Here is a 55432-nt window from a genome sequence, read left to right on the forward strand (position 1 = left end):
CGAAGCGGGTGCGCTGCTCGCCCCGCGACACCGAGAACCAGAGCTTGACCAGGTGCAGGCCGTCGGCGACGAGCATCCGCTCGAACTCCGGCGCCTCCCGCAGGAAGGTGTCGTACTCCGCGTCGGTGCAGTAGCCCATCACCCGCTCGACGCCGGCGCGGTTGTACCAGGACCGGTCGAACAGCACGATCTCCCCGGCAGCGGGCAGGTGCTGCACGTAGCGCTGCAGGTACCACTGGCCCTGCTCGCGCTCGGTGGGCTTGTCCAGCGCCACCACGCGGCTGCCGCGGGGGTTGAGGTGCTCGGTGAAGCGCTTGATCGCCCCGCCCTTGCCCGCGGCGTCGCGGCCCTCGAAGACGATCGCCACGCGCTGGCGCCGCTCCTTGACCCACGCCTGCAGCTTGAGCAGCTCGATCTGCAGCCGGCGCTTCTCCGGCTCGTACTCGCGGCGGCGCATCAGCTCCGGGTAGGGGTGGTCCTCGCGCCAGGTCTCCGGCCGCGGGCCCTGGCCCGACGTCCGCCCACCGGCGAGCACGCCGCCGGTCCAGCGACCGGGGTCCGGCTCCCGGCGCGGGCGGGGCAGCGGCGCGGCGACCCGGTGCGGGGCGGGCAGCGCGGGCGGCGGGACGGCGTCGCGCGGCAGGGGGACGACGACGTCGGCGGGCGCAGGCGCGGACTCGGACGAGGGCGCCGCTTCCGGCAGCCGCAGCAGCTCCAACGGCGCCCAGACCACGCGCCGCGTGCCGGCCCAGCCGACGCGGACCCGCGCCCGGCAGCGGCCGTCGTCGTCGAAGCGCCAGCCGAGCACCTCGGCGGCGCGCCAGGCGCCGTCGAGGTGCAGCTCCGCGGGCTGCACCTCCCCGAGGGAGGCGACCCGGTCCCCGTGCGCCGCCATGCCGCTCACGGTAGGAGACAACATGCCTGCGGAGGGTGAGCACCTGTGACGAAGTCGCGGCCCCGCGGCTGGCGATCCGGGCCAGGAACGACCGACGCCGCCGGGGCGGGTGCCCCGACGGCGTCGGACTCAGGGTGGAGCTGAGGGGATTCGAACCCCTGACCCCCTCGATGCGAACGAGGTGCGCTACCGGACTGCGCCACAGCCCCTGACGGGAGACGAGACTACCGCCCGCCTCCCCCGGGCCACCGACGGGGGTGGCGGCCCGGGTCGAACGGCTCAGCCGTTGACGACGCGCGGCTGGTAGTAGTCGATGTCGGCGAAGCCGATGTCGTCGTCGTCGAGGCCCACGACGGCGCTGTCCTGCCAGCCGGCCGGCGCCGGGGTGCGGGCGGCGACCACGCGGGCCGGGCGCAGCGGGTGCACCGGGGCGAGCGGCAGGCTCGGGTGCGGCAGACCGACGGTGTGGTGCACCGGCTCCTCGGCCACCGGAGCGGCCACCGGGGCGGGCGCGGGGCGGGCGGCCGGGCGCGGCGCGGGACGGGCGGTCGACCGGGCGGCGGCGCGGGCCGCGCGGCGGGCGGCGGCCTGCTCGCGGCGGACGGCGGCGCGCAGCACGGCCAGGTAACCGACCACGGCGACGTCGAGCAGCCCCTGCGCGATCCACAGCCACGGGCTGACGAACAGCGCGCCGACCAGCGCCAGCAGCGTCAGCGCGACGAGACCGGCCAGCGTGCGGCGCCGGACGGCGTGCACGTCGACCTTCAGCTCGCCGGTGCTGCGCAGCAGGTCGCGGTCGACCGAGACGCGCTCGGTCTCCGCCGAGCGCACCGGGTCACCGGGACGCCGCCGCTGCAGCGTCCGGCCCGGGGTGACCTCCGCGCGGGCCACCCTCCCGTCGCCGCGGGTCACCACCATCGGCACCAGCACGACGAACCAGAGAACGACCAGCGCGGCGAGCAGCACGCCTGACCCCATCGAGAACACCACCCGTCACACGAGTCACTTGCCGCGGCAGGTTATGCAGGCGACTCCCCCGGACGAGGGAGGCGCGCGGGCGTGTCGCGGGAGTGTTGTGTGACGGGTGGGACGGAGGAGGCGGCGTGTCGACATGCGGTCGGCCGCTCACCCGACGTCAGTGGTGTAAGCCCGGACCCCGCGCGAGCCACGTGGACAGCACGCCGGCGGGGGCGTCCTCGGCCAGCAGCGCGTAGGACAGGTGGTCGCGCCAGTCGCCGTCGATGTCGAGGTAGCGGCGCAGCAGCCCCTCGCGCGCAAACCCCAGCCGCTCCACCAGCGCCTGGCTCGGCCGGTTCTCCGGGCGGATGTCGGCCTGCAGCCGGTGCAGTTCGCCGGGGCCGAAGGCGTGGTCGCACACCAGCGCCACGGCGAGCGAGGCGAGCCCCCGCCCGGCGACGGCGCGGTCGATCCAGTAGCCGAGCGACCCCGAGCGCAGCGCCCCGCGGACGATGTTGTCCACGGTCACCTGCCCGGCCAGGCGGCCCTCCACCCGGACGGCGAAGGGCATCGAGGTGCCCGCGCGCGCCCGCCGCAGCACCGACCGGCGCATCGCCCGGTAGGCCGCCGGCGTGTGCCGCACCGACCACGCCACCGGCGCCGACGGCTCCCACGGCCGCAGCCACGCCTCGTTGGCCAGCCGCAGCCGGCTCCACTCCACGGCGTCGCCACGGCCCAGCGGCGAGAGCTCGACCGGGCCGTACGCCAGCCGGGCCGGCCAGCCGGGGTGGGGCGTGGGTTCCAGCTCAGCCGCCCAGGAGCAGCGGCATGACGGTCACCAACCCGCCCTCGGCGACCTCGGTGACGTCCTCGTCGACGACGATCAGGCAGTTGGCCCGCGCCATCCGGGCGAGCATCGCCTCGTCCCCGCCGCCGAGCGGCTCGACGACGTAGCCGCCGTCGGGGTGGCGCATGACCTGCCCGTGCAGGTACTGCCGGTACCCCAGCGGCGAGAGCAGCCGCTCGGCGGAGATCGCCTGCACGGTGCGGCGGAACAGCTGCCGCTTGCCGAGCATCGAGCGGATCGCCGGGCGCACGAACACCTCGAAGGAGACCAGCGCCGCGACCGGCTCGCCGGGCACGCAGATCACCGGGACGTCGTCGCGGCCCAGCCGGCCGAAGCCCTGCAGGGGGCCGGGGTGCATCGTCACCTGACGGAAGCGCATCGGGCCGAGCTCGGCGAGCACCTCCTGCACCATGTCGCCCTCGGCGGAGAACGTGCCGGCGATGAGCACCAGGTCGCTGCGCAGCAGCTGGCTCTCCAGCACCTCGGTGAGCCGGCGGCGCTCGGTGGGCAGGATGCCCCAGCGGTAGGCGGCGGCCCCGGCGTCGCGGGCGGCGGCGGCCAGCGCGTAGGTGTTGACGTCGACCACCTGCCCGGGCGCGGGCTGCGTGGTGATGTCGACCAGCTCGGTGCCGGCCGACAGCACGGCCACCCGGGGCCGCGGGCGCACCTGCACCCGGTCGCGCCCGACGGCGGCGAGCAGGCTGATCTGCGCCGGCCCGATCGGGGTGCCCACGGTGACCGCGCTGGTGCCGGGCGAGACGTCGTCGCCGGCGCGGCGGACCCAGCTGCCGGGCTCCACGCCGGCGTGCACCTGCACCCGCACCATCCCGCCGTCGGTCCACACGCCGGGGACGACGACGTCGGCGCCGGTGGGCAGCATCGCACCGGTGGCCACCCGCTGGGCGAGCCCGGGGGCCAGCGCGCTCGGCGCGGCGGCGCCGGCCACGCTGTCGCCGACGACGGCGAGCTCCACCGGCGCGTCGGGCGTGGCGCCGGCGACGTCCTCCGCGCGGGCGGCGTAGCCGTCGACGGCGGCCTGGTCGAAGGCGGGCAGCGCGCGGGCGCTGACGACGTCCTCGGCGCAGAGCAGGCCCTGCGCGTCGAGGACGGCGAGCTCGATCGGCTCGGGCTGGGGCACCGCGGCGAGGATCTCGTCGAGGTGCGCCTCCACCGTGCGGGGCGCCTCCGGCTCGGGCTCGGCGAGGGTGCGGGGCGGGGGCACCGCGCCGCGGTCGATCGCGGCGGTGGCGTGCACGGGCAGCCGCGGGGACGTCGGGGGGTCGACGGTGGCCCCGCTGCGGAGGTCCAGCGCCGTCGTGTCCCGGGGCGCCCAGCCCGCGCCGTTCTCGCTCATCGCCTCGATCGTCCCCCCTCGGGGGGCAGCCTCAGGCCTGCGACGCGCCCTCGGCGGGCAGGTCGGCGACGAACTCGGTCAGCCAGGAACGCAGAGCGGGCCCGAGGTCCTCCCGCTCGGAGGCCAGCCGGATGACCGCCTTGAGGTAGTCGAGCTTGTCGCCGGTGTCGTAGCGGCGGCCGTCGAAGACCACGCCGTGCAGCGGGTGCCCGCGCTCGACGAGGGTGGCCAGCGCGTCGGTCAGCTGGATCTCCCCGCCGCGGCCGGGCGCGGTCTCGCGCAGCACGGCGAACACCTCGGGCGAGAGGACGTAGCGGCCGATGATCGCCAGGCTGGAGGGCGCCTCGTCGACCGGGGGCTTCTCCACCAGGCCGGTGATCGTGACGACGCCCTCCTGGGTGTCCTCCTCGATGGCGACCGCGCCGTACTTGTCGATGTTCTCCGCGCCCACGTCGAGCAGCGCGATCACCGAGCCGCCGTGCTCGGCCTGCACGGCGAGCATCCGCTCGAGCAGGTGGTCGCGGGCGTCGATGAGGTCGTCGCCGAGCAGGACGGCGAACGGCTCGTCGCCGACGAACGCGGCGGCCTGCAGCACCGCGTGGCCGAGGCCGCGCGCCTCGCCCTGCCGGACGAAGTGCACCTGCGCGACGTCGGTGGACTCCTGGACGGCGGCCAGCCGGCCGGCGTCGCCCTTCTTCTCCAGCGCCGCCTCGAGCTCGGGCGTGCGGTCGAAGAAGTCCTCGATGGCGGCCTTGTTCCGGCCCGTCACCATGAGCACCTCGGCGAGGCCCGCGCGGGCGGCCTCCTCGACGATGTACTGCAGCGCGGGGCGGTCGACGACCGGCAGCAGCTCCTTCGGCACCGCCTTGGTGGCGGGGAGGAACCGGGTGCCCATCCCGGCGACGGGGATGACGGCCTTGCGCGCGGGGCGCTGCGGGGTCGACATGGGCGGCAGCCTAGCCAGCCGGGCCCAGCGGACGATTCCGTACCGACCCCTCCGGGGGAGGCGCGGCCCTAGCCTGACCGGGTGACCCCGCCGCCGGAGGGAGACGCGGCCAAGACCGCGCTCCGCGCACGGTTCCTGGCCGCACGCCGGGACCGCTCCCCCGCCGCGCGCGCGTCCGCCGCAGCGGCGGTCACCAGCGCCCTGCTCGCGCGCCTCGCGCAGGTGCAGGTGCTCGCGGCGTTCGTCCCCGACGACACCGAGCCCGGCGCCGGCCGGCTGCCCGCGGCGTTCACCCAGCTCGGCGCCCGGGTGCTCCTGCCGGTGGTGCCCGACTCCGGGGCCGAGCTGCGGTGGGCGGTCGACACCGGCCGGCTGGCGCCGGGCCGCTTCGGCCTGTCCGAGCCGGTGGGGCCGCGGCTCGGCCCGACGGCGCTCGGCACCGCGCAGGTCGTCGTCGTGCCCGCGCTGGCCGTCGACCGGGCCGGCACCCGGCTGGGCCGCGGCGGCGGGTACTACGACCGCGCGCTGCGGCACGCGCGGCCGGGCGCCGTCGTGGTCGCGCTGGTCTTCGACGGGGAGCTGGTCGAGGCGCTGCCGGCGCTGGGGCACGACCGCCCGGTGACCGCCGTCGTCACCCCCTCCGGCGGCTGGCAGGACCTACCGGCCGGTAGGTGACACGGTGGTCGGCGTCCCGTCAGCGCCGACGACAGGAGCACCGCCCGTGTCACCGGAGATCGTCACGATCCTGGCGCTCGTCGTGATCTTCGCGATCGCGACGTTCCTGCCCATCAACATGGGCGCGCTGGCCTTCGTCGCCGCGTTCGTCGTCGGCACGCTGTCCGTGGGGCTCACGACGGACGACATCCTCGGTGGCTTCCCCGCCGAGCTGGTGCTGACCCTGATCGGGGTCACGTACCTGTTCGCCATCGCGCAGAACAACGGCACGGTCGACCTGCTCGTCCGAGGCGCGGTGCGGCTGGTCGGCGGCCACGTCGCCGCCATCCCCTGGGTGATGTTCTCCGTCACCGCGCTCCTGACGGCGATCGGCGCCCTCTCGCCGGCCGCCGTGGCGATCATCGCGCCGATCGCCCTCGGCTTCGCCGCCCGGCACGGGATCAACCCGCTGCTCATGGGGATGATGGTCATCCACGGCGCCCAGGGCGGCGGCTTCTCCCCGATCAGCGTGTACGGCGTCACCGTCAACGAGATCGTGGAGACCGAGGGGCTCCCGAACAGTGCTCTGGCGGTGTTCCTCGGCAGCCTGTTCTTCAACCTGGCGATCGCGGTGGTCCTCTTCGTCCTCTTCGGCGGACGTCAGCTCCTCGGCCGCAAGGTCTCGACCGCCCCGACGGAGGCCGAGCTGCACGCGGAGCACGGTCACGGGCGCGGGCCCACGGTCCGCGGACACGGCGCGGCACCCGGTCCCGCCGTGGGCGGGGACGACGACCACGAGGACCATCCCGACCGGCCGCAGCCGGTGACCTTCGAGCAGGTGCTCACCCTCGTCGGCCTGGTCGTGCTGGCGGTCCTGGCGTTGGTCTTCAAGCTGGACATCGGGTTCGTCGCGATCACCGTGGCCGTCGTCCTCGCGCTCTTCTCCGCCCAGCGGCACAAGGGCGCGGTCAGCCAGATCAGCTGGTCGACGGTGCTGCTGATCGCCGGGGTGCTGACCTTCGTGTTCGTGCTGCAGGAGGCCGGCACGATCGACTACGTCGGCGAGGCCGTCACCGGTCTGGGCATCCCACTGGTCGTGGCCCTGCTGCTGGCCTACATCGGTGGGGTGGTGTCGGCCTTCGCGTCGTCGACCGCGATCATCGGCGTGGCCATCTCGCTCGCGGTGCCGTTCCTCCTCGCGGGCGACATCGGCGCCGTGGGCGTGATCGTGGCGCTCTCCGTCGCCTCGACGATCGTCGACGTCAGCCCGTTCTCCACCAACGGTGCGCTGGTCCTGGCGGCCGCGCAGGACGTCGACAAGGACCGCTTCTACAAGCAGATCCTGGGTTACGCGACGATCGTCGTCGTCGTGGGACCCCTGCTCGCCTGGCTCGTGTTCGTCGTGCCCGGCTGGCTCTAGCGCTGATCGGAGCACCTCGTGACCGGACCGCTCGACGACATCCTCGTCGTCGACCTCACCCGCGCCCTCGCCGGGCCGCACGCGGGGATGATGCTCGGCGACCTCGGCGCCCGCGTGATCAAGGTGGAGAACCCGGGCAGCGGGGACGACACCCGCGGCTGGGGGCCGCCGTTCGTGCAGCCCGAGGAGGGTGCCCGGGAGTCGACGTACTTCCTGTCGACCAACCGGAACAAGGAGTCGGTCACCCTCGACCTGAAGGACGACGGCGACAAGGAGCTGCTGCGCGAGCTCGTCCGCCGCGCCGACGTGCTCCTGGAGAACTTCCGCCCCGGGACGCTCGCCCGTCTCGGCTTCGGCACCGACGTCCTCGCCGAGCTCAACCCGCGGCTGGTGACGCTCTCCATCAGCGGCTTCGGCCACGACGGCCCCGAGGGCAGCCGCGCCGGCTACGACCAGATCGCCCAGGGCGAGGCGGGGCTGATGTCGCTGACCGGCCCCGGTCCCGACGACCCGCAGCGGGTGGGCGTGCCGATCGGCGACCTGCTCGCCGGCATGTACGGCGCCTACGGCGTGCTCGCCGCCCTGCACGAGCGCGAGCGCACCGGCCGCGGCCAGGTCGTGCGCACCTCGCTGCTGGCCGCGATCGTCGGCGTGCACGCCTTCCAGGGGACGGCGTGGACGGTCGGCGGGCAGGTCGGCCGCGCGCAGGGCAACCACCACCCCTCGATCGCCCCCTACGGGCTGTTCCGCTGCAAGGACGGCAGCGTGCAGCTGTCCTGCGGCTCCGAGGGGCTGTGGCGGCGGCTGTGCGCCGAGTTCGGCCTCGACCCCGAGGCCGAGGGCCTGGCCACCAACGGCGAGCGGGTGGGCAACCGGGCGCAGGTGATCGAGCTGCTCGAGCGCACCTTCGCCGACATCGGCCCCGAGGACCTGCTCGCCCGCCTGGCCGCGGCCGGCGTCCCAGCGGGCAAGGTCCGCACGATCGACGAGGTCTACGCCTGGGACCAGACGCTGTCCCAGGGCCTGCTGGTCGACGTCGACCACGCCACCCTGGGCCGGCTGCAGCTGCCCGGCCCGCCGCTGCGCTTCTTCGCCCCTGGGCCCGACGGCGAGACCGAGACCACCCGCCGTGAGCACGCCGCTCCCCCGGTGCTCGGCGGCTCGGACGCCGACATCCGCGCCTGGCTGAGCTCGTGACCCGCCTGGACGCGCGGACGCTGCGCGACCTCGTGCTGGACCCCGGCTCCTGGAAGAGCTGGGACGCCCCGATCGGCGCCCGCGACGTCGACCCCGCCTACGCGGAGGAGCTGCGGGCGGCCGCCGAGCGGTCGCGGCAGGACGAGGCGGTCGTCACCGGGGAGGGGTCGCTGCGCGGCCGGCGGGTGGCCGTCGTCGCCGGGGAGTTCGGCTTCCTCGCCGGCTCCATCGGCGTCGCCACCGCCGAGCGGCTGGTCGCGGCCGTCGAGCGGGCCACCGAGGAGGGGCTGCCGCTGCTGGCCGCGCCGGTGTCCGGCGGCACCCGCATGCAGGAGGGCACGGTCGCCTTCCTGCAGATGATCGGCATCACCGCGGCGATCGCCCGGCACAAGGCCGCGGGCCTGCCCTACCTCGTCTACCTGCGCGACCCCACCTTCGGCGGGGTGCTCGCCTCGTGGGGGTCGACGGGGCACGTGACGATCGCCGAGCCCGGCGCCTCCATCGGCTTCCTCGGGCCGCGCGTCTACCAGGCGCTCTACGGCGAGCGGTTCCCCGAGGGCGTGCAGACCGCCGAGCACCTCGCCGAGCGCGGGCTCATCGACGCCGTCGTGCCGCACGAGGACGTCGCCGACCTCGCCGACCGGGCGCTGTCGGTGCTGTCGGCGCGCCGGACCTGGCACCTCGACGTGCGCGACGCCGAGCGGCCCACCGCCGAGGACGGCACCGACGCCGACGACCCCGAGGACGGCCGCAGCGCCTGGGACGTCGTCACCGCCTCCCGCCGCCCCGACCGGCCCGGCGTCCGCCGTCTGCTGCGCACCGCGGCCACCGACGTCGTCGGGCTGTCGGGCACCGGCGCCGGCGAGAAGGACCCCGGCCTGCTGCTGGCGCTGGCCCGCTTCGGCGGGGCGCCGTGCGTCGTGCTCGGCCAGGACCGGCGGGGGCAGTCGATGTCGGCGCCGCTCGGCCCGGCCGCGCTGCGGGAGGCCCGGCGCGGCATGCGGCTGGCCGCCGAGCTGCACCTCCCGCTGGTCACCCTCATCGACACCCCCGGCGCGGCGCTGTCCCGGGAGGCGGAGGAGGGCGGGCTGGCCGCCGAGATCGCCCGGTGCCTGGAGGACCTGGTGACGCTGAAGGCGCCGACGCTCGCCGTGCTGCTCGGGCAGGGCACCGGCGGCGGCGCGCTGGCGCTGGTGCCCGCCGACCGGGTGCTCGCCGCGGCCAACGGCTGGCTCGGTCCGCTGCCGCCGGAGGGCGCCTCGGCGATCGTGCACCGCACCGTCGACCGGGCGCCGGAGATGGCCGCCGGCCAGGGCGTGCGGGCCACCGACCTGTGGCGCGCCGGCATCGTCGACCGCGTGGTGCCCGAGCGGCCCGACGCGGCCGACGAGCCGGTGGAGTTCTGCCGGCGGCTCGGGCGGGTGCTCGGCGAGGAGTTGGCCGGGCTGCTGGGCCGCGAGGACGCCGAGCGCACCCGCAGCCGGCTGCACCGCTACCGCCACCTCGGCCGCTGAGGGACCCCGCGCGAGGCCGCGGACGATCAGCCGGACGCTAGGCCGCGGTGGCCTCCGGGACCAGCCCCCAGGCGGCCGCGACGAGCTCGAGGCTGCGCACCCGCTCGGCGACGCCGTGGGTCGAGGCCGAGAGCATGAGCTCGTCGGCGCCGGTGGCCGCGGCAAGCTCGCGCAGCTGCGTGGCCACCTGCCCCGGGTCGCCGACGACGGCGTTGCTCGGCATCGCCTCGGCGGCCGCGCGCTCGGGGTCGGTCCGCGCCTCCTCGAGGCTGGGCACCGGGCGCAGCCGGTTGGTGCGGATGGCCAGGCGCATGAGCTGCCCGGGCAGCGCGAGCCGGCGGGCGTCCTCCTCGGTGTCGGCGGCCAGCACGTTCGCCGTCACCACCGTGTACGGGCGCTCCAGCGCCGGCGAGGGCCGGAACGACTCCCGGTACAGCTCGACGGCGGCCTGCACGTTCGGCCCGCCGAAGTGGTGGGCGAAGGCGAAGGGCAGCCCGAGGTGGCCCGCGAGCTGCGCGGAGAAGCCGCTGGAGCCCAGGAGCACGACCTCCGGCGACGACGTCGGGGCCGGCGTGGCGCTGAAGTGCTCGGCCAGCCCGCCCTCGACCCTCCGGTCGCCGAGCAGGCCGAGGAGGTCGAGCAGGTGCTGCGGGAAGTCCTCCGCGCCCAGGGCGGCCGGGTCGCGGCGCAGCGCGATCGCGGTGTGCGCGTCGGTGCCGGGGGCGCGGCCGATGCCGAGGTCGATCCGGCCCGGGTGCAGCGCCTCGAGGAGCGCGAACTGCTCGGCGACGACGAGCGGCGCGTGGTTGGGCAGCATGACCCCGCCCGAGCCGACCCGGATCCGCGCCGTCGCGGCGGCCAGGTGCGCGATGAGCACCGGCGGGTTGGTGCTGGCGACCGCCGGCATGTTGTGGTGCTCGGCCACCCAGATGCGGGTGTAGCCGAGCCGGTCGGCGGCCTGCGCGACCCGCGTGGTGGCGGCCAGGGCGTCGGCGGTGGACTGCCCCGAGCCGACGGTGGCCAGCTCGAGGACGGACAGCGGCAGGGGCGCGGACTCGGTCATCACCTGCGGCAACGCCCCCGGGACCGGTCCGGCTTCCCTCCCGCCGGTGTCGGCTACGTGGCCGTGGGGTGTCCGGGCGGTCACGGCATGACCGGTACCGGCGCGTCTCACCCGTACGCGCCGCCTCCCACCCGCCCGAGGTGGTACGCACGGTGAGCAGACGACGACCGGGTGTCGCACGACGGGGGCACGAGGGTCACCCGGTCGGACTGTGAGCTGACCCACCGTTGACGGAGAGTCACGGCGCTGGCGAGGGTGTCGCGGCGCCGGACCGCCCGTCGCACACACCGAACGGAGCCCCCGTGCACCACGCCCCGACCGCCGGCCCGCACGCGCGACCGGACACCGGGAGCGGCCGACGCGACGCCTTCGCCCCGCTGCTGCAGGACCCCCTCGCCGCCCTCTTCCGTGAGCACGTCCGCGAGGGCTCGAGCACCCACGGCGTCCCGACGGCGGGTGCGCCCGAGCCGATCACCGTCTACGACGACGGCGTCCCGCGGGTGAACCTGGGCAGCAACAACTACCTCGGCCTGGCCGGCGACCCGCGCGTCGTCGAGGCCGCCGTCGACGCGGTGCGCCGCTACGGGACCAGCACCTCCGGCAGCCGCGTCCTCAACGGCACCACCCGGCTGCACCTGCAGCTGGAGGAGGAGCTCGCCGACCTCTACGGCGTCGAGGCGGCGGTGCTGACCTCCTCGGGCGTCAACGCCAACGTGGCGCTGCTGTCGACCGCCTGCGCCCCCGGCGACGCGCTGCTCGTCGACGCGCACGCCCACGCCAGCGTGCACGCCGGCGCGGCCGCCAGCCGCGGCACCGTCATCCGCTTCACGCACAACAGCACCGACTCCCTGGCCCGCCGCCTGGCCCGGCTCGCGCCGGAGGCGGGCGCGGTCGTCGTCGTCGACGGCGTGTACTCGATGACCGGGGAGACCGCACCGCTGGCCGCGATCGCCGACCTGTGCGCCGCGTACGGCGCGCGGCTGGTCGTCGACGAGGCGCACGGCCTCGGCGTGCTGGGCGAGCACGGGCTCGGCGCGGCCGAGGCCACCGGCGCGCTCGGCCGGGTCGACGCGGTCACGCTGGCGTTCAGCAAGTCGCTGGCCAGCGTGGGCGGCGCGGTGCTGACCTCCCGGGCGGTGGCCGACGGCATCCGGGCGAGCGCGATGCCCTACGTGTTCAGCGCGGCCAACGAGCCCGCCGGCGTCGGCGCCGCGCTGGCCGCACTGCGGATCCTGCAGAGCGAGCCTGAGCGCCGGACCCGGCTGCAGGAGAACGGGAGGAAGCTGCGGGTGGAGCTGTCGGTGGCCGGCACGCCGCCGCTGCCCGGCAGCGGCGCGGTGATCGCCGTCCCGACCGGCAGCGAGGCCGCCACCGTCGCCGCCTGGCGGGCCGCCTACGAGGCCGGCGTCTACTGCAACGCCGTCGCCTACCCCGCCGTCCCGCGCGGCAAGGGCGTGCTCCGGCTGTCGGTCATGGCCACCCACACCCCCGAGCAGCTGCAGGCCGCGGCCGGCTCGGTGGCCGCGGCCGTGCTCGCCACCCGGGAGCCGGCCCGGGAGGAGCGGCACCGCGGGAGGCTCGCCGTCGCCTGACCGGTCAGGGCGTCAGCGCCGCGGCGAGCACCTCGGCGGCCGCCCCGCGGTCGCCGCGGACGGCGAGGCGCGGGTCGCCGAGCGCGGTGCGCCGCCACAGCAGGCGGGCGAGCGCCAGCTCGGGCCCGGCGACCTCGGCGACCGGCTCGCCGGGCCCGAGCACCCAGGACCCCGACGGCGAGGTGAGCAGCACCGCGCACCGCGGCGGCGCCGTCCGGCCCAGCCGGACCTGGCGCGGGTGCATCGTGTCGAGGACCTCGGCGACGCAGTCGGCGGCCACCCGCGGGTCGGCCCCGGCCGGCACCCCGCGGGCATCGGCGAGGTCGAGGCGGTGCACCAGCGTCTCGTGCAGCTGCCGGCGGGCCCACCACGCCGCCGTCACCGGGCCGACGAAGCTCGTGCAGGCCCGGCCGGGGTCCGCCAGGGCGGTGCGGAGCCCGGCCGCGGCGGAGGTGTAGTCGGAGGCGCGGTCGGAGGCATCCCGCACGAACGGCTCGTCGTCGGGCAGCGGCCCCTCCGGCCCGGTGCGCGCGCAGGCCGCCGCCCAGCGGTGGATGGCGGCGAGGTGACGGACCAGGTCCCCGACGCGCCACGGCGCGCAGCCCGGCACGGGGAGGCCGGGGTCGGCGTCCCGGGCCAGCGCGGCGAAGGCCTGCTGCTCGGCGGCGAGCGCGGCCGGCAGGTCGAGGGCGCTCACGCGGGGACGCCCGTGGCGACCCGGCCGAGGCGCGCGAGGTCGGCGCGCAGGCCGGCGGTGCGGTCGCGGTGGGCGGGCAGCAGCAGGGCGGCGAGCAGCTCCACGACCACGGGCATGCCGGTGAGGTCGTAGCGCTGGGCGATGCGGGTGCCGGTGGCGGTGGGCTCGAGGACCACGCGCCAGTGCGTGCGGTCGCGGTAGGGCCCGCCGGGGACGGTCCGCCAGGCGAGCACCCGCCCCGGCTCGACCTCGGTGACCTCGCAGACCCGCGCCCACCGCGACCGGCCCGACCGGTTCTCCCCCCGGAACCGGGCGCCCGGGGCGACCTCGCTGGACCCGGGCAGCCAGGCGGCCCGCACGCACTCGCCGCTCCACTCCCCGATCCGCGTCGGGTCGGCCAGCACCGACCAGACCGCCGCCGGCGGTGCCGCGACCTCGACCTCGACGCCCACCGACGGCGGGATGCGCAGGCTCACCCGGCGGATCCTGCCGCGTGGACCGCCGCCGTGGGGGCCTCGCCGCGCCCGCCGCCCCCGGGTCAGACTGGCGGCGTGCCGGACTGGGCCTGGACGCCGCTCGGCGTCGCCGCGGGCCTGCTGCTGTGCTGGCTGGCCCTGCTGGCGGCGCTGTGGGTCGCCCGGCCCGACGAGCTGCGGGCCCGCGAGCTGCTGCGGCTGCTGCCCGACGTGCTCCGGCTGGTCCGCCGGCTGGCCGCCGACCGCGGGCTGCCGCGCGGCGTGCGCGTCCGGCTGTGGCTGCTGCTGGGCTACCTCGCGCTGCCGGTGGACCTCGTGCCCGACGTCATCCCGGTCATCGGGTACGCCGACGACGCGGTCGCCGTCGCGCTGGTGCTGCGCTCGGTGGTGCGCCGGGCCGGGCCGGACGCCGTCGCCCGGCACTGGCCCGGCACCGAGGCCGGGCTCGCCGCGCTGCGCCGGGCCACGCGCCTGCCGGGTTAGCGCGGGGTCGACGTCCCCGGCCGGAAGGGCGCGCCGTGGCCGGGCACGACGAGCGTGGCGAGCTCCAGCACCCGCTCGCGCTGCTGCCGCAGCTGGTCGCGGTCGGGCGCGTAGGGGTCGTCGGCCGGGCCCTCACCGGTCCACCACAGGTGGGTCAGCGCGACGACGTCGTCCGGCGTGCCGACCAGCGTAGTGACGTCCTGCGGCGTGTGCCCGGGCGTGGCCAGCAGCCGCACCGCCGGGGTGAGCTGCACCCCGTCGGCCGGGCGGCGGGTGAAGACGTCGCCCTCGATGACCGACTGGAAGTCGTGCACCGGGACCACCGGGAACAGCGCGATGTTGACCGTGTGGTCGAGGTGGTGGTGGCTGACGACGACGTCGGTCACGTCCTCGGGTGCGACGCCGAGCGCCCGCATCGGCGCGAGCACCAGGTCGCGGTCGGCCACCATGCCCGGGTCGACGACGACCACCCGGCCGGCGTCGCGGACCAGGGTCACCGTGCCGGCGACGTTCGGCAGGCGGGCGTAGCCCTCGACGAGGACGTCGACGCGGGCGGTGCGGGCGAGGTCGGCCATGAGCGCACGCTAGGGCCGCTGCCCCGCCGGGGCGACACCACGCGGATCACGTGGACGCCGGGTCGGGACGTGGCGCATCATTGGCAGTCGAGGGCCCCGAGTGCCAGCCGGCGCCGGGCCCGCCCGTCCCACGCTCGACCAGGAGTGCCGCACCGTGCCCACGTACCAGTACGTCTGCACCAACCCCGAGGGCAAGCACCAGTTCGAGGTGGTGCAGTCCTTCACCGACGCCGCGGTCGCCGAGTGCCCGACCTGCGGCGCGCCCGTGCGCAAGGTCTACGGCTCGGTCGGCGTGGTGTTCAAGGGCTCGGGCTTCTACCGCACCGACAGCCGCTCGGGCTCCACCTCCAGCGAGCCGGCGAAGGCCTCGGGCTCCGCCGACTCCTCGTCGTCGAGCTCGTCCTCGTCGTCGTCGTCGAAGGAGTCCTCCTCGAGCTCCTCGTCGACCACCTCGTCCTCGGGCGGGAGCAAGGCCGCGGCCTCCTGAGCCGCGCCGTCCACACCCGGACGGCTCCTCCACAGCCTCCCGCCGAGCGGCCGACGGCGGGCGGCACCCGCCCAGGCTGGGCCGGTGCCCCGCCTGCGCCGGCCCCGGTCCCCTGTCCTGCTGCTGCGCCGCGTCCTCGCCGCGCTGCTCGTCGGCGGTGCGCTGCTGCTCGCGCTGCGCCCGCCCGAGGTGCCGCCCGCCGCGCCGGCACCGGGCACGCCGGTGGTCACGGCCGCGGCCGACCTGCCCGCCGGCTCGGTGCTCACCGCCGGGTCGCTCGCGGTGGCGGAGCTGCCGGTGGCCCCGGCGGGATCGGTGGCCGACCCCGGCGCGCTCGCCGGCCGGGTGCTCGCGGCGCCGGTGCGGGCCGGTGAGCCGGTCACCGACGTCCGCCTGGTCGGGCCCGGCCTGACCGCGCTGCTGCCGGCCGGCCAGGTGGCGGCCCCGGTGCGCCTGGCCGACCTGGGCGTCGCGCGCCTCGCCGCCGCCGGCGACCGCGTCGACGTGCTGGCCACCCCCTCCGAGGTGGTCCCGTCCGGCGCCGCCCGCGCCGACACGGTCGCGCGGGCCGCCCTGGTGCTGGCCGCGCCGGACGACGAGGGCCTGCTCGTGCTCGCCGTCGACGAGGACACGGCTGCCACTCTCGCCGCTGCCGCCACCACCGCCACGCTGACGTTGAGCCTGCCCGCCCCGCCGTGAGGGGATGGGGCACGTGCTCAAGGGCTTCAAGGACTTCCTGCTGCGCGGCAACGTGGTCGAGCTGGCCGTCGCCGTCGTCATCGGTGCCGCCTTCACCGCCGTCGTCACCGCGTTCACCGACTCGTTCCTCACCCCGCTGATCGGCCTGGTGGCCGGCGGCGGCGAGGTGGGCGGCACCTTCGCGGTGAACGGCCAGACGTTCACCTACGGCGCGTTCATCAGCCAGGTGATCACGTTCGTGCTCACCGCGGCGGTCGTCTACTTCGTCGTGGTGCTGCCGCTCGAGAAGGTCGCCGAGCGGCGCAGGCGCGGTGAGGAGGCCGGCCCCGTGGCGCCCACCCAGGTGGAGCTGCTCGCCGAGATCCGCGACCTGCTGCGCGCGCAGCAGGGCACCGGGCCGGGCGGGCGCCCCGGCGGACCGGGCGCCACCGCCCTCTAGTCGCGCCCTCTAGTCGCGCCCTCTAGTCGCTGCCCCAGTGGGGCGGGCGGTCCTCGAGGTAGCGCCGGTCGGGATCGGCGTCGTCGGGCCGCTCGCCCCAGCCGACGTCACGGTCGTCCGGCGCCCGCTCCACCGGAGCGGCCGGGGCCGGCTGCGGCTGCTCGGCGGCCGGCACGCCGAGGCCGTCGAGGACCTCCGCCCCCGGCAGCGCCGCCAGCACCGCCCCGGGCAGCGCGATCTTCGCCCCGCGGGTGCCCGACCCGACGACGACGAGGTCCGCGGCGGCCACCGCGGCGTCGACCAGCAGCGGCCACGACGGCGGCAGCCCCAGCGGCGTGATGCCGCCGTAGGCCATGCCGGTCTCGGCGACGGCGACGTCCTGCGGGGCGAACGAGGCCTTCCGCGCGCCCAGGTGCCGGCGGACCAGGCCGTTGACGTCGGCGCGGGTGGTGGCCAGCACGACGCAGGCGGCCAGCGCCGTCTGCCCCGCGCGGCGGGTGGCCACCACGACGCAGTTGGCCGACGCCTCCAGCGGGACGCCGTAGGCCTCCGTGAAGGCGGCGGTGTCGGCGAGGTCGTCGTCGACCGGCGCGACCCAGGCGGGGCCGGTCAGCGCGGGCAGCGCGGCGGCCACCGGGGCACCGAGCAGGTCGGCGCGGGCCACGGCCGGCTCCCAGGTGAGCGAGCCGAGGACGGGGGGCTGGTCGGTCGGGTCGGGCACGCCCCGATCCTGCCCCGTGGCCGGATCCGTGCGGCGGACGGCCCGATCACCGGCGGTGGGGACGCCGGCGACCGGCCAGGATGGGCCCATGATCGGCTCGTTGCACAGCGTCGTCATCGACGCGCCCGACGCCTACGCGCTCGCCACCTTCTACGCCGACCTGCTCGGGATGGAGGTGAGCACGGGCGCCCCCGGTGACGACTGGGTGGTGGTGACCGGGCAGGGCCACCGGCTGGCCTTCCAGCAGGCGCCGGACCTCGTGCCGCCGGACTGGCCGGACCCGGCGCGGCCGCAGCAGTTCCACCTCGACGTCTACGTGCCCGACATCGACGAGGCCGAGCCGAAGGCGCTCGCGCTCGGCGCGCGGAAGCTGCCCGGCGGCGGGGGCGACTTCCGCGTCTACGCCGACCCGGTGGGCCACCCGTTCTGCCTCGTCTGGGACGCCGCGTGAGCGCGGGGGTGCCCGGCGTCGACCGGTCCTCGGCCAGCGCGTTCGTGGCGGCGACCGGCTTCGACGTCGCGGAGGCCACGGGCACCCGGGTCACCGGCACCGTGGCGCTCGGGCCCGACCAGCACACGCCGTGGGGCGTCGTGCACGGCGGCGTCTACTGCGCGGTGATCGAGTCGGCGGCCTCGATCGGGGCCAGCGTCGCCGTCGCCGACCGCGGCCAGTTCGCCGTCGGGGTCAACAACAGCACCGACTTCCTCCGCCCGGTCACCGCCGGGCGGCTCGACGTCCTCGCGGAGCCGGTCCAGCAGGGCCGCACCCTGCAGCTGTGGCTGGTGCAGCTCACCCGCGCCGAGGACGGCAAGCTCGTCGCCCGCGGCCAGGTGCGGCTGCAGAACGTGCCGCTGCCCGGGGCCTGAGCACCGCGGGGCGCCGCGGCCCGGCGGCGCCCCGCCCTCAGACCAGCGGCAGCGCGGGCTCGCGGTAGGTGGTGCCGGCCAGCGACGGCGGCAGCACGTCGGGGTCGAGGACGACGGAGAAGAGCGCGCGCGGGTCCTGCAGCGTGGCCGGCGGTCGCGCCGCGGCGCGCGGCACCACGTGGTCCCAGCGGGCCGGGCGGCGGTGCGGCAGCAGCTCGCGGCCCTCGAAGAGGTAGTCGCCGAGCACCTCGCCCACCAGCAGGCCGGCGCCGTGCTCGATGGGCAGCGCCACGGGGTCGCCGGGGCGGATCTCGTCGAGGAAGGTCGACAGCTGGCGCAGGTCCTTGCTCGGCCGCCGGCCGGACAGCTCCTTGGCCAGCGCCCGCAGCTCTGCCGGCGAGAGCCCGGTGGCGTCGACGTCGACCCCCGACTGGGTGCCCAGCCCGACGACGCCGGCGGCCAGGCAGGCGCCGAGCTCGTTGTGCGCCCGCGGCCGCACGACCCACACCCGGGTGCCCTCCGGCTCGGGCGCCGGCGGGACGTCGTCGTGCCCCGGCCACAGGTAGGGCAGGTCGTCGGGCTCGACGCCGAACAGCGGCTCGAACAGCGGCCGGTAGAAGTCCGGGTCCTTGGCGAGCAGGTTCGACCGGTGCGAGCGGTGCACCGCCTCGTCACCCACCCAGGAGGGCAGCAGCCCGGCGCGCGCCAGCTCGTCCTGCGTGGCGTGCTCGACGTCGGGGGCGAACTCGGCGATCAGCGTGTGCGTGCTGTCGGCGAAGCCGCGCTCGCGCCACACCCGGACCATCGCGAGGCCGTAGACGACCAGCGCCGCCGTCCGCCCGCGCCACATGTGCACGACGGGGTGGGAGGTCCACCCGTAGTCGGGCAGCTCCAGGGCGCGCAGGACCTGCAGCGTCTCGACGCGCTGCTTGCCGAGCCGCGGCGAGTCCAGCAGCCGCGCGCTCTCCTCGAAGTCGGCCACCGGCAGGAAGGTCTGCATCGCGGGGCTTCCTGCCCGGCCCGGCGGCCGGTCAACCGCCGAGCGCGTCCAGTGCCGCCTCCCAGCGGGCGCGGCGGGCGTCGTCGTCCTGGTCCCACCAGGCCGGGCCCCGCTCCCCGAGCCCGGTCTTGGCCAGCTGCACCCGGTCGCGCGCGGCCCGGACGGCCTCCGGGTCGCCGGCCGTGCGCACCGCCGAGCGGGCGGCGCCGAGGTGGGACAGCAGCCGGGCGCGGACGTCGTCGGGCAGGGCCGGGTCGGCCTTCCGCCACCGCCGCCCGTCGACGACGATCCAGCGGCCGTCGTCGGTGTGCCCGACCTCCCGGCGGGTCACGCGCCGCAGCGGCGGGCGAGCTCCGGCAGCACCTCGCCGAGCGGCGCGTCCACCTTCACGTCGACCTTGGCGTCGCCGCGGGTCGGGCCGAGGTTGACCACGCCCACCGGGATGCCGAGCTCGGCGGCGCGCAGCACGAACCGGTAGCCGCTCATGACGGTGAGCGAGGAGCCGAGGACGAGCAGGGAGCCGGAGTCCTCGAGCATCCGGAAACAGGTGTCGACGCGGTCGCGCGGCACCGTCTCGCCGAAGAAGACGACGTCGGGCTTGAGCGGCCCTGACCCGCAGGCGCGGCAGTCGACCATCACGAAGCCGTCGAGCACCTCGTCGGGCAGCTCGGCGTCGCCGTCGGGGTTCACCTCGTCGGCGCGCGGGCCGAACGCCGGGTTCGCCGCCCGCAGCCGGCGGTGCAGCTCGGCGCGCGGGGCGACGTCGCCGCAGGACAGGCACACGGTGCGGTCGAGGCCGCCGTGCAGCTCGACGACGTCGCGGGCGCCGGCGGCCTGGTGCAGCCCGTCGACGTTCTGCGTGACGACGCCACCGAGCAGCCCGGCGCGCTGCAGCCGGGCGACGGCGGAGTGCCCGGCGTTGGGGCGGGCGGCGGCCATCTGCGGCCAGCCGACGTAGCTGCGCGCCCAGTAGCGGTGCCGCCCGCGCGGGTCGCGCCGGAAGGTCTGCCAGGTCATCGGCGTGTGCCGGCGCAGCGAGCCGGTGGCGCCGCGGTAGTCGGGGATGCCGGAGTCGGTGGACAGGCCGGCGCCGGAGAGGACGAGGACGTCGCCGTCGGCGACCAGGCCGGTGAGCTCGTCGAGGGCCGCCGGGGTCTCGACGGCGGGGAGGGCGGCGGTCACCGGCCCATCGTCCTCCGCGGGCGCCACCCCCGCCGCGACGTCAGGAGGAGGCGACGAGCTCCCGCTCGATGCGGGTGAGCAGCTCGTCGTAGACGCGCCGCAGCCCCTTGGGCGCGAAGGTGCGCTCGAAGAAGCCGCCGACGCCGCCCGCGCCGTCCCAGGTGGTGCGCACCCGCACGGTGCTGCCGTCGCCGGCGGCGGGCAGGACCGTCCAGGTGGTGACCATGGAGGAGCGGGTGTCGCGCTCGACCAGGGTGCCCTCGGGCTCGCTGACCTCCACGTCCTGCTCGCGCACGCGCTTGCTCGTCGCGGCGAACCGCCAGTGCACGCGGGTGCCCGCGCCCTGGCCGCCGGCCTCGACGCGGTAGTCGCTGAACTGCTCGGGCAGCGTGCGCGACCGGACGCCCGAGTAGTCGGCGAGGGCCGCGCGGACCCGGTCGACGGGGGCTCGGACGACGCGTTCGGCGGTGGCCACGACCTGTCCCATGCGGCCATCCTCCCCTGCCCGCTGCCGCCGGGCCGCGGGAGTGGCCGGGCTCACCCGTGCGGCGCCGGGCTCGCGGGTACCGACGGTGGGTGGACGCAGTGCTCTCCTCCTCCCGCGCCGGCACGGGCGAGCCCCTCCTGCTCCTGCACGGCATGGGCAGCTCGCGGCGCGACTTCGCCGCGGTGCTCCCGCAGCTGACCGGCCGCTTCGACGTGCTGGACGTGGACCTGCCCGGCGTCGGGTCCTCCCCCGCGCTGGACCGCCGGCCCACGGTCGCGGCGATCACCGACGCCGTCGAGCGGACGCTGGACGTGGAGGGCCTGGGCCGGGTGCACATGCTCGGCAACTCCCTCGGCGCCCGGGTCGCCCTCGAGCTGGCCCGCCGCGGTCGCGCGCTGTCGGTGGTGGCCATCGCGCCGTCGGGCCTCAACGTGCCGCCGGAGCGGCTCGTGCAGGGCAGCGGCATGGCCCTGGCGCGGGTGGTGATGCGGGTCGGCGCGCCGCTGGTGGGCCCGCTGTCGCGCTCGGCGCTCGGCCGGGCGGCCCTGCTGGCGCCGCTCAAGGCCCGGCCCTGGGCGACCTCCCCCGACGAGGCCCTGGGCGCGCGGGAGGGGTTCGCCGACTCCCGCGACTACTGGCGCACCCTGCTCTGGGCGCTGCTGGTCGACGTGCCGCGGGGCATGGACCGGATCGCCTGCCCGGTGACGCTGGTGCAGGGCGTGGCGGACTGGATCGCGTCGGGGCAGACGGTGCGCTACCTGCCGCTGGTCCCCGGCTCCCGTTTCGTCCCGTTGGTGTGGGCGGGCCACGCCCCGCAGTCCGACCGGCCGCGGACGATCGTGCGCCTGGTCGAGGAGACTGCGCGCCGGGCGGCTCAGCCCGGGGACTCCTCCGCGTCGAGGTAGCGGCAGCGGAAGCGGGCGCCGGCCATCGCCTCGGTGAAGCGGGCCTCCCAGGCGGGGTCGTCGGCCGGGAAGGTGGCGAACACGCGGTCCTCGAGCACTACCGGCTCGCCGTCCGGCCCGGGGCGGGAGCGCCGCAGCAGCACCCGGGTGACGCCGTCGACCTCGTCGTGCGCGGCGCCCCACGTCGCCCGCGGCGGCGCCGGGAGGGCGGGGCGCGCCGCCGTCCAGACCCCCAGCCGGGACAGCAGCAGGCCGAGCAGCACCAGCAGCACCACGATCTCGACCACCGCGAGCACCACGGACCGACGGTAGGCCCCGGGACGCTGCGCGGGGAGCCGCGCACTCCCCCGGTAGCCTCGGCACGCCCCGGGTCGGCCCCGCGCCGACGAGCCCCCGTAGCTCAGGGGATAGAGCATCGGTTTCCTAAACCGTGTGTCGCAGGTTCGAATCCTGCCGGGGGCACCAGCCCAACTGCTGGTCAACGCGATGACCAGCTCGATCCGCTGACCGGCGGGCCTCCCCGCTGGGGCCCTCAGTCCGCATCCAGTCCGCACGAGCGGCGTCCAACTCGCCACCGGACGGGATAGCACTACCGACCGGGCGTCCTCGCAGCCGACTCGTGGCCGGCGGCGGCTGGACCGCCCAGGCCGAGCCGCAGGCGGCCCCGGTGAGCAACGCCACGATGTGCGTCGCGGCCGACTGGTACCGGGGTCGGCATGGCGACCGCCATGCCGACCCTGGAAATCTTCAGGAGGCGTCAACCAGCACCCGGAACGCCCCGACCGACGCGAGGGCCCAGCCATCGACGTCATCGGGCGCTATGTGCTCGGCGTGCCAGTAGGGCGCCGTCAGCGTGGACCGGCCGACCGCCTGCGGTACCGCGAAGGGCAGGCTGCTGCACCACGCGAGCCGACCGACGAGGTTCGTTCCGATGGCGACGAGTTGCTCATACTCCTCTGACGGCTCCTGCAACGCTGCGCGCCGAACAGCGGGCACCACGCTGGCGAAGGCCAAACAGGTCTCGCTGACTGCCAGCGTCCAGAGGCCCTGGAGGTCAGCCCGACCGGCGCAGTCGTGCAGCTCGGTGAGCATGTCGAGGTCGTAATCGGTCATCCCCGTGAAGAGGCTTCGAATCCTCGCCGATTCCAAGACGAGCTTCGCGAGCAGGTCCCCACTCTGCAGGTCGTTGGCAACCGCGGTCTCGGAGAGGATCGGAGGCAGCTGCCACGGAGGCTCGGCACGGACGTCATCCGCCACGTACGGGACGCCGATTACGGCCTTCGGCGCCGGGGGTGCTAGTGCAACTGAGCCGATCGGACCTCGAGGGGCGGCCGAAGCCGGCACAGGGGGAAGCGCAGTGGCCGCACCGGACCGGGGCTGTGCAGGACCTCCCAGGACAGCCCGCTCGACCTGCGCCCAGATCTCAGGGGGACACGGCCCCGCGTAGCGACGGAAGTCGGCCCGCTTGAGCGGGATCCGTCGATCGATCTTGAGCCAGCTCGACTTCTCGCCCTCGTACCAGCCGGTCGAGTCCATCCACACATAGCCGGGACGCCCTGACTTGTCGACGCTCGTGATCATGAGGACGACGGCGCGCTCGCTGTTGGCGTCGATGACAAGGCACGGCCTGTCCTTGCTGTCCGCGACCTCCTCGAAGGGGACGTCGGCCCACCAGATCTCACCTACGGCCGGATCCGTATGCCGCGGACGGGCAAACCTAGTGAGAATCTTGAAAAGCAGGGGTGCACCACACCCGAGGAGGGGCCCAAGGGTCAAGGCGCCCTCGTCCGCGGGAGTGAGGAGAGTCAGCAGGCGCGTCACGAGAGCGCCACTCAGGACGAGGAGGAGACCCGACGTGACCGCCGCCCCAAGGATGCCGGCGAGGTCCAAGCGCCCGCCGGCCTTGCGGCTCATGATCAGGTGCCAGACGGCCGCTCCGACGAAGAGCAGCGGCAGCATGGTCACCGCGTCCACCGGGTCGGCGAACCGTGGCGACTCGGACACCCCGAGCACCCACCGGACGGCCTCAAACGCCGCCAGGCTCTTGAGGATTCCATAGACGGGCGTGGACAGCACCGCCGCGCCGATCAGCCAAAAAATCAGACGCATTACTCCCCCACTCGCTCAGTCGCGGCGAACGCCGCAATCAACACCCGGTGTTTCGGCACGTTAGCCGTTCTTCTTGAGCGAGCACTTCCAGTGCGCGGCACCGTCACGCACAAGGACCGCACACCTCATCTGATCTTCCATCAACCAGTCTCGAAGGCGGCTACATACGCATCGAACACCTCGCGAATCTGGCGCGCCGGAATGATTAGCCCGTCATCGTCGCTAGCGTCACCAAACCGGAGGAACAGGCAATCACCCTGCGCCTCCAAATGGAACATATCCGTATCGAGCGACCCCTCACCACCGCATCCAGCTAGGACGTCATCGACTAGCCGGTTTGCCGACACAAAGGGTTCCCTGTCAGGACCTCGCAAATCTGCACGAAGGTACAGTCCAAGCAGTTCATACCCAGGTGCCGCGTCGACTCTGACGAGCCCGGACGGCTCTACGACTACGGCGTCGATCAATCGTTGCTCCACCCGTCTCCTCCAACATATGCACTAGGAAAGGCAGTGACGACAGTGCCGCCAGCAGCCACGTCGGCATCACACTTCACGAAGATGTGAAAGCCACGACCGACACCTTCAAAGACCATCCCCGTCACCGTCCCCTTGGCGACGGCGTCGTCATACGCGTCGGCGATGGCTTCCTCGATGTCGGCGAGGGACCACGAGTCGGGCCAGAAGGTCGAGAACTTACTCAGGTCCCCTCCGTTCGGTTTGAACCTTGGACGACCAGAGGCATCCAGGATTCGCCAACGCCCTGAGTAGGCACCACCGCCGACCTCCTGACGAGTGGACCCATCAAAGATGAAGCCCTCGACATCTACTCCCCTCGGCCGCGAGTGGTATCCCGCCAGAGATTTTCCGTCCGGACGAAGCTCCCCTCGCGTTACATGCTGACGGGACGACCACCCGGGCCGACCTTCTGAGCCGAAGCGTCGCGCAGGCTCTCCCGCATCACCAAGCCCGTACCAGGGCGGTGGCGGAGACTGTCCTCCTCCGCGGCCGCCGCCTCCCCGCGCCAACCCTGAAACGCTAGCCGCCGGGGACGCTTCGGGGCCGTCATTCGCGGTTGTTGACACAGCCTCGCCGGAGATGCCGCCGGTCACCGAAGAGACGTCCGCTTCAGGTCGATCCGCGCTTGCCCGAGAGGCCCCCACCCTCAGATACTGCTCAAGCACCTGGGCTCTGTTGATGAGGTCGACGCGGATGGGGTCTAGCTGGTCGGCGGTCCAGGTGCCTCCCCCAGCGAGTTCGGCGGTAGCGCTCACAACCTGCGGGACCGACTCGAGCTCGGCGCTCACCTCGTCGAGAACGTTCCTGAGCTCTGAATACGCGTGCGTCAGGTCGAGGTTGAAGTCCACCCAGGCCCGACACAGCGCGCGGATGGCCGCCGGATCAGCCTTCACCGGTCGCGAGTCGCTCATGCGGCACCTCCACCTGGGACCACAGCACCACTGCCGTGCAGGTACTGCTCGAGGAGTTCGGCCAGCTGGATCAGGTCCAGTCGGATGGGGTCGAGCTGGTTCGCCGTCCAGTCAGCTCCCGCGGCGAGTTCGGCGGCAGACCCGATGACGTGCGGGATCGACTCCAGCTCCGGAGCCACCTCGTCGATCACGTTCCGCAGCTCCGAGGCGGCATGGGCGATTTCGAGCATGAACTCCACCCACGCGAGACCCAGGGCACGGATGGCTGCGGGATCGGCGTCAACGGTTCCCTGGGCGTTCATGCGGCACCTCCGGCCGGCACCACGCTGGGTGCGTCGTTGAACAGCAGCTTCACGTTGCGGAGCGCGAAGCCCCACATGACAAGGCCTGCGATGGGCGCGAGAACGACGAGGGCGGAGTCCAGCCACCCGAGGAGAAACTCCTCGCCTCCGTCACGGAAGGGTCGCGGTGCCGGGCCGTACAGGACGAGGCTCAACCCCCAGGCGAGCAGGAGGGCTTCCAGCGCCCCGCCCTGACGCTGCTCCCCTAGCCCCACCGCGTCGGTTTTAGCGAGGCGCGCGAAGACCCATGACCGCGTCGCGGCCACGATGGCGGCAACCACACCAGCAGCGAAGGCCGTCCACACGGTCGCGTTGAAGGGCCCTACGCCGTCGGAACTCCAGTACAGGACGACGTAGAAGACGAGCGCTGCGCCGAAGGTGAGAGGGAGCACGACGGCATCGCGTGCGAGTCCGAACCGGCGACGCCGGCGCCAGGCAGCCATGCGCTCGGCGCTTGCGTCTTCCAGCCGCGCCAGGCGTAGCGCCGCTATTGCGGCGTCGACGGCCTGGACGCTGGTCTGCACCCGACCGGCGATGTCATCGGTGGAAACCCTCGGTCCGTCCGTCAGACGGAACGGCAGGACGTCTCCCCCGACGCCGGGTCTCAGGGACATGGCCGGGCGGCCACCGGACTGGTCCTCCACGAACGCCGCGCGCTGATCCGCTGCGGTGACCCACTGCTCGAGCCGGCGCTGCTCGTCGTGTAGCTGCGCCAGCAGGGCGTCGCGGTCGCTCTCGCACTCCGCACGTCGTTCCTGTGCGAGGGCGTCGGCTGCCCGACGCAGGATCCCAAGGTCCTCCTCGTGCTCCAGCAGCGCCTCGACGTGGGACCGGTAGTCCTCCCAGGCGAGCGGGGATGCCGATGCGGTCTCCACGCGAGGATTCCCAGGCTCTGTGTCCACGGGTTCCATCACGGCTCCTGTCCTTGACTCATGTCGCCTGCGGGCGTGTTCGTGTGCCGTCGACCGGAGGACCGAACCGCCGCCAGGACCTGGTCCCAGCCGGCCGTGCCGGGGGCGTCGAAGGGGATGAAGGTCGTCAGGCGGTTGGGCTCGTCCCGTCGCCACAGGACCATGCGGTCCTGCTCGGGGGTCGCCTTCGTCCCGACGCCCAGACCGCTGCGCTCGTCAGCCGGAAGCTGCGCCATCACCCGCAGCTCGAAGCTGGGGAGCAGCTTGGGGGACGACGCCATGGATCCCTTGGGCAGGACCGCGGACGCCAGCTCGGCCCGGGAGGCCCAGGCACCGAAGACGTGGAAGCCCTTGTCAGGCCCGGTCTCGACCAACGTGGCGAAGACGCTCGGCTCCAGGATGCGGGCTGCACCGAAGACGACGACGAACGTCCGCGCCGTCACCCGCTCCTGCGCCTGAACGACCTCGGCGTTCAGGTCCGCCAGACGGGTTACCGCGTCGGGGACGTCGATGACCTCGACCGAGCCACCGGATGCTACGGACCGCAGAGCATCCGCGAGGGCGGTCACGGCCGCGTAATGCGGGTGATCGACTCGGGGTGCCAAGAGCACGAACCGACCGCCGTGATGCTGTGCTGCGGCCGACAGCGTCGCCCCGGCCAGCACCCCGAACAGGTCACGTTCATCGCGCCGCCCGGTGCCGATGATGGCAAGGTTGGCACCCCGGTGATCGGACAAGGTGCCGGCCACGGTGTGCGAGACCTCGACCGGTGCACCCAACCACAGGCGGGTCTCGCCACTGACGACGCGGGGAAGGTCCCCAGCGAGGCCGGCGAGGAGCGGACCGGCCGACCCCAGCGCCGCCAGGCCGGAGCCGTCGAACACGAACGGGGGCTCGGACGCCGGCGCGAGGGATGCCAGCTCGCGCTTCAACTGCGCCCGCGCCAGCTTGTCGACCAGGGCGACCTGCACGGGCACGTTCTGCGCCGGGTCTCCGGTCGAGTTGGCCAGTGCCTCGCCACGACGCGTGAGTCGGGCGGCAGCCTCGTTGCCCTCACCGAGCACGGCAGCCGAGGACTGCGTGTCCTTGGTCTTGAGCGCGATGCGGAGGCCGATCTGGTCGAACAGGCCCTTGTTGGGGCCCCATGCGCCCAGGTTGTTCAGGCTCTGGGTGGCGAGGAGCAGATGGATACCGGCGTTGCGGCCCTGCTTGGCCAGTGCGGTCAACATGGCCGCCGCCCGTGGTCCATAGATTTTGTCATCGAGGAGGACGTGAAACTCGTCGAGGACGGCGACGATGCGGGGCATCCGGACATCGGGGTGGTCCTGCGCCAGTTCGACGATGTCCGCCACCTCGTGGTCGGCGAAGACCTGGGACCGACGCTGCCTCTCCTCGTCCAGTTCCTCAAGGACGGACAGGTACATCTCGATGTCGCTCTTGACGGCGATGACCCGCGCGTGCGGCAGAGCGGTCGGCTCGGAGCGCTGTGGTGCATAGGCGCGAAACTCGACGCCGTCCTTGCCGTCGACCAGGTAGAGGTTGAGGTGCTCAGGTGAGTACTTGTGAGCCAGCGCGCAGATGACGGCGTGCAGCAACGTCGACTTGCCCATGCCGGTCATGCCGGCGACCAGCGCGTGCACTCCGCCGTTGCCCTTGACGTCCAGGGCGAACTCGTACGGCAGTCCACCGCTGCGACCGATGGGAGCGCTGATCGTCGCTCCGGGCCGCGGGCCCCACCGCGGCACGTCCGCGAGCAGGTCGGTCAACTGCAGGGCGCGCTGATTACCGGCCTGCGCTTGCGCCTCAGCGGCGGCCACCGCCGCGTGCACGACGTCGGAGTGCGGCGCGTCCTCCAGGCGGACGACGTGATCGCGTCGGACACCGGCCAGCCTGGCCCGGCCGGCGCCGTCCACCGTGACACCGTCGGCGGCGAGGAGAGGACTGATGTCCGGGTCATGTGCCCGGCGCGGCGCGTCGGTGTCGACCACCGCGAGGACGTGGACGCCGCACGCCGCACCCGTACGAGCCAGCGTCGCCAGCTGGGACAGCTCGCCGTTGCCGTAACGCGGGACGTCGAGAGCGATGACCAGGTGGTGCGGCTCCGGCACGTCGGTCGACGCGTTGTAGGCCGTCAGGGTGCGGTGACTGCCCTGGAGGAAGCGCTGCGAGACCGTCGCGACCCGACGGGCCAGGTACTCGAGCCGGTTCCGGATGTCCGGCCCCGTCACGGCGACCGGCTCGAAGACGCCGCCGCGGGTCGTGTCAGCCACGCCGAAGCGGGCGAGGGACGTCCCGTTGTGGTGAGGGTCGAGCACGTGGACACGGATGCCGCCCGGCGGCGGCGCCGTGAGAGCACGGACGAGCAGACCCTCGATCATCCCGATCAGGAGGTCCCGATCCGACTCGCCGCTCTGCAGCGTCACGTTCCTGAGCGCCGGGTTGGGCAGCAGGGCCTCGGTCAGGTCGGCCCCACCGGCGATGAGGTCGCCGATGCGCAGGACCGGCGTCGGGGCCGCCGCTGCGAGCTCCGACACGGTGCGCCACTGGGGGTGCGTGAAGGACATGGTGGCCGGTGCGGGCAGGGACAACAGACCGTCGCACAGGCGGCTCCGGTGGAACTCGTTTCGCTCCACCGCCTCCCGCTCCTTGACCGCGCGGGCGGAGCTGATCGCCGCCTCGAGTGCCTGGACACGTGAACGCGTCTCGGCCTGGACGGCCGTCGCGGTGCTGCGCAGGGAGGCCAGGGCGTACTGACTCGTGAGCTTGAGCTCCTGCAGGGCTGCTGACAGCTGTTCGCCGGCAACGGCCGCACGTCGATCGGTGGCGGACACGGGTCTCCTGAGGGGGACGGACGGGGGATCCAAAACCGTGGCCGCGTCCTCGAAACGCGGCCACGGCGAGGATCAGCCGGCGAGGAACGCTTCGATCTGCTCGAGCTTCGCGGTGATGGTGGCCTTGATGTCGTCGCCGGCCTCCACGTTCAGGCCCTCGACCAGCTCGGTGATCTCACCCGTCACCCGCTGCGACACCGAGTCGTTCCAGCCTTCGGCCGAAGCGCCGACGGCCGCGGTCATTTCCGACTTCGCGGACTCGACCTGCTCCTGGAAGGTCGTGATCGCGTCGATCAGCCGCTGGAGCGTCTCCGGGTGGACGTTCACCCCGGTCAGTGCCTGCGTCATGCTGTTCCTCCTCCGTCGATGGGGATGCGGTCGACGCCGACCGCATGTCTCGCCGGATACTTCGGACGGCCGGCGACGGACTTGAGCCGCGCGCCCGGGCCTCGTCCCGAGGGGTGAGCTCGGGCTGGCACCGCGGCCCTCACGCCCTCTTGCACTCGAGGACGTTCAAGCGAGGACGTCACCCGACCGATCAGACGGCATGACGATCACGTCCTGCCTCCACGGCGTGCTGGAGGACTGTCTTCCCTGCGCACAGAGCGAAGCCGAGCAGGCCCTGCGGGCAGCCCGGGCGGCATTGGCCGATCTCGAGGCCCAACAGCAAGCTCAGGTCGCGAAGGACCGCGCCGCCCTCGCTGCGTTCCAGCGGTACGCCCGCGGTGTACGGATCACGGCGGAGCGGATAGGACGGATGACGTCGGACTGGGAGGCCATCAAGGCCCGGTGCGAGGCCGGCCAGTCCGCGGACCTCCAGCACGGGACGCTGAGCCGGCCGGATGCCGCGGCGATGATCGAGATGACGCGTAATCGCTACCGCACCTTCCCCGACTGGCCGATGGCCGAGCTGATGCTCACCCGCTTCGGCGAGCAGGCAGACGAGGGCGAGGAGGCGGTCGGTGTGAGCGGCGGCCTGGTGCTCATCGGCGACCGCTCTGCGACCTGCGTCGTGATCGTCAGTACGCACGGGCTCTACTGGTGCTTTGACGAGCGGAAGCCGCTCTGGATGCCCTATGCCTTTGTCGACTCCGCCAGCACCTCCGCACTCACGATCGGCGAGGTGGAGGGGATCGCGTTCACCTTCACGGTGGAGTCACGCGCCTTCACGCTACTTCCGGCACCCGAGGACGAGGTCGGCTTCGTCGCCATGCTGCACGCGCTTGACTGGACGACCGTGACGGCGTCGCCCGTCTTCAGCGAACGGCACGAGGGCCTCCTACGCGGGATCCGCCTCGAGCGGCCTGGCGCAATGGGACGGCACATCGGGGCCCTCCAGGAGATAGCTCGCCTCCTCGAGGGCCGCACGACGCACCGGTTCGCGGCCTCTTTCCGGCGCAAGGGTGCCGGCGTCACGGCCATCTCCGACCGTCACGCCATCCACTACGACGTGGACCGAGGCGAGTTGCAGGTGCAGGAGTTGTCCGAGGTCGACCACAGACACATGTCGGTGGGACAGGTGGCCGTCGCGGGCATGACACGCAAGGCCATCTCGTACCGCGTCCGCGCAACCGATTCCACGCCAGCGGTCCCCGGCCATCTACCCCTTCCTGACGACGACGGCGGAGACTGGCTAACGCGGTTCCGTGACGCGGTCCGAGCTGCGGCATCGGGCGGCTCGCGGGCCTGGTGGCGGAGATGACCGCCTCGGGACCGGCAGGTGCCGGGCAGGACGGCCCTCTGCTCCACATCTGTGGCGATCGTGACCTGACCGGGACCAGCATCCCCGGATCCTGCAGCTTCTGTGGTGGCGATCTGGTCTACGAGCCAGGTGGCGTCGCACCCGGGAGCGTTCTCGCTTGCAGCGACTGTGCTTTGGATGTGATGGGGTTCCGGTCGACCTGACGCCTCTCGCCCAGCCACGAGCCGCGGTTGGCCGCGCATCGCCCGCCCCGTCCGCCTGTGGTCCCTCAAGGGCCTCGTCGACCATTGGCTGCCCCGTGGGTCTGAGAGGTGGGCATCCGCACGCGTCGGCGCTACCCGATTCGCAGGAGCGGCGTCCAGCCAGTCGATGACGACGTTTTGGACGTGCCGGGTGAGCGGGCACGGCCACCAGATCGTGTTCGAGCCTCGCGCGGCCCTCAGTCCAGGCGTCGGACGCCATGATGGCGGGACGCCGACTCGCGTACCCCGTGCCGGCCGACAGGTGGGTCGGTGGTGACCGCCCGGTGCCTGTGAAGGGCCGCCGACCCACAGCGCGGCACCGGTTGTGGACGAGGCGACGTGCTTTCTCTGCTCACAGCAGTAGGCAGACGGCCGGCTGGGACCGGGCGGTACGTCTTCGGGGCCAGGCCGTGCGCGAGCCGATCTCCGCTCATCGACCGAGGAAGAAGGGACCGACTCATGCGCCGGGGTTCCGTCAGCGAGCGCCGCAGGCATCACCCTCCGCACTAAACCTCCCAAGGAGGTAGTCCGCGTATCAGTGCTCAAGAACCGCGACGACTCATCCGAAGCATTTCGGGACGCATCGATCCCAACGCTCGACAAGGAGTCCTCTCGTGTTGGTTGTCCTGACATTCGTGGCGCTGATCGTCCTCTCCGCAGCGGCCTTCGTCGCCGTGCAGGCGAGGCGATACGGCGGAGTCCGGGCCGCGTTCAGCGGCGACCTCAAGGAGCAGCGGCAGGCGCTGGCAGCTGGCCGCTCTCGTGTCGCCTCCCTCCGCAAGCAGCGTGAGGCCGAGCTGCGTGACGCTCGACGTGGCGACGAGCAGGCCCGAGCGGCATACGACAAGCGCGTCGCCGACCTGCAGCAGCGGGTGGCCGTGCTCGAGAACCCCGGCATGGGCAACAAGTTGACCGCGCTCAAGGACGTCAAGCTCCACGAGCACGCTGTCGAGGTCTCACGGCGCACCGTGCCCCTCCTCGGAGCGCGTGCACGTGTGGAGGCCACCCATGAGAGCGCAATCCTCTACGTCACCGCAGCTGACGGATCAACGGTGTTCCGCGCCTTCGACATACGGATGAAGGACGTCGGTGACCCTCGCGTCCGAGAGACCGGTGACCTCGTCCTGGTGGAACAGAAGCAGCGCGCGGACTTCTCGGTGACGCAGATCCACGCCCTGGCTACCGCGATCAACAACGCTGTCGTGGCCGAGCAGCGGTTCGTCGAGCAGCTCCCCGCCATGCGCGCCGCAGCTGCCGCCGGCTTGACGCAGGCGATCGCAGACACCGGCGCGGTCGAGCTTGCCGCTCAGCGTCTCCGCGAGGTCGAGGCCGGAACGCCCACGGTGGGCGAGCTGGCCGCCGCTCAGGCGGAGCTCGATCGACTTGAGGTCGGCTGGCGGGGGGCTCTGGCCCAATCCGCGGCGCAGCCAGCACCGGCTGCTCCCTAACGTACCTTCCGCCATCTGGGCCGTGCCCGCGACAGCCATCGCCATCGCGGGCACGGCCCGAAGTCGGGCCGTTCACGAGGCGTCGCACGGTGAGCTAGATGTCCAAGGACTCCCACGCGAGCATCGCGGCTGCGGACCGTGTGGACGCTCAATCGGCAACCATTCCGCATGAGCGGCGTCCATCCGCTCGGCGACGGCGTCCAACTCGTCCCCGAAGAGGTGGCCGTAGCGGTCCAGCGTCATCGCCGCCGACGCGTGTCCGAGCATCGACTGGACGCCCTTGATGGAGGCACCGGACGCGATGGCGAGCGAGGCCGCGGTGTGCCGGAGCTCGTGCGGCACGAGGCCGGCCAGCCCCACGGCGATGGCCGCGCGGTCGAACCGGTCGCGCCGGAAGTTGCCGACGCGCAGCGGCACTCCGGTCCTCGAGGGGAAGACGAACTCCTCCGGGCCCCGGCCGGCCAGGTGGTCGGCCAGGTGGTCGGCCAGGAACCGCGGCACCGGCACCCAGCGGCGCGCGTGGGACTTGGGCGGCCCGAAGACCGAGCGCCCCTCGACCTCCGTCACCGACTCGGCCACCTCGATGCGGCCGCGCAGCAGGTCAACCCGCCGGACCCGCAGCGCGGCCGCCTCACCCCAGCGGAGCCCGGTATAGCCGAGGACCAGGACGAGCAGCCGGTGCGGTCCGCAGTGGTCCGCCAGGTCCGCGAGCTGCCCGTGGGTCAGGTACCGGCGGTCGGTGGTCGGCAGGCGTGGGAGGTCGACGCCGGCGGCCGCGTTGCGCGCCAGCCTGCCGTCCTTGACCGCGGCGTCGAGCATCGACGTCAGGAGGTGGTACGCCTGCCGGGTCCGGCTGGCCGACAGGCCGTCGGCACGCATGCCGGCCACCCACGCGACGACTTCGCCGTGTGCCACGCGGCCGAGCGGGACGCGCTCCCACCGAGGGAGCACCCGCGCCCGGAGCAGTGAGCGGTAGCTGGCCAACGTCTTGGGCCCGAGGTGGGAGCGGCCGGCGAACCAGGTCTCTGCCCACTGACCGACGGTCTGACGGGACAGCTCGGGGTGCACGAACGTCCCCCGGACCAGCGCGACCGTCTGCTCGTCGAGCCACCGCTGCGCATCGACCTTGCGACTGAAGGCCTTGGTGACCTCTCGGCCGGACGGGTCGCGGAAGTGGACTCGGTAGCGCTTGCCCGTGCCGTAGAGCGCGGTCCGCTCCACTTCTCCTGTCTGACGGTTCTTGCGATGCCAGCGGTCCTGGATGGTGGCCATCGGTGCGGACCTCCGTTCCCCGGCTCGTCGAGGCCATCGGCGACGTCCGACAGCCAATCGACGAGATACGACGACCGAGTAATTGAGCCGGGCTTCGAGCCAAATCTGTGGATGGCCAACGGACTGTGGACGGCGCGCCATATCTAGCTCGGCCGTGACCGGAGGACTGGATACACGCCACTTCTCCAGTACTTCTCGAGCTCTGCTCAGGCGGCACGGAGCGCGGCCGAAGCACTACTGCAGCCGCCAACGGAGTCGACGGTGCGCAAGGGCCCTCACAGGTCGGCGCTTGAGAAGGGCCTCCTGCAGGTGTCCCTGAAGGCGGCCTTAGGGGCAGCCGGTGGTACCTCAATGGGGTAAGCACCAACTGTCGTGACAGAGGTGACTCAAGGACGCGTGCCGCGTCGGCTCAAGACTCGATCAGGGGCCACGGCCGACTGATGAGTCACCTCCCGAGGGATGGAGGCAGCAGGGTGAGCATCCGCAAGATGCTCCGGAGCCGCCCCAGCCCAGAGGCCCGTATTGAGACAGGCACGGTCGGCGAACGGCGCGCACGGCCACCCGATCGAGGACGACGTCGGGGGACCGCTCAAACCCGAACAGTGCTGCACCATGCCGCATGGCGATCCGAGCGAAGTTCTCCGGAACCTGCGAGTCCTGCAACAGGCGCTACGCCGTAGACGCAGAGATCGAACGATTCCTCGACCGGTGGGCTCACGCCGCTTGCGCTCGACCGCGTCCGCCCATGCCCGCGAAGTTCCGAGGCCGCTGCGGCCTCTGCGGCGTCGCATACCCGGTCGGCACCTCGATCGAGTACCGCGGCACCGCGTGGTTCCACCACGAGTGCATCGAGCGCGACCGCGCCTCGTTCGCGCAGCGGCTGGAGCAGACCCCGCGGTACGAGGAGCGCCTGCAGATGGAGCTTGAGTACGTGCGCCTGTGGTGTCCGGACGCAACGGCACTCGAGACGATGGTGATCGAGGAGCGGAAGTCGTGGAGTCGCTCGTCCCTGAGCACGCAGGCATACGTGACTCGCCCCTCGGGCAAGGTGGTCGCGGGAGAGTTCCGACGGCAACTGCCCGAGGCTTACTTCCCCGCGTGCCAGGACCTGGCCGAGCTGGCGATCGACTGCTTCGACGGGGAGAGCTTCCCTGATTGGGCGACGTATCCCGCGTCCGCTTGACAGTCGCCGCGTCGGAGCGGTGACCGCCGCGCCGCACATAGACCAGAGATGCGCAGATCGACTTCGGGTGCGAGACGGTCGAGCTAGCGACGGCCCCCAGCCCGCTCCCGGGTTTGTTCGTGCCTTGCTCCTAGCTCGCTCGTGTCCCTGAAGCCGCCTTCAAGGACACCCGGCCAACATCTGCGGTGGCCTTCGAGCAACTAGCTCAGGCCGTCTTGGACGCGCTTCAACGCGCCGCTCAGGCCGAGGCCACCGGCACTAGAGACCCGCAAGATCAAGAGGGACACACCTCATGCACTGTCGGCCTCCTGACTCGTTGTGACGAGTAGCAGGAAGCTCGTCAGCAGCCTCCCCGGCATGGGCGCACAGGGACGGCCGACTGCCGGAAGCGCCGAGCCGAGGCTGAGCGCCGGCACAGAGACAACGCACAGCGGGCGCCGCGTGAGCCACCGGCGCGCGACGCAGCCGACGACGAGAAGGTCCCTGCACGACGCCGGGCGGCGGCCACCACCTGCACCTGGTGCGGCGGACTGATCACCCACGCAGCCGTGGCCCGCTACCGAAGTGGTGCTCGGCCACGTGTCGACACCGCGCCTGGGAGCAGACCAGGGCAGCGGCGTCGGGTCGGTCAGCCGTGCAGGTCGTCGAGCGACGCGTCGAGGTGCCCGTCCCCACGACGCCGACGCGCCATGACTGGCCGGGACTGCTCAGCGCGCTTGCCGGCCAGATCGACAGCGGTCGCGTCTACGACCGCGACCTCCTGGATCTCCTCGATGCCCTTGAGACCGTCCTGAGCGCACACCGCCGACGCGCCTACGTCCGCAGCGGATCTCTCGACCGGCAACGCCAAGCTCGCACCCGGCGACTGGCGCACCGGACCTCCAGCCCCTGAGGCACGCCGCTCGAGCTCGCACTGCAGGTCCACTGGAGAAGCCTCCGCACGCTGACTGCTGCGTGGGGTGGTCGGGCGGTGACGGCCGTGGTGAAGCCGCCTCGCAGCAGTGGACTCGCATCGAGGCGCTCGGAGGCAGCACATGACATCCACCAATGCTCGGACCAGTGCGAGCGACCTCATGACGCTCGCCGAGACCGCGGCGTACCTGCGGACGCCCGTGGCCACCCTTCGCTACTGGCGACACCTCGGCGAGGGACCGGTGGGCTTCCGCCTCGGACGTCGGGTGATACTCAAACGGGCTGATGTGGATGCGTGGCTCGACGCTCGTCGGCGGACCGAGACCCGTTGAGGAGACGGCCGCGTCCCGGCGGACCAGTGGGACATCCGCTCTCCGGCCTGGGCGCTCCAGTCCGCATCCAGTCCGCATGACGTCCACCAGACCTCAATTCGGCTCATCACGGGTCAACCACATAAGCCCAGGTCAGAGTCGTTATCCATCGACCGCCAACGGCATCCAAGACTGGCTAGATCACTTTCCTAAACCGTGTGTCGCAGGTTCGAATCCTGCCGGGGGCACCAGCACCTCACCCCAGGTGCCGGGCGAGGAAGCGGTCGACCTCGTCGGCCTCGAACGCCGGGACGCCGGTGTGCCCGCCGGTGTTGGCGTGCAGCGTCTTCTCCCGCGACCCGAGCGCGTCGAACAGGTCCAGGGCCGTCTGCCGGTCGTTGCCCTCGTCGTCCCACTGCAGCAGGACCAGCAGCGGGACCGTCACCCGCCGCGCCTCCTCCAGGATGGTCTGGGGCACGTAGCTGCCGGCGAAGAGCACGGCGGCCGTGATGCGCGGGTCGACCGCCGCCAGCCGGACGGCGATCGAGACGATCCCGCCCGAGATCCCGACCGGGCCGCCGAGCCCCGGGAGCGCGAGCAGGGCGTCGAGGGCGGCGCGCCACTCCGGGACCGCGGCCTCCACCAGCGGCAGGACGAGCCGGTCGACGATCCCCTCGTCGACCGGCCGCCGGGCCGCCAGCGCCCGCTGCAGGTCGGCGCGGGCGGCCTCGGCGGCGGCCGACGGAGGCCGCTCCCCGGCCCACGGGAGCTCGAGCGCGGCCGCGGCCCGGCCGGCCGCCACGCAGTGCCGGGCCCGGGCCAACAGGCGCGGGTACATCCGGGACAGCCCGCCGGGGTGCCCGAGCAGGACCAGCGGGGCGGGTGCGGGGCCGGGCGGAGGCGTCCACAGGACGCCGGGGACCCCGCCGAGGAGGAGGCGGCGCTCGAGGACGCCGTCGTCGGACTGTCGTTCCGAGGTGGTCTGCACGGTCGTGCCCTCCGGGAGTGCGGACGGCGCTCCTGAGCGGCCTACCGCCCGACCGTGTCCCCGCAGGGGAGCACCCACGTCAGCCTGTCCACGGGTCCTCCCTCCTGTGCGTCCGACACGGCGGGGGCGACCGTAGCCGTGACCGGGCCGGCGGGCGAAAGCGTTTTAGCTGCGGTGCTGCACCACGTTGACGACGGTGCCGTCGGGCGCGCGGACGAGGAACCGCCCACGCCCCACTCCTCGGTGGTCAGCGGGTGCACGACCTCATACCCGCGCTCGCGCGCCTCGGCCCAGGCGGCATCGGCGTCGTCGGCGTGCACCGAGATCGCCGGCACCTCGGTGCGGTGGCATCGCGGGACACGAGCTGGACGTGCGCGCCGGTGTCCGGGTCGATCAGCCGCGCCACCCAGCCGAGGTTGAACTCCTCGGTGCCCAGGCCCGAGAAGTCCGCGTAGAACTCCTCCGCCGCCGCCACGTCCGGCACCCGGAGGTTCGCCGTCACCCGCCGCACCCGCATGCCGCCGTCCTACCCCCGCGCGCCGGCCCCCGTCCGGTCGGCCGGCGCGAACCGGGCCAGCGCCATCGACAGCGCCACTGCGACGACGATGCCGATCACCGGCGGGATGCCGATGCCGAGCTCGCCGCTGAGCCAGGCCAGGAACGCGGCGACGGCGTAGGCGGCGAGGTTCGGCCAGCGCAGCGCCGGCGGCACGTGGCCCTCGGGGATGCCCCGGCGCCACCGGGCCAGGAAGTCGCCGATGACGACCCCGCCCAGCGGCGGGATGAAGGTGCCGAGCAGGACGAGGTAGTCGACCAGGTGGTCCTCCACGCCGACCAGCGCCAGCGCGGTGGCGATCACCGACCCGCCGACGACGAACGGCGCCTTGCGCGGCCGGTCGAACAGCTCGGCGCCGGCCACCCCGAAGGCGTAGGCGGTGTCGGCGTTGCTCTTCCAGAGGTTGCCGAACAGCAGCACCAGACCCCAGCCGACCAGCCCCAGCTGGTAGAGGACGAGCACGAAGTCGCCCTCGCCGAAGGTGAGGGCGCCGACCGCGCCGAAGAACACCATCAGCCCGTTGCCGACGAAGAAGCCGATGACGCAGGCCCACACCGCGTGCGACCCCGTCCGGGCGAACCGGGTCCAGTTCGGCGCCTGCGTGCCGGCGGAGACGAACGTGCCGACGACGGTGGTCACCGCGACGGCGATCGCCATCGACGTCGTCGGCTCGATGCCGGCCAGGCCGTCCCACCCGCCGACCTCCTGCAGCGAGCGCGCCAGCACCCAGAACGCCAGGACCAGGATGAGCGGCGTCGACACCAGCGACACCCAGTACATGCCGCGGTAGCCCCAGTAGGCGGTGGCGCACATCAGCGCGCTCGTCGCCACCATGACCGCGGCGCGGGCGCCGTAGGACTGCCAGCCGAACGCCTCGGCGGTCAGGTCGCCGATGGTGCCGACGACGACGCCGTACCAGCCGATCTGCGTGCCGCCGAGCAGGATCGAGGCGAGCTTCGCGCCGCGCGAGCCGAGGGTGTAGCGGGCCATGACGACGGTGGTCAGGCCGGTGCGCGCCCCGATCCAGCCCATGACGGCGACGTAGGTGCCGAGCACGAGGGACCCGAGGGCGATGACCAGCAGCAGGTCGCCGAAGGAGAACGCCGGGCCGAGGGCCGCCCCGGCGAGCATCGTCGGGGTGAAGACCGTGAAGCCGAGGAGGACGACGGCGACGGAGAAGAACGACTTGCGCGCGTGCGCCGGGACGGGGGTGACCGGGTAGTCGGGGTCGACGACGCCGGCCTCGTCGGCGCCGGGGACGCGCCCGTCGGTGCGCGGTGCGCTGCTCACGCCTCCTCCCCGATGTCCTCGTTCCAGATCTCCGGGCGCTCGGTGATCATGCGGCGCATCAGCTCGATGCACTCGGCGTCGTCGAGGACGGTGAGCTCGACGCCGTGCGAGCGCAGCAGCTCCTCCGACGCCTGGAAGCTGCGGTTCTCCCCGATGACGATGCGGGGGATCTCGTAGAGCAGGGCGGTGCCGGCGCACATGAAGCAGGGCGAGAGCGTCGTGTAGAGCACGCTGCTGCGGTAGACCGACGCCGGCTGGCGGCCCGCGTTGTCGATGCAGTCGGTCTCCCCGTGCCGGATCGGGCTGCCCATCTGCACCCGCCGGTTGCGGCCGACGGCGAGCACTTGCCCGCGGGAGACCAGGGCGGCGCCGATCGGCACGCCGCCCTCCTCCCAGCCGATGCGGGCCTGCTCGATCGCGAGGCCGAGGTGGAAGCGGTCGAGCTCCTCCGGAGACAGGCCGGGAGGTGCGCTGGGCAGGGGCACGGTGGTCACGGGCTCTCCTCGGGACGTCGTCGTGACCTCGCAGCGAAGCCGCCCCGGGGTCCCCGGACAAGGGACACCGCGTGCGGTCCGGACAGGCGATCGCTTGACACCGTGTCCGCCGCCCGGCCACGGTGCGCGAGTGCTGCCGACCGTGGCCGAGGTGCTCGCCCTGCCCGCCGTCCGCGCCGCCGCGCCCGAGGTCCTGGCCGGCGACCCGCACGCCGCCGTCGTGCGCTGGGTGCACTCCTCGGAGGTTTACGAGATGGGCGGCCTGCTGGCCGGCGGGGAGCTGCTGCTCACCACCGGTCTGGGGCTGCACGGCCGTTCGGCGCAGCAGGTCACCGACTACGCCGAGCAGCTGGCCGACGCCGGGTGCACCGCCCTCGCCCTCGAGCTCGGGCGCTCCTTCGCCGCCGTCCCCCCGGAGCTGCTGGAGACGGCGCGGCGCCGGGGGATGGTGCTGCTCGCGCTGCGCGAGGTGGTCCCGTTCGTGCGGATGGTCGAGGACTTCCACGAGCTGCTGCTGCGCCGCAAGCTGTCCTGGCGGCGCGCCGGGGAGCCGGTCTGGCAGGAGCTGCTCGGCCTGGTCGTCTCCGGGCAGGGGCTGGCCGCCCTCCTGCACGCGACGTCGCGGCTGGCCGAGTGCCCGGTGGAGCTCCTCGACGTCGACGGGCGGGTGGTCGAGCGCAGCAGCCCGCACGGGCTGGACGACTCGGCGGAGCGCTGCGGCGCCGAGGTGCGCGGCCCGCACGGTCCGGTGGGCCGGCTGGTGCTGCACGGCCGGGCGACGCCGCGGCGGACCGGGGTCGCCGAGCGGGCGGCGGTGGCGGTCGCGCTGGAGCTCGGCCGCCACCCCGACCCCGGCTCCCGGCCGTCGCTGGCGCAGGCGGTGGTCACCGACCTGGTGGCCGGGGTGCTGGTGTCGGCCGGTGACCTGCGGGACCGCCTGGCCGCGGCCGGCTGGCCGCACCCGCCGGGCACGCCGCTGCTGGTGGCGGCCGTGGAGCTCGACCGGCGCACGCCGGCCAGCGAGGCGGTGCCCGCGGTGCGCGAGGCGGCCGAGAGCGTCCTGGGCCGCTGCCTGGCCGGTGCCGCCGGCAGCACCGTCGTCGTCCTCGGCCGGGGCTGGCCGCGGTCGGCGCAGCGGCGCCAGCGCGAGGCGGCCGAGCGGATGCGGGCCCTGCTGTGCGCGGGCGCGGCGGACCCCGCCGTCCGGACGGTCGCCGTCGCCGACCCCGTCGCCGACCTCGCGGCCGTCCCGGACGCGGTGGCCGAGGCGCGCGAGCTCGTCGCCATGGCTCGGCGCATCGGCGGCCGGCACCCGGTCGTGCTCGCGCAGGACCTCGCCGTCCACCGGCTGCTGGCCGGCAGCGTCGACGGCGCCGCGCTGGCCGCCTTCGTGACCGCCCAGCTCGGCCCGCTGCTCGACCACGACGCCGCGCACGGCACCGACCTGCTGCGGACGCTGGACGCGCACGTCGCGACCGGCATGAGCAAGACGCGGACGGCGGAGGTGCTGGGCGTCCGCCGGCAGACGCTGTACGCCCGCCTGCAGCGCATCGAGCGCCTGCTCGGGGCGCCGGTCGACGACGCCGGCCAGCGCACCCGGCTGGGCACCGCCCTGAGTGCCTGGCGGGTGCGCACCGGCCTGGACCCGCAGACGGTGCCCGGACGCCCGCACTGACCGCCCGTCCCGGGTAGGGACGGCGGCATGGCACTCCGCAACGCGGCCGTCGCGGCCGGCGGCCAGTGGGTCGACCCCGACGACGGCATCCGCTACCCCTCCGGCGAGGTCCACGCCTGGGAGCCCGGGCGCAACGAGACGGTGTGCGGGCTGTCGCTGTCCCGCTCCCGGCTGACCCGCTTCCCGCACGTCAGCTGGGCCGACGTCCAGCCCGAGTCGGGCCGGCACGCCGAGGAGGTGCAGGTGGTCTGCCGCCGCTGCCGCGCCGGGCTCGGCGGCCGCCGGGACGAGCGCCGCTGGACGCGGACCGACCCGCGCCCGTGAGCCCGGGGACGGCGACCCCCGGCCGCGACGCGCCGGGGGGACACCCCGTCGAGGGGAAACACCTGCGGCTGCGAGGCGTTACCGTCTCTGATGCACGTCGTGACCCCGGCAACGGCGCCGGGGCGATGCGGAGGTGGCACAGCAGCGATGGAGACCACGGTGGTCGACGTCCCCGAGAAGGGGCGTTTCGAGGTGCGGGTCGGCGAGCGCGTCGTCGGACTGGCCAGCTACCACGTCGAGAACGGCACGATGACCCTGCCGCACACGGAGGTCGACCCGAGCATGGGCGGCCGCGGCATCGGCACGGTCCTGGTGGCCGGCGTCCTCGACGCGGCCCGCGAGCGCGGGCTGCACGTCCTCCCGTACTGCTCCTTCGTCCGGCACTACATCCAGCAGCACCCCGAGACGCTGGACCTCGTGGCCGACGACGACAAGCCGCACTTCGGCCTTGCCACCGCCGACACCTGACCGGGCGCTGACCTGCGGCACCGCGTCCGGCCACCTAGCCTGGCGGAGGTGCCCACCGCACTCCTCTGGTTCCGCCGAGACCTCCGGCTGAGCGACCACCCGGCCCTCGTCGCCGCGGTCGAGGCCGCCGGCGCGGACGGCGCCGTCGTGCCCGTCTTCGTCGTCGACCCGCGGCTGTGGGAGCCGTCGGGCCGGCCGCGCCGGCAGTTCCTGCGGGAGTGCCTCGCCGACCTGCGCGAGCAGACCGGCGGGGCGCTGGTCATCCGCTCGGGCGACCCGGCGCGGGTGGTGCCGGACCTGGTCCGCGAGACCGGTGCGCAGAGCGTGCACGTGTCCTTCGACGCCGGCGTGTACGGCCGCGCCCGCGACACCGCCGTCGAGCGGGCGCTCGGCGACGTCCCGCTCGTGCGCACCGGCTCGCCCTACGGCGTCACGCCCGGCCGGCTGACGAAGGACGACGGCACGCCGTTCAAGGTCTACTCGCCCTTCGCGCGTGCCTGGCGGGCACGCGGCATCCACTCCCCCGCCGCCCGGCCCGACGACGTCGCCTGGGCGCGGGACGTGCGGTCGGAGGACCTGCCCCCGGAGCAGGACCTCGGCGGCACGGTGCTGCCGCCGGCGGGCGAGCGCGCCGGATTGGACGCCTGGGCACTGTTCCGCGACCAGCGGCTCCTCGGCTACGCGACCGGGCGCAACAGGCCGGGCTCCGACGGCACCAGCCGGCTGTCGGCGCACCTGAAGTACGGCACCGTGCACCCGCGGACGCTGTTCGCCGACGCGCAGAGGCTCGCCGACGACCACGCCGAGGCGGTGGACGAGTTCACCGGCGAGCTCATCTGGCGGGACTTCTACGCCGACGTCCTGTGGCACCGCCCCGAGACCGCGCGGGAGCCGTTCAACCCGCAGATGAACCACATGCGGTACGACACCGGGCCGGAGGCCGACGAGCACTTCGCCGCCTGGGCCGAGGGCCGCACCGGCTACCCGATCGTCGACGCCGGGATGCGGCAGCTGCACGGCGAGGCCTACGTCCACAACCGCGTGCGGATGGTCGTGGCGTCGTTCCTGTGCAAGGACCTGCACATCGACTGGCGGCGCGGGGCCCGCTACTTCCTCGACCACCTCGTCGACGGCGACCTCGCGAGCAACCACCACGGCTGGCAGTGGGTCGCGGGCACCGGCACCGACCCCTCGCCCTACTACCGGGTGTTCAACCCGACGCGGCAGGGCCGGCAGTTCGACCCCGACGGCACCTACGTGCGGCGCTGGGTGCCCGAGCTGCGCGACGTCCCCGACCGGTACGTGCACGAGCCGTGGACCGTGCCCGGCGGCCCGCCGGAGGGCTACCCGGCGCCGGTCGTCGACCACGCCGAGGAGCGCCAGGTCGCGCTGGCCCGGTACCAGGCGGTGCGCGATGCCTGAGGGCCACACCCTCTACCGGCTGGCGAAGGAGCAGTCGGAGCTGTTCGCCGGCCGCCCGGTGCACGTGACCAGCCCGCAGGGGCGGTTCGCCGCGGGCGCCGCGCTGCTCGACGGCCGCGTCCTCGAGGAGGTCACCAGCTACGGCAAGCACCTGTTCGCCGACTTCGGCGGCGACGTGCTGCACGTGCACCTGGGCCTCTACGGCACCTACACGACCGGCGTCGGCGACCCGCCCGCCCCGCGCGGCGCGCTGCGCATGCGGTGGGTGGCCGACGGGCCGGAGGGCGGGGGCGTCTGGACCGATCTGCGCGGGGCGACCGCGTGCGACGTCCTCACCCAGCCCGAGGTCGACGCGATCCTCGACCGGCTCGGCCCCGACCCGCTGCGCACCCGCCGCGGCGGCCCGCTGTCCTACGCGAAGGTCGGCCGCAGCCGGACGGCGGTCGGCGCGCTGCTCATGGACCAGTCGGTGCTGGCCGGCGTCGGAAACGTGTACCGGGCGGAGATCCTCTTCCGGCACCGCATCTCGCCGTTCCGGCCGGGACGCGACGTCGGTGCGCAGGAGTGGCAGGCGCTGTGGGACGACCTCGTGGTGCTGCTGCGCGCCGGCGTCCGGATGGGCCGCATCGTCACCACCCAGCCGGCCGACCGCTCGCGCCGCTCGGGCGCGGTGCGCCGGGAGGACGCGCACTACGTCTACCGGCGCACCGGCCTGCCCTGCCGGATCTGCGGCACCGAGGTGCGGACCGAGGAGATGGTCGGCCGCAACCTCTACTGGTGCCCCGTCTGCCAGGCCGTCTGAGGTGACGATGCCGTCCGGGCAGGAGCCGCAGGACCTCGTCGTCCCGCTGGACCTGCTGCGCAACAGTTTCGACGTCCTCCTGCGGCACGTGCGCGAGGTGGCCGGCGACGAGGTCCGGCTCCCGGTCGACTCCTTCTGGTCGCTGTTCCCGCAGCAGCTCTACGACGTAGAGCGCCCCGCGACGTCGCAGTCGCTGGGGTCGCTGGACGACTGCCTCCACCAGCTCGAACGCATCGCCGCCGACCATCCCGACGACCTGGTCCCCTACGGCATGGTCTGGCTCGCCGACGTCCTGAGGGCCGTCGGCCACTTCGCCCATCGCGGTCCGGAGGCCGACTGAGGACCTGCCCCACCGTCCCTCGTCGCGCACGGACGGCGAGATGCGGCTGGTGGCGGTCATCAGCCTGCGATGACCGCAGCCAGCCGCAACTCGACCGGCGCACGCGACGTCGAGACCTGCGGATTCGTGATCATCGGCCGACGAGGGCCATGAGGTCGTGGACCTCGGCGCGGGCTCAGGTCAGAGGGCGCCCTTGGCGGGGTCGCCGGCGGGGACGGCGGTCAGCACGGTGACGGCCGGCGGCCCGGTGAGCTTGCCGTCCAGGCGCTTCGAGAGGTCGGTGAGCGCCTCCGCCTTGCCGTGCGTGGCGAGCGCCTCGGGGCTCTCCCACTGCTCCACCATCACCAGCTGCCCGCGGCCCTCGTGCAGGGCGTAGCGCTCGCAGCCGGGCTCCTCGTGCACCCGCGGCACCGTCTCCAGCACCGCCTGCCGGACCTCGTCGGCGTGCTCGGGCTTCGGGCTGATGGTGGCGACGACGACGACGGACACGGGCGGTCCCCTCTGCTCTGGTCGGTGGGCGCGCCGGGTCGGTGATCTGGCGCACGGCGCCCCGGCGGGGCCAGGATGCCAGTCGTGGCCGACGAGGGATCCCCCGCCCCGGACAGCGAGCGGCCCCTGCGGGTGGCGGTGGTCGGCGCCGGCCCGGCCGGCATCTACACCGCCGAGGCGCTCACCCGCCGGGCGCCGGTCCCGGTGACCGTCGACCTGCTCGACCGCCTGCCCACCCCGTTCGGCCTGGTCCGGCACGGCATCGCGCCGGACCACCCGAAGATGCGCGCCATCCGCGACACCCTGCACCGCGCGCTGGACCACCCCGGTGTCCGCTTCGTCGGCAACGTCGAGGTGGGCACCGACGTCTCCCTCGACGAGCTGCGCGCCCACGTCGACGCCGTCGTCTACACCTACGGCGCGGCGCTGGACCGGCCGCTGGCCGTCGACGGCGAGGACCTGCCGGGCAGTCTCGCCGCCACCGACCTCGTCGCCTGGTACTGCGGCCACCCCGACGCCGACCGGGCCCGCGTGGAGGCCGCGCTCGCGGGGGTCCGGCGCGCGGTCGTCGTCGGCGTCGGCAACGTCGCGCTCGACGTCGCCCGCGTGCTCGCCCGCGCCCCGCAGGAACTGGAGCCCACCGACATGCCCCAGCACGTGCTCGACGTGCTGGCCGCGACGCCGGTCGAGGAGGTCACCGTGCTCGGCCGGCGCGGCCCGGCCAACGCCTCCTTCACCACGATGGAGCTGCGCGAGCTCGACGGGCTGGACCGGGCGACCGTGCTGGTCGACCCGGCCGACCTCGAGCTCGACGCCGCCGCCGAGGAGCGCCTGGCCGGCGACCGCAACGCCTCCCGCAACCTCGCCGTGCTGCGCGAGTGGGCCGGCCACGAGCCCGCCGGGGACCGCGTCCGGCTGCGGCTGCGCTTCTACCGGCGGCCGGTGCGCCTGCTCGGCGCCGACCGGGTCACCGGCGTGGAGGTCGAGCGGACCGCCGTCGACGCCGAGGGCCGCGCGGTGGGCACCGGCGAGTACGAGGTGGTGCCGGCCGACCTCGTCGTCCGCTCGGTCGGCTACCGCGGCGAGGGGCTGCCGGGCCTGCCGGTCGACCCGCGCAGCGGCACCGTGCCGAACGAGGACGGGCGGGTGCTGCGCGACGGCGCCGCGTCACCCGGCGAGTACGTGGCCGGCTGGATCAAGCGCGGGCCGAGCGGCGTCGTCGGCACCAACAAGCACGACGCCCGGGAGACGGTCGCGTCCCTGCTCGCCGACGCCGAGGCCGGCGTCATCGCCCCCGGGGGCGACCGCGACGACCTCGTGCAGACGCTGCGCGCCCGCGGCGCGGAGCCGGTGCTGCTGGAGGACTGGCGGGCCATCGACGCCGCCGAGGTGGCGCTGGGCGCCACCCGCGGCCGGGCCCGCACCACGATGCACGAGCGGGAGGCGCTGCTGGCCGCCGCGCGGGCCGTGGCGAGGGCCTCGGCCCCGACCGCCCAGGCCCCGACCGCCTAGGTCCCCACCGCCGCGATCAGGTCGCGGGCGCCGGTCTCCGAGGCCGCGGCCACGAAGCGGATGAGCGTCTCGGTGTCGGGCTGCAGCCGCAGCGGCCCGCCCTCGGGCGTCAGCGCCACCCCGCCGGCCGCGGCCAGGACGGCCAGCCCGCCGGCGACGTCGTGCACGTGAGTCCCGCTGCGGTCGAGGTCGTGCCAGGCGCCGGCCGAGCCGTCGGCCACCAGGCACAGGTCGACGGCGGTGCAGCCGGTGACCCGCACCCGCCAGGCGGTGGCCGGCACCCGCACGACCCGGCCCGACGGCGCGACGACGGTGCTGCCCTCCCGCACGCGCGCGGGCGCCCCGTCACGCTGGGCGCCGGTGTCCCGGGCCCCGGCCCAGCGGCGCCCGGAGGACAGGTCGACCACCAGCCCGGCCACGGGCTCGCCGGCGTGCACCAGCGCCGCGGAGAACGCCCACGGCGGCAGGCCGGCGCGGAAGTTGCCGGTGCCGTCGAGCGGGTCGAGCACGACCCACGGCTGGTCGCCGCGCACCGAGGGGTCGGGCCGCTCCTCCGACAGCACCGGCACGCCGAGCGGGCGCAGCACCTCCACGGCGGCGTCGTGCGCGGCGTCGTCGGCGGCGATCGACCAGCTGCCGTCGTCCTTGCGGTGGTCGCGGCCGGTGTCGCGGGCCAGCGCCACGGCTACCTCCACCCGGGTGGCGGCGAGCGCGGCCAGGTGGGCGAAGCGCGCGGTCGCCGGGGCGTCCGCCGCCGGCGCGGGCACCTCGAGCACCCGGCCGGTGCCGGCGTCGCGCACCGTCGAGCAGCCCCACGCGGAGGCGACGGCCAGCAGCGCCGCCCGGTCGGTGACGTGGGTGGTCCGGTGGACGACGACCGCCTCGGTGGTGCCCTCGTCGGTCCACCGCCGGCGCAGGTGCGCGGCGGCGTCGTCGCCGACGAGCAGCCGGGCGCCGGGGTCGAGCAGCTCGGGCGCCAGCGCGGCGGGCGCGACGCCGAGCAGCCGCGCCGCGGCGTGCAGGTCCGCGCCGGACGCCGCGACCCGCATGGTCCCCGTCTCCGTCACGGTCCCCCCGCCTCGCCGTCCGCCCTCCCCGGCAAGGTAGGCCACCGGGCGGGGTAGGGCGCGGAGGTGTCCGCACCCGCGCCCGTCCGCACCGGCCTCGACGACGTCGACCTGGTCCTCCTCGTCCACCGCGAGGATCCCGCCCTGCTCGCCCGCCACCACGCCGCCGTCGCCGCGGCCACCGGCCCGGACTGGCGCGGGCGGGCCCTACTGGTGGAGAACGACCCGGCGCCGGCGACGTCGGCCGCCGCGCGCGCCGAGCTGGCCCGCTACCCGGGCGCGGACCGGCGGGTGCTGACCGCGGCGCGCAACCTCGGCTTCGCCCGCGCCATGGACCTCGCGCTCGACGCCTGCCGCGGCCGCTACGTGGCGCTGGTGAACTCCGACGGCGAGCCCGACCCGGGGATGCTGCGCCGGCTCGCCGAGGTGCTCGACGCCGAGCCGCGCGCGGTCTGGGCCGCGCCGGCGGTGCACGGCCCCGGTGAGGCCGACGAGCCGCCCGGCCCGCCGTTCGCCGCCGACGACCTGCCCGGCACGGCGCTGCTGGTCCGGCGGGCGGAGTTCCTCGCCGCCGGCGGCTTCGACCCGGCGTACTTCTTCTACAACGAGGACCGCGACGCCTCCTGGCGGCTGCGCGCCGCCGGCCACCTGCTGCTCCGGGTGCCCGACACCGTCTTCCGGCACGGCAAGGGCGGCCGCAGCGCCCGAGGGGTGTTCCTGCGCGAGTGGCACTACGCCCGCACGACGCAGGTGCTCCTCCCGCAGCACGCGCGGCGGCCGGTGCGGGAGACGGCGGCCTTCCTCGCCCGCCGTCCCCGCGCCGTGCTCGCCCACCTCCGCGACGGCGACGCACCCGGCGCGGCCGGCATCGCGCTGGCCCTGCTGGAGCTGCCGCGGGGGCTCGCGCTGGCCGCCGCCCGCCGGCGCCGCCCGTGGGACGGCGACCGGCTGGCGGCGTGGCTGGAGCGCAACCGGCTGCCGGTGGCCTCGCTCTAGCCGCTGTTGCGGAGCGCCGTCGCGATGCCGTTGATCGTCAGCTGGATGTTGCGGCGCACCAGCTCGTCGTCGTCCCCGGTCCGGCGGCGGCGCAGCATCTCGACCTGCAGGTGGTGCAGCGGCTCCAGGTAGGGGAACCGGTTGCGGATCGACCGGGCCAGCGACGGGTTGTCGGCCAGCAGGTGGTCGTCGCCGGTGACCGCGAGCAGCACCCGGCAGGTGCGCTCGTGCTCGGCCGTGATCTGGTCGAACACCCGCGCCCGCAGCTCCTCGTCGGGCACCAGCTCGGCGTAGCGGGCGGCGAGGTCGAGGTCGGTCTTGGCCAGCACCATCCCCATGTTCGACAGGATCGTGCGCAGGAACGGCCACCGGCGGTGCAGCTCCTGCAGCCGGGCCAGCCGCTGCGGGTCGCCGTCGATCCACGACTCCAGCGCGGAGCCGGTGCCGTACCAGCCGGGCAGCATGATCCGCGCCTGCGACCAGCTGAACACCCACGGGATGGCGCGCAGGTCGGCGATCCGGTCGCCGGCCTTGCGCGACGGCGGGCGGCTGCCGATGTTCAGCTCCGCCAGCTCGCGGATCGGCGTGGCCGCGCGGAACCACTCCACGAAGCCCGGCGTGTCGTGCACCAGCGCGCGGTAGGCGTCCTGCGCGCGGGCGGCGAGGTCGTCGAGCAGCGCGTAGGCGTCCTCGGCGTCGTCGCCCAGGCCCTCGACGTCGAGGAGCGTGGCCTCCAGCGTGGCGGCCACCAGCGCCTCGAGGTTGCGGCGGGCGAGGTCGGGCTCGCCGTACTTGGCCGCGATGACCTCGCCCTGCTCGGTGATCCGCAGCGCGCCGGCCACGGCGCCGGGCGGCTGCGCCCGGATCGCCTCGTAGCTGGGCCCGCCGCCGCGGCCGACGGTGCCGCCGCGGCCGTGGAACAGCCGCAGCCGGATGCCCTCGCGCCGCGCCACCTCCACCAGCGCGAGCTCGGCCCGGTACAGCGCCCAGTTGGCGGCCAGGTAGCCGCCGTCCTTGTTGCTGTCGGAGTAGCCGAGCATGACCTCCTGCGCGTCGCCGCGGGCGGCGACCAGCGCCCGGTACAGCGGCTGGGCGAGGACGGCGGTCATCGTCTCGCCGGCGCCCTGCAGGTCGGCGATCGTCTCGAACAGCGGCGAGATGCCGACCGGGCAGGTGGGCCCGTCCTCGCCGTCGGGGTCGAGCAGGCCCACCTCCTTGAGCAGGACGGCGACCTCCAGCACGTCGCTCACCGACTCGCACATGCTGATCACGTAGTTCGGGATCGCCCGCGGGCCGAGCTTCGCGACCTGCTCGGCGGCGGCGACCAGCAGGTCGAGCTCGCCGCGCGCCAGGTCGGACAGCTGCGCGCCCGGGCGCACCAGCGGCCGCCGCAGCTCCAGCTCGCCGGCCAGCAGCTCCACCCGCGCCGCCTCGTCGAGGGAGGCGTAGTCGGGGCACACCCCGGCCCAGGCGAGCAGCTCGGCGAGGACCTCCTCGTGCACGCTGGAGTTCTGCCGCATGTCCAGGCCCGCGAGGTGGAAGCCGAACACCTCGACGGCGTCGCGCAGGCGGGCCAGCCGGTCGTCGGCCAGCGCGCCGGCGCCGTGGGTGCGCAGCGAGGCGTCGACGACGGCGAGGTCGGCGAGCAGCTCGTCCGGCGTCGTGTACGGCTCCAGCTCGGCGTGCGGCGCCGCGCCGGGCACGGAGCCCAGCACCCGCCGCGCCGTGGCCGCCAGCCGGGCGTGCACGCCGGTCAGCGCCCGCCGGTAGGGCTCGTCGGCCCGGAACGGCGAGTCGTCGCGGGAGGCCTCGGCCAGGTGCGACAGCTCCGCCGTCGGGGTGACCAGCCGGTCGGACATCGACAGCTCGCTGCGCAGCTCGACGAGCTCGGCGAGGTGGTGGGCCAGCGCGGTCTCGGCGTGCCGCGTGCTGGCCCGGCGGACGGCGTCCGCGGTGACGAACGGGTTGCCGTCGCGGTCGCCGCCGATCCAGGACCCCGGCTGCAGCACCGGCTGGGTGGGCAGCCCGCTGCCGGGCCAGCGCGACCCGAGCTCGCGGCGCAGCTCGGCGTTGATCTCGGGGACCACGCGGAACAGCGACAGGTCGTAGTAGCGCAGCGCCTCGTCGATCTCGTCGGTGAGCCGCAGCCGCGACAGCCGCAGCAGCGCCGTCTGCCAGAGGGTGAGCACGGCCCGCTCCAGCTCGGCCGACCACGCCCGCTCGTCGACCTCGCCGGGCGCCATCCGGTCGCGCTCGCGGATCAGCTCGGTGACCTGCTTCTGCACCAGCGAGATCGTGCGCCGGCGGACCTCGGTGGGGTGCGCGGTGACCACCGGCACCACGAGCGCCCCGGCGAGCTCGCGGGCGACGGCGTCGGGGTCGAGGCCCGCGCGGTCGAGCGTGGCGAAGGTGGCCGCGAGGCTGCCCGGCTGCGGCGGCGACCCGGCGCGGCGGTGGTGCCGGCGGCGGCGCTCGTGGTGCAGGTCCTCGGCGAGGTTGGCCAGCAGCGAGAAGTGGCTGAAGGCCCGGATGACGTGGTTGGCCGCGCGGACGTCGAGGTCGCCCAGGCGGGCGGCGAGGCCCGCGCGGTCGGCCTCGGAGCGGCGCACCGCGAACGCCTGCACCCGGGTGGACTCGACCAGGTCGAGCACGTCGTCGCCGGTCTGCTCGCGGATCACCTCCCCGAGCACGCGGCCGAGCAGGCGGATGTCGTCGCGCAGCGGGGCGTCGTCGGCACGGCCGTCGCCCTCCGGGTCGCGCCCGGGCAGGCGGAGGTCGGCGACGTCGACGGTTGCTTCCGACATGCAGCGCAGTATCCGGGGTCCGTGTGACGCGCCTGTGTCGCGGGCACCTGCCCGCCCGTGCAGACCCTCCGCGCCACGCCCGCCGCCCCCGCTCCCGCCGGCCACGGGGAGGGTCCCGTCTGGGACGCCACCCGCGGCGAGCTGCTGTGGGTGGACATCTCCGCCGGGCTCGTCCGCCGCGGCGCCGTCGGCGACGACGGCGGTCTGCGCGACACCGGCTCGTTCCGCGCCGGCGACACCGTCGGGGTGGCCGCACCGGCGACGGCGGGCGGCTGGGTGGCCGCGGCCGGCGGCGGGTTCACGCACGTGGCCGAGGACGGCACCGCCCGCGCGCTCGTCGACCTCGCCCGCGAGGGCGGCAGCGAGGAGTCCGGCGGCACCCGGATGAACGACGGCGCCTGCGACCGGGCGGGCCGCTTCTTCGCCGGGACGATGGCCTTCGACCAGCGGCCCGGCGCCGGCGCGCTCTACCGGCTCGACCTCGACGGCACCGTCAGCACGGTGCTGGACGGGCTGACCGTCTCCAACGGCCTGGGCTGGTCACCCGACGGGCGCACCGTCTACCTGTCCGACTCCGGGCCCGGCCTGGTGCACGCCTTCGCCTACGACGCGGACGCCGGCACGTTCTCCGCCGGGCGGGTGCTGCTGGAGACCGGCGGCGTCGACGGCGTGGCCGACGGGCTCACCGTCGACGACGAGGGCTGCCTCTGGACGGCGATGTGGGGCGGCGGGCAGGTGCGCCGCTGGTCCCCCCACGGCGACCTGCTGGCCGTCGTCGAGGTGGGCGTGGCCAACACCTCCAGCTGCGCGTTCGCAGGGCCGGGCCGCGACCTGCTGGTGGTCAGCACCGCCCACGGCGAGGACGACGAGCCCGAGGCCGGGCGGCTGTTCACCGTGCGGCCGGGCGTCACCGGCCCGCCGGCCGACCCCTACCGCGGGCCGCTGGCCGGCATCCGCGAGGCGGTCTAGCTCTCCTGCAGCAGCTTCAGCGCGGCCGCGGCGAGCTGGTCGCCGGCGGCGGCGCCGCGCTCGAACTCCTCGGCCGCGCCGGCGATGTCGCCGCGGTCGGCCAGCAGCACGCCCAGGTTGTGGTGGCAGTACGCGTCGCCGGCCTGGATGCCGGCGCGGTAGGCCTCCTCGGCCGCCTCGTCGTCGGCCAGCTGCTCGCGGTACAGGTTGCCCAGCGGCAGCCAGGTCACCTGCTCGCCGAGCTTGGCGCCGCGCTCGAGCACCGAGCGGGCCTCGGCGGCGCGGCCGGTCTGCAGCAGCAGCGCGGCGAGGTCGGCGCGGGCGGCGGCGAAGTGCGCGGCGCCGGCCCGCAGGCGGTCCTCCAGGGCCGGGTCGAGGGTGGCGCACCACTCCCAGCAGGCGGCGACGGCGTCGGCCTCCTCGTCGCCGGAGGCCGCGAGCTCGCGCGCCACCTCCAGCGCCTGGTCGCGCTCCCCCTGCTCGCGCAGCAGGAACGCCAGCTGCAGCCCGCCCTCGGTGTCACCGGCCGCCGCCGCGCCGCGGTAGGCGGCCATGGCGCCGGCGAGGTCGCCGAGCTGCTCGAGCACCAGCCCGAGGTTGCGCCAGGCGTCGGACTCGCCGCCGGCCAGCGCCACCTCGTAGGCGTCCACGGCCTCCGACCACCGCTGCTGCGCGGCCAGGCTGTTGCCCAGGTCGTAGTAGCCGGTGACGTCGCCGAGCGAGGCCGCGCGGCGGAAGCACCACTCGGCGTCGGTCTGCCGGCCGGCCTCGGCGAGGTCGCAGCCCAGCTCGATGAGCTCGTCGGCGTCCTCGGAGGCCTGCAGCCGCCAGAGGCGCGCGTCCAGGTCCTCCGTCATGGCAGCGATCATGTCCGCCCTGACCTGCGCGCACGCCCTCCGTCGGGGTGAGGTCACCCCAACGTGTCCGGTGCTCCGCCGCGCGGGTGTCCCCCGCCCCGGGTCAGCCCTCGCGGGCCCGCAGCGCCTCCCGCAGCTTGGTCTTCCCGCCCGTGCGCAGGAGGGCGCCGGAGTAGACCCGGCCGCCGAGACGGACCACCAGCGCGATCGCCACGAGCATGAGGACGACGGCCACGCCGACCTCCCACAGCGCCACGTCGCCGGCCGCCTGCCGCACCGGCATGACCATCGGCGAGAGGCCCGGCACGTAGGAGGTCACCACCGCCAGCGTCCCGTCGGGGTCGCTCGCCGCCTGGACGGCGACGATGAAGCCCGCGACCAGCACCAGCGACGCCGGGGTGAGCACGCTGCCGAGGTCCTCCTGGCGGCTGACCAGGGAGGCGGCGACGGCGAACAGCGAGGCGTAGAGCGCGTAGCCGAGCACGAACCAGAACAGCAGCCACAGCACCGTGCCGACGAGCTCGCCGGGCAGGTCGACGACGTCGAACGCCAGCGCGCCGGTGATGCCGATCGCCGCGATGACCGCGATCTGCCCGAGGCCGAGCACGCCGAGGCCCAGGATCTTCCCGGCCAGCAGCTGCCACGGCCGCATCGTGGCCAGCAGCAGCTCCACCACCCGGCTGGACTTCTCCTCCACCACGCCCTGCGCGACGAACTGGGCGAACAGGATCAGCAGGCTGTAGAGGACGACGACGCCGACGACGGCCACCACGGTGCGCTGGGTGTCGGCCGCGGAGTCGCCGTCGAGCGTGGTGACGGTGACCTGCGGCAGGTCGGCGGGGTCGACGCCGGCCTCGCCGAGCACCTGGCCCAGGGAGACGGCGGAGACCGCGCCGGAGACCAGCGCCTCCAGCGTGCTGTCGGGCTCGCGCAGGACGAGCTCGGGGTCGCTGCCGCCGGCCCCGAGGACGGCGGCGTCGACCTCCTCGTCCTCGACCGCGGCGCGCGCGGCCGCGTCGTCGTCGAGGTCGACCACCTCGACGTCGAGGCCGAGCGTCCCGGCCTGCGCCTCGAGCGCGGCCGTCAGCTGCCCGCCGCCACCGGCGACACCGACCCGGCTGGTGTCCGAGCCGGAGTTGACGACGACCTGGAAGACCAGGACGCCGAGGATGAGCACGATCATCAGCACGGAGCTGGCGATGAACGTCTTGTCGCGGATGCGGGTGGAGATCTCACGGGCGGCGACCAGCCGGACGAGCTGCCCGCTGGACAGGGGCGAGGTCTGCGGGGAGGGCTGCGGGGCGGTCCGCTCCGGCGCGCTCACGCGGCCACCCGCTCGCTGGTGGCCTGCTGCGCCGGGTCGGCGACGGCCTCGCGGAACAGCTCGACGAGCGTGGCCTCGCGCCAGGCGAAGTGGGTGACCCGGCCGGTGCGCAGCGCGGCGGCGAGCACGGCCTGGTCGTCGGTGCCGCCGGCGAGCTCGAGCAGGGTGTCGCCGTTGGACTCCGAGACCACCCGCACGCCCGGGACGGCCGCGGCCCAGCCCGGCGCGGCGTCGGGCACCACGACCCGCAGCACCCGGCCGGCCTCGCGGCGGCGCAGCTCCTCGACGGTGCCCGTGGCCACCATGCGGCCGCGGGCGAGGATGCCGACGGAGTCGCACAGCCGCTCGACGAGGTCGAGCTGGTGGCTGGAGAAGACGACCGGGACGCCGGCGCGGCACTGCTCGAGCAGCGCCTCGGCCAGCGCGTCGACGCCGACCGGGTCGAGGCCGGAGAACGGCTCGTCGAGGATCAGCACCTCGGGGTGGCTGACCAGCGCGGCGGCCAGCTGCACGCGCTGCTGGTTGCCCAGCGACAGCTTCTCCACCGGGTCGTCGCGGCGCTCCCCGAGACCGAGCCGTCCGGCCCACTCCCCGGCCGCGCGGGCCGCAGCGGCGCCGTCCATGCCGTGCAGCCGGGCGAAGTAGGTGAGCTGCTCGCCGACCCGCATCTTCGGGTAGAGGCCGCGCTCCTCCGGCATGTAGCCGATCCGGCGCCGCATCGCCTCGTCCAGCGGCCGCCCGCGCCAGCGGACCTCGCCGGCGTCGGCGCGGGCCAGGCCCATCGCGATGCGCATCGTCGTGGTCTTCCCGGCCCCGTTGGACCCGCAGAAGCCGAACATGGAGCCGGGGGCGACGGTGAAGCCGACGCCCTCCAGCACGTGGTTGTCCCCGTAGCTCTTGTGGAGCC

58 protein-coding genes and 2 tRNA genes (2 of these 60 only partly in view) are annotated in these 55432 nt (G+C 74.5%); 26 read left to right on the plus strand and 34 right to left on the minus strand.

Annotation, left to right across the window (positions count from 1 at the left end):
- The 6 genes from ppk2 to galU all read right to left on the minus strand — a co-directional run.
- Positions 1-895 carry the 5' portion of a polyphosphate kinase 2 gene (gene ppk2 / locus ACI79X_RS01060; protein ID WP_457023561.1) on the minus strand. The gene continues 290 nt to the left of window position 1, outside the view, so only the first 895 of its 1185 coding nucleotides appear in the window; the start codon lies at positions 893-895; the stop codon falls past the left edge of the window.
- A gap of 135 nt (positions 896-1030) precedes the next feature.
- Positions 1031-1104, minus strand: a tRNA-Ala gene (locus ACI79X_RS01065).
- A 70-nt stretch (positions 1105-1174) separates the two neighbouring features.
- Positions 1175-1873 (minus strand): divisome protein SepX/GlpR, encoded by a 699-nt coding sequence (sepX, locus tag ACI79X_RS01070; protein WP_457023562.1) that lies wholly within the window; start codon positions 1871-1873, stop codon positions 1175-1177.
- 157 nt (positions 1874-2030) lie between these two features.
- Entirely contained in the window at positions 2031-2657 is a 627-nt protein-coding gene (locus tag ACI79X_RS01075) for a GNAT family N-acetyltransferase (RefSeq protein ID WP_457023650.1), read from the minus strand.
- 1 nt (position 2658) lies between these two features.
- Complete coding sequence (gene glp, locus ACI79X_RS01080; protein WP_457023563.1) at positions 2659-4053, minus strand: molybdotransferase-like divisome protein Glp; 1395 nt, start codon at positions 4051-4053, stop codon at positions 2659-2661.
- 31 nt (positions 4054-4084) lie between these two features.
- Entirely contained in the window at positions 4085-4999 is a 915-nt protein-coding gene (gene galU, locus ACI79X_RS01085) for a UTP--glucose-1-phosphate uridylyltransferase GalU (RefSeq protein WP_457023564.1), read from the minus strand.
- 81 nt (positions 5000-5080) lie between these two features.
- Here galU and ACI79X_RS01090 point away from each other — a divergent pair, with 81 nt between their 5' ends.
- The 4 genes from ACI79X_RS01090 to ACI79X_RS01105 are packed head-to-tail and all read left to right on the plus strand — an operon-like array spanning position 5081 to position 9784.
- On the plus strand, positions 5081-5674 hold the full coding sequence (locus ACI79X_RS01090; RefSeq protein WP_457023565.1) for a 5-formyltetrahydrofolate cyclo-ligase: 594 nt from the start codon (positions 5081-5083) through the stop codon (positions 5672-5674).
- A gap of 46 nt (positions 5675-5720) precedes the next feature.
- Positions 5721-7073 (plus strand): SLC13 family permease, encoded by a 1353-nt coding sequence (locus ACI79X_RS01095; RefSeq protein WP_457023566.1) that lies wholly within the window; start codon positions 5721-5723, stop codon positions 7071-7073.
- Positions 7074-7091: 18 nt separating this feature from the next.
- Positions 7092-8270, plus strand: a complete 1179-nt coding sequence (locus ACI79X_RS01100; protein ID WP_457023567.1) for a CaiB/BaiF CoA transferase family protein — start codon at positions 7092-7094, stop codon at positions 8268-8270.
- Entirely contained in the window at positions 8267-9784 is a 1518-nt protein-coding gene (locus tag ACI79X_RS01105) for a carboxyl transferase domain-containing protein (RefSeq protein ID WP_457023568.1), read from the plus strand. The genes ACI79X_RS01100 and ACI79X_RS01105 overlap by 4 nt, the downstream gene beginning before the upstream one ends.
- Positions 9785-9821: 37 nt before the next feature.
- Here the strand turns inward: ACI79X_RS01105 and ACI79X_RS01110 are convergent, their stop codons facing one another.
- Positions 9822-10847, minus strand: a complete 1026-nt coding sequence (locus ACI79X_RS01110; protein WP_457023569.1) for an LLM class flavin-dependent oxidoreductase — start codon at positions 10845-10847, stop codon at positions 9822-9824.
- Positions 10848-11149: 302 nt separating this feature from the next.
- On the opposite strand from ACI79X_RS01110, the gene ACI79X_RS01115 reads away from it, so the two are divergent.
- Positions 11150-12439, plus strand: a complete 1290-nt coding sequence (locus tag ACI79X_RS01115) for an aminotransferase class I/II-fold pyridoxal phosphate-dependent enzyme (protein WP_457023570.1) — start codon at positions 11150-11152, stop codon at positions 12437-12439.
- 4 nt (positions 12440-12443) lie between these two features.
- Here the strand turns inward: ACI79X_RS01115 and ACI79X_RS01120 are convergent, their stop codons facing one another.
- Positions 12444-13136: a maleylpyruvate isomerase family mycothiol-dependent enzyme gene (locus ACI79X_RS01120; RefSeq protein ID WP_457023571.1), complete on the minus strand. Its 693-nt coding sequence runs from the start codon at positions 13134-13136 to the stop codon at positions 12444-12446.
- On the minus strand, positions 13133-13612 hold the full coding sequence (locus ACI79X_RS01125) for an SRPBCC family protein (RefSeq protein WP_457023572.1): 480 nt from the start codon (positions 13610-13612) through the stop codon (positions 13133-13135). Before ACI79X_RS01125 ends, ACI79X_RS01120 begins: the two co-directional genes overlap by 4 nt.
- Before the next feature lie 75 nt (positions 13613-13687).
- Here ACI79X_RS01125 and ACI79X_RS01130 point away from each other — a divergent pair, with 75 nt between their 5' ends.
- Positions 13688-14095, plus strand: a complete 408-nt coding sequence (locus ACI79X_RS01130) for a YkvA family protein (RefSeq protein ID WP_457023573.1) — start codon at positions 13688-13690, stop codon at positions 14093-14095.
- Here ACI79X_RS01130 and ACI79X_RS01135 read toward each other — a convergent pair.
- Complete coding sequence (locus ACI79X_RS01135; RefSeq protein WP_457023574.1) at positions 14092-14670, minus strand: MBL fold metallo-hydrolase; 579 nt, start codon at positions 14668-14670, stop codon at positions 14092-14094. The two genes, ACI79X_RS01130 and ACI79X_RS01135, sit on opposite strands and share 4 nt — an antisense overlap.
- Positions 14671-14824: 154 nt before the next feature.
- Here ACI79X_RS01135 and ACI79X_RS01140 point away from each other — a divergent pair, with 154 nt between their 5' ends.
- The 3 genes from ACI79X_RS01140 to mscL all read left to right on the plus strand — a co-directional run bounded on the left by ACI79X_RS01140 (position 14825) and on the right by mscL (position 16295).
- Positions 14825-15157 carry an FmdB family zinc ribbon protein gene (locus ACI79X_RS01140; protein WP_457023575.1) on the plus strand — a complete coding sequence of 111 codons (333 nt, stop codon included), beginning with the start codon at positions 14825-14827 and terminating at the stop codon, positions 15155-15157.
- A gap of 84 nt (positions 15158-15241) precedes the next feature.
- A complete protein-coding gene (gene cpaB / locus ACI79X_RS01145; protein WP_457023576.1) occupies positions 15242-15856 on the plus strand; it encodes a Flp pilus assembly protein CpaB in 615 nt (204 codons plus the stop codon).
- A 4-nt stretch (positions 15857-15860) separates the two neighbouring features.
- Positions 15861-16295, plus strand: coding sequence for a large conductance mechanosensitive channel protein MscL (gene mscL, locus ACI79X_RS01150; protein ID WP_457023577.1), 435 nt, complete (start codon positions 15861-15863; stop codon positions 16293-16295).
- A 22-nt stretch (positions 16296-16317) separates the two neighbouring features.
- On the opposite strand, the gene ACI79X_RS01155 is transcribed toward mscL, so the two are convergent.
- The gene (locus ACI79X_RS01155) at positions 16318-17016 is read right to left on the minus strand and encodes a YbaK/EbsC family protein (RefSeq protein WP_457023578.1); all 699 of its coding nucleotides are present in this window, start codon (positions 17014-17016) and stop codon (positions 16318-16320) included.
- An 88-nt stretch (positions 17017-17104) separates the two neighbouring features.
- Between ACI79X_RS01155 and ACI79X_RS01160 the strand changes: the two genes are divergently transcribed.
- Together ACI79X_RS01160 and ACI79X_RS01165 are read left to right on the plus strand one after the other, a co-directional pair.
- Positions 17105-17467: a VOC family protein gene (locus ACI79X_RS01160; protein ID WP_457023579.1), complete on the plus strand. Its 363-nt coding sequence runs from the start codon at positions 17105-17107 to the stop codon at positions 17465-17467.
- On the plus strand, positions 17464-17883 hold the full coding sequence (locus ACI79X_RS01165) for a PaaI family thioesterase (protein ID WP_457023580.1): 420 nt from the start codon (positions 17464-17466) through the stop codon (positions 17881-17883). The genes ACI79X_RS01160 and ACI79X_RS01165 overlap by 4 nt, the downstream gene beginning before the upstream one ends.
- A 37-nt stretch (positions 17884-17920) precedes the next feature.
- On the opposite strand, the gene ACI79X_RS01170 is transcribed toward ACI79X_RS01165, so the two are convergent.
- The 4 genes from ACI79X_RS01170 to ACI79X_RS01185 are packed head-to-tail and all read right to left on the minus strand — an operon-like array spanning position 17921 to position 20552.
- Complete coding sequence (locus ACI79X_RS01170) at positions 17921-18883, minus strand: MSMEG_6728 family protein (protein WP_457023581.1); 963 nt, start codon at positions 18881-18883, stop codon at positions 17921-17923.
- Positions 18884-18914: 31 nt separating this feature from the next.
- Complete coding sequence (locus ACI79X_RS01175) at positions 18915-19214, minus strand: biopolymer transporter Tol (protein WP_457023582.1); 300 nt, start codon at positions 19212-19214, stop codon at positions 18915-18917.
- The gene (locus ACI79X_RS01180; RefSeq protein ID WP_457023583.1) at positions 19211-20065 is read right to left on the minus strand and encodes an NAD-dependent protein deacetylase; all 855 of its coding nucleotides are present in this window, start codon (positions 20063-20065) and stop codon (positions 19211-19213) included. Before ACI79X_RS01180 ends, ACI79X_RS01175 begins: the two co-directional genes overlap by 4 nt.
- 40 nt (positions 20066-20105) lie before the next feature.
- Complete coding sequence (locus ACI79X_RS01185) at positions 20106-20552, minus strand: SRPBCC family protein (RefSeq protein WP_457023584.1); 447 nt, start codon at positions 20550-20552, stop codon at positions 20106-20108.
- An 89-nt stretch (positions 20553-20641) separates the two neighbouring features.
- Between ACI79X_RS01185 and ACI79X_RS01190 the strand changes: the two genes are divergently transcribed.
- The gene (locus ACI79X_RS01190) at positions 20642-21457 is read left to right on the plus strand and encodes an alpha/beta fold hydrolase (protein WP_457023585.1); all 816 of its coding nucleotides are present in this window, start codon (positions 20642-20644) and stop codon (positions 21455-21457) included.
- Here ACI79X_RS01190 and ACI79X_RS01195 read toward each other — a convergent pair.
- Complete coding sequence (locus tag ACI79X_RS01195; RefSeq protein WP_457023586.1) at positions 21427-21756, minus strand: hypothetical protein; 330 nt, start codon at positions 21754-21756, stop codon at positions 21427-21429. The genes ACI79X_RS01190 and ACI79X_RS01195 overlap by 31 nt on opposite strands.
- 90 nt (positions 21757-21846) lie before the next feature.
- On the opposite strand from ACI79X_RS01195, the gene ACI79X_RS01200 reads away from it, so the two are divergent.
- Positions 21847-21922: transfer RNA gene (locus ACI79X_RS01200), tRNA-Arg, on the plus strand.
- Positions 21923-22204: 282 nt separating this feature from the next.
- Here the strand turns inward: ACI79X_RS01200 and ACI79X_RS01205 are convergent.
- The 6 genes from ACI79X_RS01205 to ACI79X_RS01230 form a co-directional block, all read right to left on the minus strand.
- Entirely contained in the window at positions 22205-23566 is a 1362-nt protein-coding gene (locus ACI79X_RS01205; protein WP_457023587.1) for a type II toxin-antitoxin system PemK/MazF family toxin, read from the minus strand.
- Positions 23567-24029: 463 nt separating this feature from the next.
- A complete protein-coding gene (locus ACI79X_RS01210) occupies positions 24030-24995 on the minus strand; it encodes an EndoU domain-containing protein (protein ID WP_457023588.1) in 966 nt (321 codons plus the stop codon).
- Positions 24992-25297, minus strand: coding sequence for a hypothetical protein (locus ACI79X_RS01215; protein ID WP_457023589.1), 306 nt, complete (start codon positions 25295-25297; stop codon positions 24992-24994). The genes ACI79X_RS01210 and ACI79X_RS01215 overlap by 4 nt, the downstream gene beginning before the upstream one ends.
- Complete coding sequence (locus tag ACI79X_RS01220) at positions 25294-26247, minus strand: hypothetical protein (RefSeq protein ID WP_457023590.1); 954 nt, start codon at positions 26245-26247, stop codon at positions 25294-25296. Before ACI79X_RS01220 ends, ACI79X_RS01215 begins: the two co-directional genes overlap by 4 nt.
- Positions 26247-29078 carry an FtsK/SpoIIIE domain-containing protein gene (locus tag ACI79X_RS01225; protein WP_457023591.1) on the minus strand — a complete coding sequence of 944 codons (2832 nt, stop codon included), beginning with the start codon at positions 29076-29078 and terminating at the stop codon, positions 26247-26249. The genes ACI79X_RS01220 and ACI79X_RS01225 overlap by 1 nt, the downstream gene beginning before the upstream one ends.
- Positions 29079-29150: 72 nt before the next feature.
- Entirely contained in the window at positions 29151-29426 is a 276-nt protein-coding gene (locus ACI79X_RS01230) for a hypothetical protein (protein ID WP_457023592.1), read from the minus strand.
- Between the two features lie 199 nt (positions 29427-29625).
- On the opposite strand from ACI79X_RS01230, the gene ACI79X_RS01235 reads away from it, so the two are divergent.
- On the plus strand, positions 29626-30780 hold the full coding sequence (locus ACI79X_RS01235) for a hypothetical protein (protein ID WP_457023593.1): 1155 nt from the start codon (positions 29626-29628) through the stop codon (positions 30778-30780).
- Positions 30781-31657: 877 nt separating this feature from the next.
- Entirely contained in the window at positions 31658-32470 is an 813-nt protein-coding gene (locus tag ACI79X_RS01240; RefSeq protein ID WP_457023594.1) for a hypothetical protein, read from the plus strand.
- A gap of 72 nt (positions 32471-32542) precedes the next feature.
- On the opposite strand, the gene ACI79X_RS01245 is transcribed toward ACI79X_RS01240, so the two are convergent.
- Positions 32543-33742, minus strand: a complete 1200-nt coding sequence (locus ACI79X_RS01245; RefSeq protein WP_457023595.1) for a tyrosine-type recombinase/integrase — start codon at positions 33740-33742, stop codon at positions 32543-32545.
- 745 nt (positions 33743-34487) lie between these two features.
- Between ACI79X_RS01245 and ACI79X_RS01250 the strand changes: the two genes are divergently transcribed.
- Positions 34488-34925: a hypothetical protein gene (locus ACI79X_RS01250; RefSeq protein WP_457023596.1), complete on the plus strand. Its 438-nt coding sequence runs from the start codon at positions 34488-34490 to the stop codon at positions 34923-34925.
- Between the two features lie 628 nt (positions 34926-35553).
- Here ACI79X_RS01250 and ACI79X_RS01255 read toward each other — a convergent pair.
- A complete protein-coding gene (locus ACI79X_RS01255) occupies positions 35554-35799 on the minus strand; it encodes a hypothetical protein (RefSeq protein WP_457023597.1) in 246 nt (81 codons plus the stop codon).
- A gap of 199 nt (positions 35800-35998) precedes the next feature.
- Here ACI79X_RS01255 and ACI79X_RS01260 point away from each other — a divergent pair, with 199 nt between their 5' ends.
- A complete protein-coding gene (locus tag ACI79X_RS01260; protein ID WP_457023598.1) occupies positions 35999-36169 on the plus strand; it encodes a helix-turn-helix transcriptional regulator in 171 nt (56 codons plus the stop codon).
- A gap of 235 nt (positions 36170-36404) precedes the next feature.
- Here the strand turns inward: ACI79X_RS01260 and ACI79X_RS01265 are convergent, their stop codons facing one another.
- The 4 genes from ACI79X_RS01265 to ACI79X_RS01280 all read right to left on the minus strand — a co-directional run bounded on the left by ACI79X_RS01265 (position 36405) and on the right by ACI79X_RS01280 (position 39476).
- Positions 36405-37136 (minus strand): hypothetical protein, encoded by a 732-nt coding sequence (locus tag ACI79X_RS01265; RefSeq protein WP_457023599.1) that lies wholly within the window; start codon positions 37134-37136, stop codon positions 36405-36407.
- A gap of 247 nt (positions 37137-37383) precedes the next feature.
- A complete protein-coding gene (locus tag ACI79X_RS01270; RefSeq protein ID WP_457023600.1) occupies positions 37384-37653 on the minus strand; it encodes a hypothetical protein in 270 nt (89 codons plus the stop codon).
- Positions 37654-37662: 9 nt separating this feature from the next.
- The gene (codB, locus tag ACI79X_RS01275) at positions 37663-38982 is read right to left on the minus strand and encodes a cytosine permease (protein ID WP_457023601.1); all 1320 of its coding nucleotides are present in this window, start codon (positions 38980-38982) and stop codon (positions 37663-37665) included.
- Positions 38979-39476 carry a nucleoside deaminase gene (locus ACI79X_RS01280; protein WP_457023602.1) on the minus strand — a complete coding sequence of 166 codons (498 nt, stop codon included), beginning with the start codon at positions 39474-39476 and terminating at the stop codon, positions 38979-38981. Before ACI79X_RS01280 ends, codB begins: the two co-directional genes overlap by 4 nt.
- Positions 39477-39606: 130 nt before the next feature.
- Here ACI79X_RS01280 and ACI79X_RS01285 point away from each other — a divergent pair, with 130 nt between their 5' ends.
- The 6 genes from ACI79X_RS01285 to ACI79X_RS01310 all read left to right on the plus strand — a co-directional run bounded on the left by ACI79X_RS01285 (position 39607) and on the right by ACI79X_RS01310 (position 44507).
- Positions 39607-41151, plus strand: coding sequence for a PucR family transcriptional regulator ligand-binding domain-containing protein (locus ACI79X_RS01285; protein WP_457023603.1), 1545 nt, complete (start codon positions 39607-39609; stop codon positions 41149-41151).
- Between the two features lie 27 nt (positions 41152-41178).
- A complete protein-coding gene (locus ACI79X_RS01290; RefSeq protein ID WP_457023604.1) occupies positions 41179-41475 on the plus strand; it encodes a hypothetical protein in 297 nt (98 codons plus the stop codon).
- A 147-nt stretch (positions 41476-41622) separates the two neighbouring features.
- Entirely contained in the window at positions 41623-41943 is a 321-nt protein-coding gene (locus tag ACI79X_RS01295) for a GNAT family N-acetyltransferase (RefSeq protein WP_457023605.1), read from the plus strand.
- 48 nt (positions 41944-41991) lie between these two features.
- Entirely contained in the window at positions 41992-43365 is a 1374-nt protein-coding gene (locus ACI79X_RS01300) for a cryptochrome/photolyase family protein (protein WP_457023606.1), read from the plus strand.
- A complete protein-coding gene (locus ACI79X_RS01305) occupies positions 43358-44167 on the plus strand; it encodes an Fpg/Nei family DNA glycosylase (protein WP_457023607.1) in 810 nt (269 codons plus the stop codon). Before ACI79X_RS01300 ends, ACI79X_RS01305 begins: the two co-directional genes overlap by 8 nt.
- Position 44168: 1 nt before the next feature.
- Positions 44169-44507 (plus strand): hypothetical protein, encoded by a 339-nt coding sequence (locus ACI79X_RS01310; protein WP_457023608.1) that lies wholly within the window; start codon positions 44169-44171, stop codon positions 44505-44507.
- Between the two features lie 180 nt (positions 44508-44687).
- Here the strand turns inward: ACI79X_RS01310 and ACI79X_RS01315 are convergent, their stop codons facing one another.
- Positions 44688-44996 (minus strand): putative quinol monooxygenase, encoded by a 309-nt coding sequence (locus ACI79X_RS01315; RefSeq protein ID WP_457023609.1) that lies wholly within the window; start codon positions 44994-44996, stop codon positions 44688-44690.
- An 84-nt stretch (positions 44997-45080) separates the two neighbouring features.
- Between ACI79X_RS01315 and ACI79X_RS01320 the strand changes: the two genes are divergently transcribed.
- Positions 45081-46508, plus strand: coding sequence for an FAD-dependent oxidoreductase (locus ACI79X_RS01320; protein WP_457023610.1), 1428 nt, complete (start codon positions 45081-45083; stop codon positions 46506-46508).
- Here ACI79X_RS01320 and ACI79X_RS01325 read toward each other — a convergent pair.
- Entirely contained in the window at positions 46505-47575 is a 1071-nt protein-coding gene (locus ACI79X_RS01325) for an inositol monophosphatase family protein (protein WP_457023611.1), read from the minus strand. The genes ACI79X_RS01320 and ACI79X_RS01325 overlap by 4 nt on opposite strands.
- Before the next feature lie 66 nt (positions 47576-47641).
- Between ACI79X_RS01325 and ACI79X_RS01330 the strand changes: the two genes are divergently transcribed.
- Positions 47642-48571 (plus strand): glycosyltransferase, encoded by a 930-nt coding sequence (locus ACI79X_RS01330; protein ID WP_457023612.1) that lies wholly within the window; start codon positions 47642-47644, stop codon positions 48569-48571.
- Here the strand turns inward: ACI79X_RS01330 and ppc are convergent.
- Complete coding sequence (ppc, locus tag ACI79X_RS01335; protein ID WP_457023613.1) at positions 48568-51375, minus strand: phosphoenolpyruvate carboxylase; 2808 nt, start codon at positions 51373-51375, stop codon at positions 48568-48570. The genes ACI79X_RS01330 and ppc overlap by 4 nt on opposite strands.
- Positions 51376-51432: 57 nt before the next feature.
- On the opposite strand from ppc, the gene ACI79X_RS01340 reads away from it, so the two are divergent.
- The gene (locus ACI79X_RS01340; RefSeq protein WP_457023614.1) at positions 51433-52344 is read left to right on the plus strand and encodes an SMP-30/gluconolactonase/LRE family protein; all 912 of its coding nucleotides are present in this window, start codon (positions 51433-51435) and stop codon (positions 52342-52344) included.
- Here the strand turns inward: ACI79X_RS01340 and ACI79X_RS01345 are convergent.
- From ACI79X_RS01345 to ACI79X_RS01355, 3 genes are all read right to left on the minus strand, one after another.
- On the minus strand, positions 52341-53201 hold the full coding sequence (locus ACI79X_RS01345; RefSeq protein ID WP_457023615.1) for a tetratricopeptide repeat protein: 861 nt from the start codon (positions 53199-53201) through the stop codon (positions 52341-52343). The genes ACI79X_RS01340 and ACI79X_RS01345 overlap by 4 nt on opposite strands.
- Before the next feature lie 103 nt (positions 53202-53304).
- Entirely contained in the window at positions 53305-54525 is a 1221-nt protein-coding gene (locus ACI79X_RS01350; RefSeq protein WP_457023616.1) for an ABC transporter permease, read from the minus strand.
- On the minus strand, positions 54522-55432 hold the 3' portion of the coding sequence (locus ACI79X_RS01355) for an ABC transporter ATP-binding protein (RefSeq protein WP_457023617.1). The gene runs 16 nt beyond the window's last position; 911 of the gene's 927 nt are visible here — the last part of the coding sequence; its start codon lies beyond the right edge, outside the window; it ends in the stop codon at positions 54522-54524. Before ACI79X_RS01355 ends, ACI79X_RS01350 begins: the two co-directional genes overlap by 4 nt.

Source organism: Geodermatophilus sp. SYSU D01119 (genome assembly GCF_054049975.1).

What these genes read in the sequence shown, in the direction of transcription:
- sepX (WP_457023562.1), bottom strand. Translation starts at nt 1,873, where the DNA reads ATGGGGTCAGGCGTGCTGCTCGCCGCGCTGGTCGTTCTCTGGTTCGTC.
- glp (WP_457023563.1), bottom strand. Translation starts at nt 4,053, where the DNA reads ATGAGCGAGAACGGCGCGGGCTGGGCGCCCCGGGACACGACGGCGCTG.
- galU (WP_457023564.1), bottom strand. Translation starts at nt 4,999, where the DNA reads ATGTCGACCCCGCAGCGCCCCGCGCGCAAGGCCGTCATCCCCGTCGCC.
- ACI79X_RS01110 (WP_457023569.1), bottom strand. Translation starts at nt 10,847, where the DNA reads ATGACCGAGTCCGCGCCCCTGCCGCTGTCCGTCCTCGAGCTGGCCACC.
- ACI79X_RS01135 (WP_457023574.1), bottom strand. Translation starts at nt 14,670, where the DNA reads ATGGCCGACCTCGCCCGCACCGCCCGCGTCGACGTCCTCGTCGAGGGC.
- mscL (WP_457023577.1), top strand. Translation starts at nt 15,861, where the DNA reads ATGGGGCACGTGCTCAAGGGCTTCAAGGACTTCCTGCTGCGCGGCAAC.
- ACI79X_RS01160 (WP_457023579.1), top strand. Translation starts at nt 17,105, where the DNA reads ATGATCGGCTCGTTGCACAGCGTCGTCATCGACGCGCCCGACGCCTAC.
- ACI79X_RS01170 (WP_457023581.1), bottom strand. Translation starts at nt 18,883, where the DNA reads ATGCAGACCTTCCTGCCGGTGGCCGACTTCGAGGAGAGCGCGCGGCTG.
- ACI79X_RS01185 (WP_457023584.1), bottom strand. Translation starts at nt 20,552, where the DNA reads ATGGGACAGGTCGTGGCCACCGCCGAACGCGTCGTCCGAGCCCCCGTC.
- ACI79X_RS01205 (WP_457023587.1), bottom strand. Translation starts at nt 23,566, where the DNA reads ATGCGTCTGATTTTTTGGCTGATCGGCGCGGCGGTGCTGTCCACGCCC.
- ACI79X_RS01210 (WP_457023588.1), bottom strand. Translation starts at nt 24,995, where the DNA reads ATGAGCGACTCGCGACCGGTGAAGGCTGATCCGGCGGCCATCCGCGCG.
- ACI79X_RS01215 (WP_457023589.1), bottom strand. Translation starts at nt 25,297, where the DNA reads ATGAACGCCCAGGGAACCGTTGACGCCGATCCCGCAGCCATCCGTGCC.
- ACI79X_RS01220 (WP_457023590.1), bottom strand. Translation starts at nt 26,247, where the DNA reads ATGGAACCCGTGGACACAGAGCCTGGGAATCCTCGCGTGGAGACCGCA.
- ACI79X_RS01230 (WP_457023592.1), bottom strand. Translation starts at nt 29,426, where the DNA reads ATGACGCAGGCACTGACCGGGGTGAACGTCCACCCGGAGACGCTCCAG.
- ACI79X_RS01235 (WP_457023593.1), top strand. Translation starts at nt 29,626, where the DNA reads ATGACGATCACGTCCTGCCTCCACGGCGTGCTGGAGGACTGTCTTCCC.
- ACI79X_RS01245 (WP_457023595.1), bottom strand. Translation starts at nt 33,742, where the DNA reads ATGGCCACCATCCAGGACCGCTGGCATCGCAAGAACCGTCAGACAGGA.
- ACI79X_RS01250 (WP_457023596.1), top strand. Translation starts at nt 34,488, where the DNA reads ATGCCCGCGAAGTTCCGAGGCCGCTGCGGCCTCTGCGGCGTCGCATAC.
- ACI79X_RS01260 (WP_457023598.1), top strand. Translation starts at nt 35,999, where the DNA reads ATGACGCTCGCCGAGACCGCGGCGTACCTGCGGACGCCCGTGGCCACC.
- ACI79X_RS01270 (WP_457023600.1), bottom strand. Translation starts at nt 37,653, where the DNA reads ATGCGGGTGCGGCGGGTGACGGCGAACCTCCGGGTGCCGGACGTGGCG.
- ACI79X_RS01290 (WP_457023604.1), top strand. Translation starts at nt 41,179, where the DNA reads ATGGCACTCCGCAACGCGGCCGTCGCGGCCGGCGGCCAGTGGGTCGAC.
- ACI79X_RS01295 (WP_457023605.1), top strand. Translation starts at nt 41,623, where the DNA reads ATGGAGACCACGGTGGTCGACGTCCCCGAGAAGGGGCGTTTCGAGGTG.
- ACI79X_RS01305 (WP_457023607.1), top strand. Translation starts at nt 43,358, where the DNA reads ATGCCTGAGGGCCACACCCTCTACCGGCTGGCGAAGGAGCAGTCGGAG.
- ppc (WP_457023613.1), bottom strand. Translation starts at nt 51,375, where the DNA reads ATGTCGGAAGCAACCGTCGACGTCGCCGACCTCCGCCTGCCCGGGCGC.
- ACI79X_RS01345 (WP_457023615.1), bottom strand. Translation starts at nt 53,201, where the DNA reads ATGACGGAGGACCTGGACGCGCGCCTCTGGCGGCTGCAGGCCTCCGAG.